Source organism: Halobellus litoreus (genome assembly GCF_024464595.1).
Taxonomy (GTDB): Archaea; Halobacteriota; Halobacteria; order Halobacteriales; family Haloferacaceae; genus Haloquadratum; species Haloquadratum litoreum.
This window is the reverse complement of sequence record NZ_JANHAW010000001.1, coordinates 447,386-503,932: the sequence shown is the minus strand read 5'-3', so window position 1 is coordinate 503,932 and position 56,547 is coordinate 447,386. Positions and strand designations below refer to the sequence as shown.

The window sequence follows — 56,547 nt, the reverse complement described above, 5'->3', positions numbered from 1 at the left end:
GATCGCGGTCCCGGAGTTCTCACCCGCGGCCGCGTTCGCGAGCAGTTGTAGCGCGACAGAGTCGTACGACTGGGAGGTGAACACGCCCGGCGAGGAGCCGTACTCGTCCTGGAAGAGGGAGTTGAACGCCTCCTGGTTCGGGCCGCCCGCCGCCGGCGCTGTCCCGGTCACGTTCTCCATATCGTTGCCGACCTGCCCCGGCATCGATCCGTCTCTGAGACCGTCGGGGACGAGAATCTCTTCGCTCCCGTCCGACTGGCTGTAGTAGTCGCGGAACAGTTGGATGCCGCTTTCGGGGTAGCCGATGACGACCAGGCCGCCCGGGCCGCCTCCGGAGCCGCCGCCGTCGCCGCCACTGTCGCCACCGCCGTCGCCGCCGCTGTCTCCGTCTCCGCCGCCGTCGCCACCACCGTCGCCGCTGTCACCGCCACCGTCGCCGCCGTCGTCGGGGCTCCCGATACACCCGGCGAGTCCGGTCGCACCGATCGCTCCCGCTGCACCGACCCGTTTCAAAAATCTACGACGTACGATATCACGTGCCATAATCACGGGAATGTGGCTCCCCAATATAAATGTATCCGTTACGACACTGCTCGAACGTGGATATCCGATAATCAATAATAGACGTTGCGTGAAGGCTTACTCGCGTGAGAAGCTTCGTTGTTCTGCCGTGAGGGGCCGCCTGTACGTCCACATCTTCTCGGCGTTCTGTTACGTTGTGGTCGCGGGTGCGGACGCGAGCGTCGCCAGCGCGATAGGCAGGCGGGCGTGACCGGACCGTGAGTTCGGCCGCCCGTTCGACGAATCGTCACGCTCAAGCGCTCGGCGACGACTCTCTCAGGAAATGAGCATCCCCTCGTTCGTCATCGGGATCGCGGGCGGCACCGGTGCGGGGAAGACGACGATCGCGCGCCTCATCACGCAGAACGTCGGCGACTCCGTCACGCGGATTCCGATAGACAACTACTACGAAGATCAGAGCCATCTCGAGCTCGACGAGCGCGAGGACGTGAACTACGATCACCCCTCCGCGTTCGAGTGGGAACTCCTCAGGACGCAGCTCTCGACGCTTCTGGAGGGCCAGCCGATCGAGATGCCGACGTACGACTTCGAGATCCACAACCGGACCGACGAGACGACCCGCGTCGAACCGACTGATGTCGTCATCCTCGAGGGGATCTTCGCGCTCTACGACGAGGAGATCAACGAGATGCTGGACCTGCGGCTCTACGTCGAGACCGACGCCGACGTCCGCATCATCCGGCGCATTCAGCGGGACGTCATCGAACGCGGTCGCGATCTCGAGGGCGTCATCGAGCAGTACCTCTCGACGGTCAAGCCGATGCACGAACAGTTCGTCGAACCTACGAAGAAACACGCCGACCTCGTCGTCCCCGAGGGCGCCAACAGCGTCGCGGTGAATCTGCTCGCAGAGAAGATCCACGCCGAGGTCGGCGGCACGGCCGGCCGCGACTGGGAACGAACGGTGACCGAGGAAGCGCTCGCCGACCAGCTCGTCGTCGATCCCGACGACTGACTGCTCGCCCGTCTCGCTCGGGGACAGCGTCACGTTCAAATCGGACCGCCGAGAGGATCCTGTATGGCGGATTTCGGAAAGGTCGACCGGTCGTTCTTCGACGAACACATCTTCCCCAGACTCGGTGCCGACCGCGACGACGTGCGGCTCGGTCCGACACACGGGGTCGATTTCGGCCTCCTCGACGTCGATGGGACGGCGATCGCGATCGCGACGGATCCCGTATCCGTGTTGCCGGGGCTCGGGTTCAAGCGCGCCGGCCGGTTCGCGCTGGACTTCGTCCTCGCGGACGTCGCGGTTTCGGGACTCGCCCCGTCGCATCTGGCCGTCTCGTTCACGCTGCCGCCGTCTCTCTCCGAAGCGTCGTTCGCGACGCTCTGGGGCTCGATGCACGCGGAAGCGGCCGACCTGGGCGTCTCGATCGTCACCGGCCACACCGCCCGCTACGCGGACTGTTCGTTCCCGTGGGTCGGCGGCGCGACCGCGCTCGGCGTCGGCGACTTCGGGGACGTAATCCGCCCAGACGGCGCCCGTGTCGGCGACGACGTCCTCGTGACGAAGGGCCCAGCGGTCGAGGCGACCGGACTCCTCACCACGCTGTTTCCAGCGGTGATCGAACTCGACGAATCGACGCTCGAAACGGCACAGGAACGGCTCGACGAGGCGACCTGCGTCCGCGACGCGATGACCGCTGCCGCGGCGGGCGGCGTCCACGCGATGCACGACGCGACCGAGTGCGGGCTCTTCGGGGCGTTCGTCGAAATGGCCGACGGGTCGGCGGTCAGATTCGACCTCTCGACGGACGGGATTCCCATTCGGCCCGGTGTCCGCGAGACCTGCGAGGCGCTCGGGATCGACCCCTGGACGACGACGACCGGCGGCACGCTCGTGCTTTCCGTCGATCCCGATCACACCGGCGACGTCGTCGCCGCGCTCGAATCCGAGGGCACGCCCGTCGGCGTCGCGGGAACAGTCGAGTCGGGATCGGGCGTCGTGGTCGACGGCGAGGCAATCTCACACCCGGACGTCGACCCCTCGTGGGCGGCCTACGCGGAACTCGCGCGGGCGGCCGGCGAGGAATAAGACCGCCCCGCGCGTCAGTCCAGCCGCTCGGCGTACTCGCGATCCAGGTGGTCCGCTTCTGGCTCCGACCCGTCGAGTTCGATCTGCCACTCTTCCAAGACTGTCGGATCCGCCAGCGCCGCGTCGAGCGTGGCGCGGACGTCGGCGACGTCGACGCCGTAGTAATCGTCCGGCACGCCGCGGAGGTACTGCAGCGCCGTCCGGAACAGCGACCGCATCCCGCCGTCATCACCGAAGTCGAAGTGCTTGTACGCGCCGGCGGCGACCTGGACCATCCCGTGGAGGAAGGCGCTCTCGGTCGTCCCGGAGCCGTAGTTGTACCACTCGTCCTCGAAGCAGTCGTGGGAGGCGTGGAACTCCCGGGCGTTGTACAGCCGAACGCCGTGAACGGTGGCGCGGCGAAGCGTTCCGTGTTCCCACCCGTTCGACGTCGCACGCGTCGGGTCCCAGCCGGTCGGCTCCCCTGAGGTCGGCGGCCCGACGGTGTCGTCGCGGGTGTGGTCGTTCACATCCGGACCTTCGTCCCCACAAATAAAGAGATTTGACCCTCCGCCGCCTGACGAATAGCAATGCGAATCTACGAACTCGGGGAGGGGACACCCGAGGTCGCCGTCGTCGGATCGGTTCACGGAGACGAACCCTGCGGACAGCGCGCGATCGAGCGCTTCGTCGCGGGCGAGCCGTCGGTCGAGCGCCCGGTCAAGCTCGTCGTCGCGAACGAGGAGGCGCTCGACGCCGGCCTTCGCTACCTCGACGAGGACCTCAATCGGGCGTTCCCGGGCGACCCGAAGGCCGAGTCGCACGAGGGCCGACTGGCACACGACCTCGTCCGCGAACTCCGCGGGAAGACGGTGCTCTCGCTGCACTCGACGCAGTCGTACGCCGAACCCTTCGCCCTCGTCGACGAGGTCGACGCGGTGTCGAGAGCGATCTGTCCGCACCTCCCGATGGAGTACCTCGTCGAGACGGGACCGTTCTCGACCGGCCGGCTCATCGACCACGCGCACACGATCGAAGTCGAGTGCGGACTGCAAGGCAGCGAGGAGGCCGCGACGAACGCCTACTGGATCCTGCGGGCGTTCCTGTCTGCGACGGGCGTTCTCCCCGCGCCGGTCGAGGGCGACGTCGAACCGCCGCTGTCGCTCCACCGCCGCGACGAAGACGAGGTGACGGTCTTCCGACTCTTGGATCAGATCCCCAAGAATCCCGCCGAGGAGTACCGGATCTTCGTCGACAACTTCCAGCGGGTGGCCCCGGGCGACACAGTCGCCGCCGCGGACGGAGACGCCTACAGCGCCGACGACGAGTTCTACCCGGTGTTGCTCTCGGCGCACGGCTACGAGGACGTGTTCGGCTACGCGGCCGATCGGCTCGGGACGCTCGCGTAGCGGACGCCGAGACGGACAGGAGGCTCGCGCGGTGGCGTCCGGCACGGACGGGACGCTCGCGTCACGGGACGGAGCGGCGAGTTACTGCTCGGGCGGTTCGAGTTCGACGAGCGTCAGGTCCCGATCCAGGTAACAGAACTCGTGGGGCGGGTCGCCGACGACCTCCTCGATCCGGTACTCGGCGTCGAAGCTCGCGCCCTCCGGGACGCAGTACTCGTGGCTCGGACACTCCGTGTGCGGGCACGGTCCCGGAAGCTCTACCTTGCTACCGGCGTAGGCCCCCTTCGAGGCGACGTTTGCGGTGATCGACGCGGGTTCGACCTCGACGGCGCGGACGCCGGTGTCGTGGACGGCGCAGTCGAGTAGCTGTCCGTTCTCGCGGACGTCTGTCACCTCGTAGCGGACGCCCTCGGTGAGGTTCAGGCACTGCTGTCGGTAGGGACAGCCCTCGCACGCCGCCGACTCGCCCTCGTAGACGAACTCCGTCCCAGGAGACGCGAGACGGTCGCCGATGAGCGTGACCTGAGTCATCTACGCGTCGCTACTCGGCGCTCGCTGTTAAGCCTGTGCGTCTATACGAAGTAGATCGAATAGATGGCAACACGTCTGTAACAGTAGCGGCGAACACTTCGGAAGCCCCCGCGCGCTGGACTCGATGCGCTCGCTGTGGTCCTCGCTCACTACGTTCGCTGCGGTCCTTGCGTCGCGCGTCTTCGTCCAGCGCGCGGCCCCTTCCAGTCCCACCCCGGTTGTTTTTCGAATAGCAATCGCTCGCCGGAGGCGGAGATAGTCGTCGAACCGGGTGATGGGCGCGTCGCCGACGCGTGGCTAGTCGGTCTTGGCGAACAGTCGGCACCCGCTCGCGACGATGTCCTCGCCAGCGACGCAGTCGGCTTTCGCACTACCGACGGCCTCGTCGCCGTCGCTCCCCGCGCCGACGTGCCGAGCAACCGCGGCCCGACGCGAGGCAGACGTCAGATCACGGGGAGCCTGGCCGCGCCTTCGTATATAAACGCTCGCTGGAGCAGTGCAGATCGGTTCGGGCGTCGAGGGCGACACCGCCTCGTCGACCCGAGTGCTACGTCCGCCGCGCGCCGGTTCCCGCGCGGTCGACCCCGGCGAGTCGGATCTCGCTGCCGTCGATCGGCACGCCCTCGTACTCGTCGTCGTCGAGCAACAGCGCGCCGTCGAGGTCCGCGTAGTCGACGAGCGGCGCGAGGTGACACGCGGCCGCGATGGCCGCGTTCGTCTCGATCATACAGCCGAGCATCACCTCCAGTCCGTGCGCCCGCGCGGCGTGGACCATCCGCTTCGCCTCCGTGAGGCCGCCGGTTTTCATCAGCTTCAGGTTCACGATATCCGTTCGGTCGGCGATCGCGGGCACGTCCGGAAGCGTCACGCAGGACTCGTCGGCCGCGATGGGGAGCGCCGACCGCTCGTAGACGAATTTGAGCCCATCCGGGTCGCTCGCGGGAACGGGCTGTTCGACGAACTCGACGTCGTACGCGTCGAGTCGTTCGGTCATCCGGACCGCCTCCCGCGGCGTCCACGCCTCGTTGGCGTCGACGCGGATGCTGGCGTCGGGGGCCGCCTCACGGACGGCGGCGACGATTTCCTCGTCGCGATCGGTTCCGAGTTTCACTTTCAGGACGTCGTAGCCGTCCTCGATCGCCTTACGCGTCTTCTCGCGCATCCGCTCGGTCGCGTCGAGGCCGATCGTGAACGAGGTTTTCGGCACCCGCTCGGGGTCGAGCCCCCACTGGCGGTACAGCGGAACGCCGAGTCGCTTCGCGGCGAGGTCGTGCAGCGCGATCTCGACCGCGGCACGCGCCGCCGGATTGCCTTCGACGACGCCGCGCAGTTCGCGCTCGATCCGTTCGGTCGCGTGCGCGTCGCCGACTGACTCGACGACGGCAAGCAGGTCCGGCAGCACGGCTTCGACCGTCTCCGGCGTCTCGCCGTAGTGGCCCACCGGGGCGGCGGCCCCGACGCCAGTCATCCCGCCGCCGTCGGTGATCCGGACGACGACGTTCTCGGCGACCTCCTGGGTCCCGCGGGAGATGGTGAACGCGTCCGCGAGCGGGAGCGAGAGCCGCTCGAACTCGGTCGAGAGCATCCGTCACTCGCCCCCGAGGACCGAATCCAGGACCGCGTCGGCGTCGAACCGGACGACGTCGGTCGCCGGGCGTCCCAGTTCGTCGGCGTACGCCTCGACCGCCTCGCGCGCCGCTTCGTCGTCGTCGATGCCGGACGTGTTCAGCGCGCCCGCGACGATGTCCCCCTCGTGAACAGGCGCAGCCAGCCCCTCGTAGAGGTCGACGTACTCGTCGATCTCAGGGAGCGAGAACGACTCGTAGCCGTGGATCGCTTCGCGGCCCGCCGTGTGACAGAGGACCATCGAGTCCGGCATCGCGCCGTGGAGGATGCCGCAGGTGACCGCGGAGTACGCCGGGTGGACGATGCTGCCCTGGCCCTCGACGAACAGCACGTCGTAGTCGTCGCCGACCTCGAGGATCATCTCCTCGACCGCGCCGGCGGTGAAATCCGAGACGACGCGGTCGATCGGGTTGCCCCAGCCGGCGATCATAATCCCGGTCTGCCCGGTCGGGATGAATCCCGCGTCGACGCCGCGCTCGCGGGCGGCCTCGACGAGTTCGAGCGCGACGGTCATCTTCCCGACCGAGCAGTCGGTCCCGACCGTCAGCACCACCTCGGCGTCGACGTCGGCGCTCCGGCCGCCGGCGACCGTCAAGTCTTCCTTGGGCTTTCGCACGTCGCGGAGCGCCACGCCGTGTTCCTCGGCGAGCGCCGTGAACTCCTCGTCATCGGCGAGGAAGTAGTGGAGGCCCGCGACGACGTCGCACCCGCGCTCGATCGCGGTCCGAACGTCGGGTCGCCAGGAATCGTCGAACTCGCCGCCGATGGGGGAGATTCCGATCAGCAGCGTGTCGGCGTCGGGCGCGTCCGCCATCGAGGAGACGATCGGAACCTCGGGCAGGTCCGCGCGGTGGTCGGTCGTGACCGTTCCGGCTCGGTCGCGGTCGAGGACGGCGACGACGTCGTAATCCGCGTATTTGAGCACACCAGTGGCCGTCTTCGCCCGCTCGGGGAACTTCTCGTGGGCGAGCACGACGACCCGCTCCGCGTCGGGTTCGGATGATGAGGCAGTCATACGTGAGTGAACGGCAAGAGCGGTTTTAACCGTCCTGATCCTGCGGGGCGGCGACGAATCAGAGGAGCGACAGCCGAACCGTCCAGAACTCCCGGACCGCGCTTTCGAGCGCCGCCGCGGGCTCTCCGGTGGCGTCGACAGTCGCGGTCCGGTCGGCCAGATCCGTGAACCGACCGAGAACCGTCCCCTCGCCGAGGACGATCAGATCGCGGGCGAGGCCCTCCTCGGCTGTTGCGCCCGCCTTTCCCGCTTTCTCCGCACTGTCCGCACCTGATTCCGCGCCGTCGGTCCCGACGTGAGCCTCGATCGCCTCGCGCGCCCGGTCGAGGTGCTCGTCGACCTGCTGATCCCGCCGGCGCTCGAAGCGCGCCTGCGAGAACCCGCCCTTCGAGTGCGACCCCATCACGTCGGATTCGACCTCGTCGACGAGCGACACCGACGCCCCGTCGTAGACGCCGAGCGCGAACAGGTCCGAGCGCACCAGGGCGACCCACGTCGGGTCCACGGGCGCGAACCACGATCGGTCGATCCGGAACCCCGAGCCCCACTCGTCGAACGGCGCGGGGGGCGTCGGCGGGTCTAACGCGGCGGCGACGAGACCGGCGTCGTCGACGCAGACCAGACACGGGGCGGCCCGGCGGACGAGCGCCGACCGCTCGCCCAGCGCCTCGGCGACGGCGTCGGGGACCTCCTCGTGGACCATCGCCGTCAGCGCACCCTCGGGCTCCGTTTCGAACGACGACAGCCGGGAGAGGACCTCGTCGCGGCGGTCTCCGCGCAGTTGCTCGGTCCCGCGGAACGCGACGTCGACGTCGTCGGTTTCGGAGAGCCGCTCGACCCGCTCTTCGAGCCCCTCGATCTTGTCTTCGAGTCGGTTGACCTCCGCTTCGGCCTCCTGGCGCTCGCGAGCGGCCTCCGACCGACGCTCCTCTTCGGCCGCCGCCCGGCGTTCGAGGTGACGCTTCTCCTCCTCCAGTTCCTCGATCCGCGCTTTGAGCTCCGCGCGACCGAGCAACTCGTCGAGCATACCTCACCGCGCGACCGCGGGCCACTTAGCGGTTGTCGTCGCGTCCGTGGTTCCGCTGGCCGCTGCGACGACACCCGATCGACTACGGGAGGATCGACGAGAGGAGCTTCCCCTGCGCGGCCGAGAGGTGCTCGACGAACGTCGAGTCGTCGACGCCGAGTTCCGCGGCGACGTCGCCGGCGTTCGCCCGCTTCGGGTGCTCGAAGTAGCCCATCTCGTGCGCCGTCTCCAGGACCTCCCGCTGCCGTTCGGTCAGTTCGCCGCGGTCGACGAGAACGAGATCCGAGCCGTCGCGGTCGGCGTCGGACCGGACGAGCCGACGCACGGAGACGCCGGACCACCGTTGATCGAGCCGTGCGACGACCGACCGAAGCGTGTCGACGTCGGGGGCGTGGAAACTGACCGTCAGGGAGCCGCCGCGGGAGTGCACGTCGCGCACCGGACAGCCGAACCCCTCGATGCACTCGCAGAAACAGGTCCGGCCCTGCGGTCGCTCGAACCGATAGACGCGCTCGGAGCCGTACGAGAACACTTCCTGCAACTCGTCGACGCTCGGGGCCGCATCCCCTGACGTCCCGTCGCCACCCTTCGTACCCGTGGCGTCGATCGGCCGGTCGCCCGTCAACACGAACTCCTCGGTCACTGCCTCGTCGGGATCTGTGGGGACCGATTTCGTGATCGATTTCGCCGTACCGTCGGCCGCCGCTGCGGCCGTCGCGGCCGGGCAGTCGGGCGGCGAGTCGACGGTGATCTCCGCGCGGATCCCGCTCACGTCCGGGCGAACGCGTCGCGGGGGGAAGAATCGTTCGGGCGCCGCAACATTCGGCGGGAGGCGAACCCTCCCTCGGAACAAATCGTCAGCGCGGCCGGTCGGATATATAAAATGCCCGCATATACGGGGGCTTTCTATACCGGTTTTCCGGGAAAAATACCGCCCGTCCAGTAGCGACTACCACCATCCGTTGCGGAACGATCCAGATCAAACTCACATGAAACGACGACACTCACCCGTTGCAAAGCTCGGACACGTCGCAGCACACACCCCAGACCTCGACGAATCGCTGTGGTTCTTCAACGAGGTGATGGGCCTGCAGGTCACCGAACGCGACGGCGACACCGCCTATCTCCGCGGGATGCGCGACTGGGAACACCACACGCTCAGCCTCACCGAGAGCGGGAAGAGCGGCGTGGACCACTTCGCGTTCCGAACCGCCAACGAGGAGGCGCTCGACGAACTCGAACAGCAGTTCGAGGCGGAGGGCGAGGAAATCACCCACGTCGAGGCCGGCGAGGAGAACGGCATCGGCGAGGCGATCCGCGTCGAGAAGTTCGGCCACAACTACGAGTTCTACTGGGACGTCGAGAAACCCGACGCGCCCGAGGGCCAGCGGTCGGGGCTCAGAAACCGCGTCTACAGCGAGTCCGTCGGGAACCGGATCGCGCCGCGGCGGATCGACCACATCCACGTGAACGATCCCGGTCAGAACGCGTTCGACCACGACGAGTGGCTGCGGGAGACGATGAACTTCCAGTTGAACGAGCGCTTCGAGGCCGAGAACGGCGAGTACTGGGGCTGGTGGTACGCCGTCACCCCGCTCCCGCACGACATCGCCATCCACCGCGAACCCGAAGACGACCCGACCCAGTTCCACCACGTCGCCTACCACCTCGACAGCCTCCAGGACCTCTGGACCGCGGGCGACATCTGCAGCGAGCACGGCATCGAGATCAACAACCGCAGCGACGGTCCGGCGATGCACGCGATCACGCGCGCGGACTGTATGTACGTGAAGGATCCCGCGAGCGGCCTCCGCCTGGAGCTGTTCGCCGGTCCGGGCTACCTCAACTTCGAGCCCGACTGGGAGCCGATCGAGTGGAAGGAGGAGACCCTCGGTGGCCCGACGAACCACCAGTGGCACGGCGGCGGCCCAACCTGGGACGGCATCGACTACGTGTAGCGACGCGCCCCGTCCGCAGCGGTCACTCACACACTCGTTACGACGAGAACCCGATCAGTGTCGGCCTGCAGCGGCACATATGCGCGGCCGGCGCTCTCGGCGCGCAGCAACACCCCTGCGGGGCCGGAACTCTCGGCGTCGCGACTATCCAGAGAGCGGCGAGAGCCGATAGAGCATCCGCGCGGCTCCGAGCACGCCGGTCTTCGCCAGCGCGCCGCTCCGGTATGCGCCGTACTTCGCGTAGAACCCGCTCTTCTTCGCTCCCGCGCCGGCGTAGTGGCGCGCCGACATCGGGATCGGGGTCCGTCGCCCCTCGACCCGGGTCGCGCCGTTCCTGATAGCGTCCAACACGATATCGCCCGTCAACTCGGCGCGGGTGACGTCGTCGATCTCGATCTCCGTGTACGCGCGGCCGACGTATCCCACCTTGTGTGCGTCGCTGCCGGCGACGCCGGGGTAGCCGAACGTGTCTGCGTACCGTCGCGCTCGGCGGTTCTTCCACCCGGTGAACGCCCAGGAGTTGTACACCTCGATCGCGTCGGGATCGACGGTCTCCAGGCGGTTCCTACGGACGCCGTGTCGGCTGCGCTGGAAGGGGTGGGGGACGATGGCGACGCCGCCGCGGTCGCGCACCCACGCCGCGGTCTCGCCCATCGGAGCGCGCCGCGGCGGCATCTCCTCGATGCCGAGCGCGAGCAGGTGGCCGTCCGCGGTCGAGACCTCGACCCCAGGGATACCGACCAGGCCGTACATCGGCGCCAACTCCGCCGCTCGGATCGACTCGTGGATGACGTCGTGGTCCGTGATCACGACGGCGTCGAGCCCGATCTCTGCGGCCTGTTCTAAGAGCAACTCCGAGGGATCCGACGCGTCGTAGGAGGCGTCCGAGTGGACGTGTGGATCGATTCTAACGGTGAGCGACACAGGGCGAGATTGGCGCCCGTGAAAGTAAAGCCTGTCTGCTTGCGCGGGACGGGCGACTTACAGCGCGTCCGTGGCGATCCGTTCGCCGATCTCGTGGCCGTTCCAGAGCGCCTTGGGTACTCGCCCCTCGCCGATGACCCAGTCGCCGGCGACGTAGAGCCCGGCGTCCTCGACGCGTTCGACCGTCTCCCGATCGACCCCCGCATCGGGGAGCGCGTAGCGCCAGCCCTGGTCGTCGACCCAATCGGGATCGCGGTAGCGTTCGTCGCCGAGGAGGGCCGAAACCCGGTCGGCGACGTCGTCGGCGACCCCGGCGATCGGATCATCGTACCGTTCGCTCGACCACGCGGGACTCATCTGGACGATCAGGAGGCTCTCGCCGTCGGGGACGTGACCGGCCTTGCACTCCTCGCGGGAGAGCCACCCGATCGCGTGCTCCTTGTCGGGGTTCACGAGGCCGTACCAGGGGTACGACTCGCGGAAGGGGTAATGAAGCACGACCGTGCGAATGGTCCGGTACGGGACGCTCTCTACGGCCTCGACGACCGGGTCGAGTCGGTCCCCGTTCCAGTCCGTCGCTCGCAGCAACTCGGCCGTCTGCGGGGCCGGCGGAGTCAGGAGGAGCACGTCGAACGAACCGTGGCGCTCCCCGTCCGCGTCGACGAGCGTCCAGGTGTCCTGTCGCGTTCTCCGCCCGTTCGAGTTGGTCGTCTCGTCGCCCTCGCTCCCGTCGTTGTCGCCGTCGCTCCTGTCGAGGCCCTCGTCGACCCCCTCGGTCCTGCCATTGCCGCCGTTGGCCCCCCCGCGTTCGATCTCCACGATCCGCGTCCGCCGGTGGACCGTCGCGTCGGTCCGCTCGAGGAGCCGCTTGGCCAACTGCGTGATGCCCTCGGTCCACGTCCACTTCCGGGAGTCGCGGCCGTCGCCCGGACCGATCTCGCCGTCGGCGTCGAACGTCCAGACCGGTTCCTCGATTTCGACGAGACCGTCGTCGCCGAGTTCCCGGAGCAGTGATTCGGTCCGTCGGTCCGCGTCTTTCAGGTAATTCGCGCCGTGGTCGTACCGACACCCGTTCTTCCGACGCGTCGCCCCACGGCCGCAGACGCCGCCGCTCTTCTCGACGATCGTCACGGTCGCGTCGGCGTCGCGGAGCGCGTACGCCGCGCCGACGCCCGCCGCGCCCGCGCCGACGATTCCGACGCGTTTCGGTGGGTCGGTTCGGTCTGTCACACGTCGAACCGGGTCCCGAACGGGCTTTACAGTTCGGGCCGACTCCCTGCCGGACGCACGAAGGGCCCCGACAGGAGGTCGATTCGAGACGCTGACGGCCGATATCACGAAGTCTGAACGGTATTCGGCCCGAATCCGTCCGTTACGCTCGGTGAGAATCGGCCCGGAATCGTTTTAGGGGCGACCGTTGAGATCCGGGTATGCGGATACCGAGCGGCGTCAGCGGGTTCGATCACCTGATCCAGGGGGGGTTCCTTCCCGGTCGGCTGTACGTGCTCTCCGGCCCGCCGGGAAGCGGGAAGACGACGTTCACCGCCCAGTTCGTCGCCGAGGGGCTCAGAAACGGGGAGAACTGCCTGTACGTCACGATGCACGAGTCCCGCGCGGAACTCGTCGAAGATATGTCGGGCTACGGGTTCGGCTTCGAGACGCTCGCGGGCTCAGAGCAGTTCCGCTTCGTCAACCTCGCGAACAAGAAGGGCAAGCGCCTGCTGAGTCAGTCCTCGCCGAGCAGCAATCCCTCGAGCGTCCAGAGCTTGACGGACAAGATCGTCGCGTTCGTGAACTCCCGGGAGATCGATCGACTGGTGATCGACTCGACGATGCTCCTGGAACTGTTCTTCACCGACGGCGACGAGGAGATGGCGCGGTTCCTCACCGCGCTGAAGGGCTGTGACGCGACGACGCTCCTCATCTCGGAGATGACCGACCCGAGCGCGTACTCCGACGAGCACTTCCTCGCGCACGGCGTCGTCTTCTTCCACAACTACCTGGAGGCCACCGGGATGACCCGCGGGATACAGGTCGTAAAGATGCGCGGGACCGACATCGACTGCGACATCCGGTCGCTGCGGTTCACCGACGAAGGACTCGTCGTCGATCCGACGAACCGCGTGGACTTCTGAGATGTACGAACGCGTCTTCGAGACCGGCTGGGAGTCGCTGTCGGGCGAGGAGGCGATCCGCCGGATGTACGTCCTCGGCATCGCCACGGAACTCGGACACCGGCTCCCCGACGAGCGGTCGCGAATCCGGGCGCTCGCGTCGAACGCCTACGAGCGGAGCGTCCTCGATCTGGCGTTCGAGGAAGGAAAACGGGAGGTGCAGGACGTCCACCCCCACCACGAGAGCGAAGAAGAGACCTGGGCGACGCTCGTCGAGGAGTCGGAGTCGCCGGCGCCGTCGCGGGAGTCGCTACAGACCGACCGCCGCGCCAGCGACGTCCCCGACTCCGTCGGACAGCCGTCGTTGCTCGACGGCGTCGACATCGACGACCTCGAACGGCTTCGGTTGCCGTCGTTTCTCACGCGGGAGGAGTGAAACGACAGGCCCGCGAGCGGGCGACGTCCGGTGAAACGCCGCCGCGAGCTGTCGGGGCGGAACGCGCCCGACGACCGTCACCGGGGAGAGGTTCTTGACGCTGCGGACCCAATCGGAGGTATGGCGAACGACACGGCCGACGAGCTGCCGGCCTCAGACTCGGAGTGGCGCGAGCGACTCACCGACGAGGAGTACGAGATCCTGCGCGAGCGCGGCACCGAACCGAAGTTCAGCGGCGAGTACCTCGACGTTCACGAGGACGGGACGTTCAGGTGTGCCGGCTGTGGGGCCGCCCTCTTCGACAGCGAGACGAAGTTCGATTCCGGGTCGGGGTGGCCCTCCTTCTTCGACGCCAACGAGGATGCGATCGAGACGGAAACCGACACGCGACACGGGATGCGCCGGATCGAAGTGCTGTGTCGAAACTGCGGCGGCCACTTGGGGCACGTCTTCGACGACGGCCCTGAGCCGACCGGCAAACGCTACTGCATCAACTCGGCCGCGCTGGATTTCGACGCCGAGGAGTGACGAGGCGAGGGGCGGCCTGACGCCCTCCTCGGCAGACCGTCACCACTCCGCCGACCGCCGGCCCGCGCTCACTCCTCCGTGGTGAGGTTCGTCGTCAGCACCGGCGTCGTCGAGCGGGCGACGACCTTCTGGGAGACGCTCCCCATCAGATTGTTCGTGTAGTCGCCGCTGCGGGTGCCCATCGTGATGAGGTCCGCGTCGATGGTTTCGGCGTACGCGAGGATCTGGTCCGCGGGGTCGCCCTCGCGGATCGCCGTCGTGACCTCGATTCCGGCCTCGCGGAGTCGCGTCGCCGCCCGGTCGGTCGCCGCCTCGCCTTCGCCTTCGAGTTCCGCGAGCACGTCCGTCTTCATCTCGTCGTGCAGGGTGAGGAACGCTCTGTCGTCGATGACGTAGAGGACGTGGACGTCGGCACCGCGCAGATCGGCGATGTCGGCCGCGGTCTGGACGACCGCATCCATCGAGTCGGTCCCGTCCGTCGGCAGCAAGATTCTTCCGAACATATGGCTCTGTCGGACGTTTCACCTCCGGCACCCTATATCCTCCTTTCTCGATCCGCCGAACCAGCCGTCGGTTCCTCGGTCGGTAGCGGACGTCTCACCCGACGGTTCGCCCGCAGCCCGCGTACCGAACTGAATCGCCCGCACGTATTTCGATCGGCCGTGCGTATTTATACGAAGACGAGATCAGTGTCGCCGTGATCTGAAGCCTGCCCGCGTCGGGCCGCGGTTGCTCGGCACGTCGACGCGGGGAGCGACGGCGACGGCGGCGACGCGGTCGGCGGTGCGGAACCCGATCGCGTCGCCCGCGAGGGCGTCGCCGACGAGCGGGTGCCGACTGTCAGCCACTGTTCGACACCCGTGGGTCCGCCGGGACCGCCCCCGAGGGCTCGAATTCGAGGCCCGGAGGGCCGCGGCGTTGAAGTCGCTCCCGCTCCTCCGTTGAAGCGATGGATTCGCGGTTCTTTCCGGAGCGATGGCCGACGCGCCCCGAAACGGCCGTCTTCGTGTCGGGCGTCACGAGTATGGGGCTGGAGATCCTCGCCGGTCGGATTCTCGCCCCAGAGTTCGGCAACAGCATCTACACGTGGGGCGGCATCATCGGCGTCTTCCTCGCCGCCCTCAGCCTCGGCTATCACCGCGGCGGGAAGCGAGCGGCGACGAACGCCTCCCACGGCCGGCTCGTCGGGGTTTTTCTGGCGACGGCGCTGTACGTCGCCGGCGTCGTGTTGCTCGGCGACCTCGTGGTCCAGTCGACGGGCGTGCTCCCGCTCCCGAGCCAATTTGCGTCGCTACCGGCGATCACGCTGCTGTTCGGTCCGCCGACCTACCTGTTAGGCTACGTGAGCCCCTACGCCGCGGAACTTGCCGGCGGCGACGTCGGCGCGACCGCGGGCCACGTCTACGCCGTCGGGACCGTCGGGAGCATCGTCGGCGCGTTCGCGACGACCTACCTGCTCGTGCCGCTGCTCTCGGTGCCGCAGATCGGCCTCGTGCTCGGGCTTTCGGCCGTGCTCGCGGCCGCGACGGTCGCCGCACCCGACCTCGACGGCACCGCGGGCCTCCGCGTCGGCGTCGTCGCCCTCGCGCTCGTCGCCGCGACCGCAACGGGTGGCCTCGGCCCCGGGGTCGGCGGCGACGTCGTGCACGCGGAGCAGACCGCCTACCAGGAACTCCGCGTCGTCGACCGCGGCGACACCCGGACGCTGTACCTCGACGGGCAACCCCACAGCGCGATGGACCTCGACGACCCGACGAGTCACGTCTTCGAGTACACCCGCTACTTCCACGCCTCGATGCTCTTTACCGACGAGATGGACGACGTCGACCGGGTGCTCTTCGTCGGCGGCGGCGGCTTCACCGGCCCGCGGATCTTCCACGAGACGTATCCGAACGTCACGGTCGACGTCGTGGAACTCGATCCCGCGGTCGTCGACGCCGCCGACGAGTACTTCGGTATTCCCGACTCCGACCGGATGAACGTCCACGTCGGCGGCGGTCGGCAGTACCTCGCGGAGACGAATCACACCTACGACGTGGTCGTCCTCGACGCCTATCGCAAGGACAACGTGCCGTTCCAGCTCACCACGGTCGAGTTTATGCGACTCGCCGCCGAGCGCCTGGACGAGGACGGCGTCTTGGTCGCGAACGTCATCTCTGCGCCCAGCGGCCCCGCCTCGGAGTTCTACCGCGCGGAGTACAAGACGATGCGAGAGGTCTTCCCGCGCGTCTACAGCTTCCCGACCGCCGGCGGCCCGGTCGTCCAGAACATCGAAGTCGTCGCGACGAAGGACGACGCACTGCTCACCCGCGAGGAGTTGCAGGCGCGGAGCGAACGCCGCGACGTCGGGGTCGACCTCTCGTCGGATCTCGCCTCGTACCGGAGCGACGAACCGACCGACGACGTCCCCCTGCTCAGAGACGACCGCGCGCCCGTGGATAGCTTGCTCGACGGGACGGTCGGCCAGCGGTACGTGCGGGTTCGCGCGAACGAGACGAATGCGACAGTCGGTGCGAATGCGACAGTCGGTGTCGATCCCGCCGCGCTGCGAGCGCCAGGAGCGACCGCGACGGCGTAAGGGCTAGAACCCGAACCCGCCCCATCGGATGTACACCATCACCGCGACGATGCTGAGCTGCAGGACGCCCTGGAGGCCGCTCAGTTTCGCGTTCCGCATCCCGATCGCGCCGATGAGGTCGGCGTCGGGGTTCTCGGAGGTCATCTCCAGGTACATTCGCGCCTCGCCGGGCAGGAGCACGCCGAACCCGAGGATCGTGAGCACGGTGACGATGGCGAGCGCGAGGAGAATCGGCGCACCCGGCAGTGCGAACGTGCCGAGATTCGCGACAAGAGAGGCGGCCCCGCCGCCGACGATGACGACGAACAACGCCAGCCAGCGCCAGTCGGTGAAGGAGCCGAACTGGTAGCCGACTGCCAGCAGCGCCGTCCCCATCGCGACGACTGAGAACAGGCCGCCCCACGCGGCGAGGCCGGGGAGTAGCCCCATCTGCGCCGCCAGCACCATCCCACCGAAGATGGTGGTAAAGGCGAGCGTCGGCATCAGGAACGCCATCTTCGGCGTGAACCGCTGGAAGACCGCCGCTCGCTCCTCGACGTCGAGACCGCCGAGGACCGGACCGAGGACCGTCGCCATGAACAGGTCGATGCCCGTCCAGAGGACGCCGGCCATCACGTGGACGTACGTCAACTGCTCGACAGTGCCGAACAGAACGGCGGCGACGAACAGCCCCACCGGAACGAGGACCGCTCCCGCCCCGAAGACGGGATTCGCTCTGTGTGCCATCCCCCGAATCGTGCCTGCGAGAGAAACACTCATATCCTCCACCGCACGGCCGAGTGGTAAATAGATTATCGGTTGTCACGACGGCCGTCCGACCCGTCGCTGTCGGTGCCGATTATCGTCTCACGCAGCCGCGACGTTGCCGTCGCTCTCGAACGTAACTGTCGGAAAATCGCGGGTCGTGCGTCGCCGAGACGGCGACGGTCAGAACCGGATTAGACGCGGACGACGTTCGTCGCGCGGGGGCCCTTGGGGGCCTGTTCGATCTCGAATTCGATCTCCGTTCCCTCGGTGAGGTCCTCGCCGCCGACGTCTTCCATGTGGAAGAACACGTCCTCGTCTGCGTCCTCTGTCTCGATGAAACCGTAGCCGCCTGTGTCGTTGAAGAAATCAACCGTACCGTTTGCCATTGCAACTATCCGGACGCCTGAGACACGGATAAGACTTCGGTATTCGTTTTTCTCTCCCCGAAGTTGGGAGACGACCGTCCCGCTATCGGAGAATCAAGTGATCATCCCTGTGTACAGTCAGTTCCCCTCCGTCGAAGTGACCGGGCTCGATGGAAGGCGGGCGGAATTCGACCGAACCCCCAGTTCAGCGGGACCGCTCCCGCGTGGGACGACTCGACCGCCGGGGTCGACTGCTGCGTTCCGAGCGGTGCGCTGGCGTCACGCCCCGCGCGGGAAGTTCTCGATCGTGTCCGCGCGGAAGGCGTCCTCGTCGAACTCGTACTCCTCGTCGAAGAACTCCAGGATCGTCTCCGTGTCGCGCATCGCGTTCTTCAGACTGGTCGACGCCCCCGGCGAGGGCGTGATGTTGAAGACGATGTCGTCGCCGACGATCTTCGCCTCGCCCATATCGAGGGACTTCTCGCTCGTGTCGACGATCTGCGGGCGGACGCCGCCGTAGCCCTTCGCGCGTTCGATGTCGTCGAGATCGACATTCGGGACGACCTTCTGGACCTCCGGGAGGAACGCCCGCGTGCCGAGTTCGGGGACGTCGTAGAGGAGGTTGGTGAGCACGTACGGGAGGAGAATCCGGTCGGCGAGGATGTTGGCGTAACTGAGGAACGACGCGGCGTTCAGGCCGAACACGTCGAGGAAGTCGCCGACCGTCGAGACGCGGCCGCGCTCCAGCGCCGGGACGAGTTTCGCGGTCGGCCCGAAGCGAGTGATGCTCCCGTCGTGGACGTCGGCGTCGCCGTGGACTGCCGCGAAGGGGAGTTTCTTCATCTGCAGCGTGTAGACCTTGCCGTTCAGGAGGTCGTCGGCGAGGAAGAAACTCCCAGCCACGGGCAGCAGCACCATATCCTCGCCGTAGCCGAGTTCCTTCGCGATCTGGAGGCTGTGAGATCCGGCGGCGACGACGGCGACGTCGCAGTCGAAAGGCCCCCGCCCCGTCGTGAGCGTGTACCCCTCGGTGTTCTTCGTGACGTCTTCGACCTCCGTGCCGGTGAACACGTCGACGTTCGACTCCTCGCGCGCGTTCTCGACGAACGACTTCGCCGTCTCGCCGTAGTCGACGACGTACCCGTCGGGGGTCTGTAGCGCGAGCATCTCGACATCGGGGTCGCGACCCTCGACGACGTTCGGTTCGATCTCGCCGATCTCCTCGCGGCCGATGGGTTCGAGTTTCGGATACAGGTCGCCGAAGCCCTCCTCGTGGTATCGGCGTTCGAGTTTCTCGACCTCCTCGTCGCCGACGCCGAGCACCATCTTGCTGCGCTTGGCGTGCATCTCGCGGTCGGGGTCGTGGTTCTCCAGATAGCCCGCGAGCAGTTCGGCGCCGGTCTTGACGCCCTCGGCCTTCTCCAAGGTGTAGTTGGTCTCGATGTCCCCGAAGTGGAGCGTCTGGGAGTTGTTCGTGTGGTGTGAGTTGATCGCCGCGATCTCTGACTCCTTCTCGATCAGCGCGATCGAGTCGATGTCCGTGAACTTCGCAGTGGTATACAGAAGCGATGCCCCGCTGATGCCGCCGCCGACGATAACGAGATCGTACTTTCCAGACATAATCGATTCCCGTGAGGGGGTGTACCTCGTCGAGTGCACTCCACAGGGATAACTCCATATTTTTCGATCGGCGTTTAGACGATCGACGAAGTCGATTTCGACGGAATTGGCCCGGAGAGCGCACGCGATCCGCTCACGTTTCGGTCTCGAAGACGAACTTCGCGCCGCCGGATCGACCCGACTCGATCGCCATCCGCCACCCGTGTCCGCCGGCGATCTCGTTGGCGATCGCGAGACCGAAGCCGGTCCCGTCCGACTCGGTGGTGTAGCCGTGCGCGAGGACGTCTTCCCGCTCCTCCTCGGGGATTCCGGGGCCGTCGTCTTCGACGGCGAACCCGTACTCGGTCGACCGCACGCGAACGGTGACGTCGCTGCCCACGTGCTCGACCGCGTTCGTAAAGAGGTTCTCGAACAGTTGCTGCAGCCTGTCCGAATCGGCCTCGATCTCGCCGCCGGCGTCGATCCGGAGCGTGGCGTCGGCCGTCGCCGTATTCGACCACGCGCTGCGCGCGACCGACGCCAGATCGACGGGGCGGACCTCGTCGACCGACTCGCCCTCGCGAGCGAGTTCCAGGAGGCTCCCGATCAACTCGTCCATCCTGTCGAGCGCCTCCTCGACCCGGTCGAGTGCCTCGTCGTCGCCCTCGCGGGCGAGTTCGAGGTAGCCGTTCGCGACGCTCAGCGGGTTCCGGAGGTCGTGGGAGACGATGCTCGTGAACGTCTCGAGCCGCTCGTTTTGCCGCTGGAGTCGTTCCTCGCGTTCGGCGCGCTCCATCGCGGCTTCGACGTTGGCGGCCAGGATCTTCGCGAGCGAGAAGTCGGACTCGTCGAACGCGTAGGGAGTCCGCGCCCCGACCAGCAGCACGCCGAACCCGTTCAGCGGGACGAGCAACTCGCTCGCGAGCGGCGAGTCCTCGTTGTACGCCGCCGCTTCGGCGTTCAGATCGCCGACGTAGCGGGGCGTCCCGCTCTCGAAGACCTCCCACGCGATGGCTTCGCCCGGCCGAAGCGTCGGCGGTTCGCCGATGAGGTCGTCGATCTGTTCGGTGTGAGCGGCCGGATACAGCGCCTCCTCGTCCGCGTCGTAGAGGTGGATGCCGGTGAAGTCGAGACTGAGAATCTCCTCGGCCGCTTCGACGGTCGCCGTCGCGATGCCTTCGGTCGAACCGATCGTCATCAGTTCCCGCGTCGCCTCGTGGAGCGCGGTCATCCGCTCCTCGTAGCGGTGCTCGGCGGTGATATCAGTGTAGACGGCGTACCCGTCGGCGTTCCAGGACGCGGCGTCGAGCGGTATCGTCTGCAACCGGAACACGCGGGCGTCACCGTCGGCCGTCAGGCGGGTCACGCCTTCGACCTCGAACTGCTCGCCCCGGTGCGCGCGGTCGCTGATCGCGCCCGCCATCTCCTCGTCGCCGCCGGGGACGATGACCTCGTCGATGCACGCACCCCGGATGGCCTCGGCGTCGTATCCGAACACCTCACAGAAGGCGGGGTTGACGTCGCGGATGAGCGGACGGTCGCCGACGAACTCGATCTCGGCGATACAGTCTGAACTGTTCTCGAACAGGGCCAGGATCTTGTCCCGCTCGGTCGCCAGTTGCTCCTCGCGCTCGCGACGCTGCCCGTCGTAGAGGCCGATCGCCAGCCCCGCAACGGCGCCCATCGAGACGACGTGGCTGAACATAATGTGCGGTTTGATCCGACCCTGCGCGACCTGGAAGTAGTACACCCAGCCGGTGATCCCGAAAATCGAAACCGCCCCGAGCACGCTCCACTTCGTCGAGCGCGTGACGAACTCCGTCCGCAGGTCGTCGTTGCGGACGAGAATCAGGCCCGCGGCGACGAGTCCGAGGTTGAGAAGCAGCGGCAGCGAGTTTTCCGCGACGGTGAGAAACAGCGGGTCGCCCTGCACCGCGACGTCCTCGTAGATATCAAATAACGTGACGGTGGTGAGCAACGTGCCGAGCGTCGAGAGCGCACCGCCGCCGAGGATCCGCTTCTTCGATTCGACACTCATTCACTCGTCCGGAGGTCCAACAGCGACAAAACGTTTCGGTCCCGCGCTCCCCGCGGGGCAATCAGGACTCCTCGGTCGCCGCGCTCCGCCCGACTCCACAGACGCCGAGCAGTTCACCGCCGTCTTCGACCGGCGCGCCGGTGAACTCGTACTCGACGGAATCGCCGTTTTCCCGGCTGAGTTCGGCCTCGACACTCACGCGACGGCGCTCGGAGACGGCGGTGTCGATGGCCGACGCCACGCGCGCCGCGTCGTCGCCGAACACCTCTCGCGGCGAGCGGCCGTCGAGTTCGGCGGCGGAGTAGCCGGTCACCGCCTCGATGCGGTCGTTCCAGCGCAGCAAGTTCAGCTCCTCGTCGAAGGCGTAGAACAGGTCGCCGAGCGCCTCCAGGGTCGTGTACAGGAACTGCTGTTCGCGGCGGAGTTCGCGCTCGCGGGCCTTCCGCTCGGAGATGTCGCGGACGACGCAGACGTGACCGCCGTCGTCCATCTGCGTGAGCGCGAGCGACTCCGGGACCCGTTCGCCGCCCTTCGTGACGCCGACCGACTCGCCGACCCAGGTCCCGCGGCGTTCCAGCGTCGGCAGAATCTTGTCGTGGAACCGTTCGGCCTCCGCGTCGGGGTAGAGCGTCTCCCAGTGCTCGCCGACGAGCTCTGTCACGTCCCTGTCGTAGATATCCGCGTAGGACCGATTCACGTACCGGTAGGTGCCGTCCGCGCCGATGATTCCGATTCCCTCCTGTGCGGATTCCATCGCCTGAAAGCCCCGGTAGACCTCTTCCTCTGCCCGCCGGCGCTTGACCGCCTGCTCGATTCGGTTCGCGAGCACGGTGTACTGATCCGTCCCGCTCTCCTTCTGGAGGTACTCGGTGACGCCTGCCGAGATCGCCTCGCTCGCGATCTCCTCGGACCCCTTCCCGGTGAAGAGGACGAACGGCAGTTTCGGGCGCGCCTGCCGGACAGTTTCGAGGAACTCCAGTCCGTTCTCGCCGGGCATATCGTAGTCGCTGACGATGCAGTCGATCTCGTGGTCGCGCAGGGTCGCCCGCCCGTCTTCGACGCTCGTCTCGGTCAGCACGCGAATCGAGTCCGACTCGCGTTCTAAGAACGTCGCGGCCAGGTCGACGAGGGCCGCGTCGTCGTCGACGTGCAGGACCGTGATCGTCGCCCCCCGGTCGACGATGTCGAACCGATCCAGTGAGGTCCCCTCTCTCACGCTCATTTGTGTCCCGGGCTATTCGGGATCCTCTCAAAAGGCTACTGAAATATCACTCAGCAGTCCAGTCGTTCGAAATACAGATTCGCCGTGGAGATGGGCACCGATACGGACTCTTGGGCGTTCTGCGGCACTAAACTACCTTGTTAACACGTTCGGTTTATCGGAGCTGTCGGGGCGGCACCGTGTCACCAACACGCGCTCGCCGACCACTTCGTGCGTTTCTTCTATGCCGGCCTGAATCGGGAGGTATGGGCTTCGGAAGCTACGACGAATCCGAGCAGCAAGAGCAGACCGCCGACGAGGACGACGACACCGAAGCGGTCAACGTCCACGAACACGACCACGACGGCGACGTCAACGTCGAGTCCGACGTCGACACCGACGCCCTCGTCGACCGACTCGGCGAGATGCGAGAGGAGTAAGCGGGTCCGACCCGCGGGTTCCGCCGTGCCGTCTCCGACGGACCCCGATTTCCCCGTTCGAGCGCGTCCCGGTGATCAGTCGCTCTCGTCCGGGTGCCTCTAGATAGTCAGTCGCTCTCGTCCGGGTGTCCTTCGACGATCTCCACCCCGGATGACGCCCCGATCCGTTCTGCGCCCGCGTCGAGCATCGCCGTCGCCTCCTCGTAGGAGCCGATACCGCCGCTGGCCTTGACCGGCAGGTACTCCGCCATCAGTTCGACGTCGGCGACAGTCGCGCCGCCGTCGGCGAACCCCGTCGACGTCTTCACGAAGTCGGCCCCGGCTTCGGCGGCCGCCTCACAGGCGCGGTGCTTCTCGGCGTCGCTCAGCAGCGCCGTCTCGATGATGACCTTCACCGGGATCGGGACCGCGGCGACCACTTCGGCGATATCGGCGGCGACCGCGTCGTCGTCGCCGGCCTGCAGGCGCCCGACGTTGAGGACCATATCCACCTCGTCAGCGCCGGACTGCCAGGCGTCGACGGCCTCGCCGTGTTTCGCCGCCGTCGAGTGCTGGCCGTGCGGGAATCCGACGACCGTCGCCAGGGTGACGTCGGGGGCGTACGCGACTGCTTCGGCCACGTAACACGGCGGGATACAGGCGTTCATCCCGTAGGTCTCCGCCTCGTCGAGGACCGTCTCGACGGCGTCGATCGTCGTCGTCGGCCCCAGGACCGTGTGGTCGATGCGCGCGGCGAACTCTGTCCTGTTCATACGGCCCCGTCGGCTCCGAGCGAAAAAAAGCGACGGGATCGGGGGGTCGGCGGCGCCGTCGCGAAATCTCCGCCGGGGAAATCCGGCCCGCTGCTGCCTCCGCAACCTGCGGTCGTGGCGTCGCAATAGTGAAGTACGGCAGTCGACAACACGCTATCGACGACCACTCATAAATGACACCGATATTCGGGTACGGTAGTCTGATTCTCCCGACGAGTCTGATCTCCCGGTTCGAGAACGTCGACCCGGAACTCGACGACGTCTACGAGGGGAACACGAGTCGGACCGTCAGACCGAACGCGCTGGAGAAGTGGGAGGAACGCCGCGAACGGATCGTCTACGCCCCCGCGAAGATCTGGGGGTTCCGCCGGTACTACTCGCTGGAATCCGATCGGGGAGGAACGATGTTAGAAGCCGTTCGCACGGACGATCCGAACGACTGGATCAACGGCGTGGTGGTGTTCGGGCTGACCGCCGAAGAGGAAGCACAGATCAAGGCGACGGAGACGCCGTACGATTACACCGGCGTCCGGGACCCGACACTCGAGTACTACGTCGATCCGGACCGCATCGACGAGTACGACGTCACCGACCTGTCGGAAGTCCGGTTGTTCGCCAACAGCGCGGAGCACACGGATCTCACCGCCGAGAAACCGCGCAACCGGACGTACCACAACCGGATCGTCAACGGCATTATGATGATCGGGGAGATGTACGGCTCGGAGTTGGCCACGGAGTTCTACCGGGACTTCTGTGCGACCACGTACGAGACCGCGTACGACTCGACCGACGCGAGCGACTTCAACACCGTCGCGGAGAACGACGAGATCTCGGGTGATTCCAGTTGGGCAGCGCGACGGTAGTCTCGAAGACGATTTCGGACTTCAGAAACCACTGCTTCGAGGACGGCGACAAGTTCCGGTATGCGGTCATCGTTCCGCAGTCGACCCTCTCGGGACTCGACGACACGGCGGAGTACGAGTACGTCGAGCTGTCGGCCCCGGGAGCGGAGACCGACGGGACGCTGGCGCAGATCATCGCGTTCAGCGACGACCACGACGTCGCGGAGTTCTCCACCGACGAGGGTCGGCCGTGGGCCTGCATCCGGACCAGACTCCAGCGGGAGATCGGCCTCGACCCGGAGGGCGGCGACGACGACGAGAATATGTCGGTCGTGGTCCGCGAGTGCGACACGGAGACGCTGGACGCCCTGAACGTCCACCGCGTTTCGGCGTGGGAGCAGGAGGACCGCGACATCACGACCGAGGGGCTCGCCGGGTACATCTCCGCGAGGGATATGGACGGTGCGGACGCGCTGGAACGGGGCGACGTCTGTGAACTGATCAACCCGAAGACGGGTTCCCGAATCCAGTTGCCGATCGAAACGTACGATCACAAGAACCGGACGGACAACACGATCAGGATCAACGGCATCACCCGGAAGCTCCTCCGCGTCGACTCGAAGGACGAGGGCGAGGACAACGAGGTCAGGCTCCGGATACTCACCGACGTCGAGGAGGCGGAGACGACGCTAGAGCGGGCCTCGAAGTGGCTCGGACGGCGGTTCGTCGATTACAGTTACTCGAACTTCCGCGTCCTCCCGGGCTACGACCGCGACGAGGGCCGCAACGTCGTCCGGATGAACGAGGACGCGATGAAGGGACTCGGCATCGAGGAGAACGACCGGGTGCTACTCAGTTGGATGCGGGGAACGAAGAAACGGCGCAACGTCCGCTGTCAGTCCGGGTGGGAGGAGGACACGGCTCTCGAACCCGAGACCGCGCCGGAGAGTTCCTACGGCGAGGAGGAGTCGCTGTCCGTCCGGATTCCGAGCACCGAACGCGACAACCTGAACATCAGCGTCGGCGACAGTATCCAGATCCGACGCGATATGCGGTACCAGGCCGGCAAACAGGTGTCGCTGTCCGCGTTCGGTATCCTGGGCGTGATCGTCGGGACCGGTCAGCTGATCAATATGATCTTCCAGCGGATCACGCTCGGCTACGTCGTCTCCGCGGTCACCATCGTCCTCGTGCTGTCGGTGCTCACCGTCTGGCTCGTGATGAATCCCATCCGACAGCAGTGTCGGACGCCCGAATAGCCGACCCGATCCGAATAGCCGCCCCGACCCGGACAGCCGACCCGACTCGAACAGCCGCCCCAACCCGAACAGCCGACCCGATCCGAACAGCCGTCCCGGGCTCGGAGGCCCGCGGGGCCGCCGGCCGCTATCGACGGGGTGACGAAGCGCGTCGAGATCGGTCCGGTACCGTTTTGCCTGCGGGTCGGGATGCCGCCAGTATGGCGATACTCCCGGAGGGGTTCGCGCTGCCGCCGCCGCCGTACCTCGTGACGCTTCTGGTCGCGGCCGCAGTCGTCGCGCGGGCCGCGCTCCGACGTCGACCGGCGGTCACGACCGAACGGGTCCTCGCGCTCGCGCCGTGGATGGCCCTGGGGTCCGCACTGCACGTCCTCTACGTCGTCGGTGCGCTGCCGACGCTGGCCCGTCCGCTCGCGGGGACCCCCGCCGTCTACGTCACCGTCGCGATCGCCGCCGTGGGCGCTTGGACCGCCGCGGACGCCGTTCTCGATCCGGCGCGCGTCGCCCGCGTCCTCGCGCTCGGCGGCGGCGGCCTCGCCGCCGTCGCCGTCGCGGGCGTCCTCGCCGTCGGTGCGGCCGCGGGCACGCTCTCCCCGGTCGTCCCCGCGGCCAGCCTCGCCGTCGCCGCCGTCGTCGCCGCCGCGGTCTGGGCCGGACTCACCCGCGTGGTTCCCGAGGTGCGGGCCACCGGGGCGCTCGGCGTCTTCGCCGTCTTCGCACACGTCTTCGACGGCGTGTCGACGGCGGCCGGCATCGACATTCTCGGCTTCGGCGAACGGACGCCGCTGTCGCGGCTCATCGTCGACTTCGCGGCGGGCCTGCCGACCGCACCGGTGCTCGGTTCGGGATGGCTGTTCGTCGTCGTCAAGATCGCGATCGCGTCGCTCGTCGTGTGGCTGTTCGCGGATCTCGTCGAGACGGACCCGACGGAGGCGCGCCTGCTGCTCGGCTTCGTCGCGGCCGTCGGGTTCGGGCCGGCGACCCACAACGTCCTCCTGTTCACGATCAGCGCGCCCGCGTGAGCGGCCGTCCGATCGGCGATGTCGCCGTCGTTCCGACGTTATCGTCGGCACGCCAGCTCCCTCGTCCGCGCGGTTCGGTCGGGCGGGCGTCCGGCGGTCCTCGCGTCCCGCGGTTTCCGGGCGGAAGCCGTGAATCCCGTTCGCGGAACCAGAGGGATTTACTTGGTAGCAACCGCAGCGAGTAGTTGTACCCTGCCCTCCACTCGCATGATCGACGACGCCCTTCCACTGCGCAAGCGCACACTCGTCGTGTCGCTGTTGCTCGTCGCCGGCCTCTCAGCGTTCGTCTGGGTTTCGGGCGCGGCCGTGACCGACAGCGACCCGCAGGTCAGCGCCAACGTGAGCGAGCGGTATCGGTCGATCGACACGGTCACCGCGACTCGGTCTGTCGAGATTCAGCACGACGGAACGACGACCGCGCGAACCGTCGCCGACGTGACGCTCGTCCCCGGGAGCGACCGCGAGCGGGTCGAATACCGGCAAGACGGTTCGCACCGCTACGAGCGGCGCGTCTCCAACGGCTCGACCCTGTGGCTCTACGACCGCGACCGGGCGGCCGTCACGGTCATCGACCTCACCGGCCCGCCGACGAGGTCGGTGCTCCCGGGCCGCCTCCAGAGCCTCGTCGCGGCAGCCGGACTGACTGATTCGAGCGGGCGACCGCAGCGACCGGCGGTCGCGCCGTTACCGGTCGTCTCCCGTCGCGACGGGACGCAGCTCAGCCCCGCCACTGCCGGGGAGTACACCGTCGAATACGTCGAGACGGCCTCGGTCGGCAACCGGGAGGCGTACGTCCTCAGCGTCACCCCGACGGGGAATCACACGGACGTCGGGTATCGACAGCGGCTCTGGCTCGACGCGGAACGCTTCTATCCGCTGCGCAAACAGACCGCCTGGACCGTCGACGGGACCCGCCGCTCGATCACGACTACCTACACGAACGTGACGTTCGACGCGTCGGTTCCCCCGGAGACGTTCCGCCCGGAGGTCGGCCCCGAGACGACGATCACTCGACTCGACTCCCCCGAAACCGAGTGGTACCGCAGCGTGGACCAACTCTCCGGGCGGAGTTCGATCGCGGTCCCGAGGCCCGCGATTCCGTCCGAGTTCACCCTGACGTACGCGACTCGCACGACCGGCCGCGTGAACGGCGTCGGGCTTCGGTACGCGACCGACGGAAGCCGACTCACGGTCGCCAAGTACAATTTCACCTACGCGCCCGACGAGGGCGAGCGCGACCTCACCATCGACGGCCGGCCGGCCACGCTCGACAGCGGGCCGACGACCTCGCTGTCGTGGGCGTGTGACCGGTACCGATACACGGTCCGCGGAACGGGCGTCGAGACGGACCAACTGATCGCGGTCGGTCGGTCGATCGGGTGTCCGGCCGCGTGACGCCGTCGCCTTCGGAGGCCGCAGCATCGAATCCCCGCCGCCGGCAGTCGCGTCCCGATGGGGAATTTCTGACTCGGAAACTGCGCCCGCCGTTATATACTCCGCTGTCCCCTCTCACCGACTGCGATGGACACAGTCGCCGGCTCCCAGGTGTTGCGCCTGCTTGAATCAGCGTTTCGTCCGTCGTCGACGCCACGGTCGCCGCCGTGGCCCCGCTGACGTGTTCTCCCCCTCCTCCCTGGGGGTTCCCTCCCTCCCGGTACCAGGTCCCGATTCGCGCCCCCCGCTCGGTCCCGATCCGCAGCGGCGCGTCAGTCCCGAGTCTCGCATTCGCACCCATTCGGTTCGGCCCCTCCGGCAGTTCCGAGCGCCCGCGCTGCCGACCGAGGGACCGTGTGACTTCTGGGGGAGAAATCTGTGGGGCTTTTTATTCCGCCGGCCGTCGTCCGGTCCACACGTGAGCGAGGACCCGGCGCTCGGTGACGTTCTCGACGTCCTCAGCGACGAGTACGCCCGGTCGATCCTCGCGGCAACGAGTGTCAAACCAATGTCTGCACAGCAACTCGCCGACGAATGCGATATGTCCAAACCGACCGTGTACCGGCGGGTCGAACGGCTTCGGGAGCACGACCTCCTCGAGGAACGCACGGAGATTCAGGAAGACGGGAACCACTACAGCGTCTACGCGGCCACGCTCTCGGAGTTCTCCGTCGAATTGGAGGATGGGTCCTTCGAGGCGGACGTGGATCGACGCGAACCCGAGGCGTTCCCGGGCCAAGGGGAGGCCGACACCGCCGACCGCTTCGCAAAGATGTGGGAGAACCTCTGAGATGTTCCCGCTATCCGTCGTCATCGATTGGTTGATCGAAGCGCTTGCCCTCGGTTCGACCCTCGTCGGCGGTTACGTCGGGTACCAGGCCTACCGGGGGTACCGCCGGCACGACAGCCGGACGATGCGGGCGCTTTCGCTGGGTCTGCTTTTACTCACCACTGTCGCGTTCGGTATCGCGTTCGGCGGCTCACTGCTCCTCCGGGAGGGGTATCTCGGCCTGCAGTACCAGCGTCCACTGACACTCGTGACGCGGGCCCTGCAGTTCCTCGGCGTCGTGCTGATCGCGTATTCGCTCCACTCCCGAGAGTGACACTGCCAGACGTGACTGTCCGGCCCGGGCGGGAGCACGCTCGCTCGACTGCCCGGGAGCTGCGGCGTCTCGTCCGGCTCATACGGAGCGGTTGGGACATCGGATCCACTCGGGGCGTCGGTGACATCGGACCCATCCGAGGCGTCCGGCACGGAGGAGAACACACCCCGGTCGTGACGAACCCTCATAAGTCGCCGGTCGAATTTCAGGCCGAGAAACTACGCGTGTCGTCTCTTGTCGATGCGCTCCACATAGCAGTACGTGATGGACGTTACACCGAGTTCAGTCGCGGTCTCGTTCGGTTCCCCGGGCGCGCGGATCTCCCTCCCTGCCGTGGCAGCCGCTGAAACGGCTTTCGATCGCCGCAACGCGGACACGATGTGCACGTGAGCGATGGCGAGTCTGTTGCCTACCCACCGATCGGTCGAGCGATCCTCGCCGGATCGCGCCGAGGTCGTGGTCGACGGAAGCGGCTCCGGATCGGTGCTTTCGGTCCTCGCCTCGGAGACGGCCCACACGATTCTGACCGTGCTTCGAGACGAGCCACAGCCGATCTCTGCGATTGCCGAGGCGGCCGAGACGTCCCTCCAGAACGCGCGATATCACGTCGAACGTCTCTGCGAAGCGGGGTTCGTCGAACCGGTCGATACGTGGTACTCCGCGAAAGGCAGGGAGATGACCGTGTACGGACTGGCGGTCGATCACCTCGTCGTCCGGTTCGAGGCCCGTCGCCAATCGGGAGAGCAGGACTCGGAGTGAACGCTGGGGCTCGCTCCGTCCGAGCGTTTTTGTGACCCGACCGCGTTCACCCGAGAGATGTCCCGCGTTATCTGTGCCGGCCACGTGAACTGGGACGTGACCCTGCGCGTGGCGTCGCTCCCGGATCCGGACGGCGAGGTGACTGTCGACTCGCGGCGGTCCGGCGGCGGCGGCAGCGCCGCGAACGTGGCCACCGGACTCGCAGATCTCGACGTCGATTCGGCGCTGCTCGGCAGCGTCGGGGACGACGAACACGGACGGACGGCGCGCGCGGAACTCGCCGACGCCGGCGTCGACGTGGACCACGTGATCTCGGACCCCGAGACCGAGACCACCACGAAGTACATCATCGTCGAACCGACGGGCGAGGTGATGGTCCTCGGGTGCTCGGGAGCCAACGAGTCCTTCGCGGCCGACGACCTCCCCGAATCGGCACTGGCCGCCGCCGATCACCTCCATATGACGAGTCAGGGGCCCGAGACGGCGGCCCGCCTCGCCGAGCGCGCCCGCGAACGCGACGTTCCGGTGAGTTTCGATCCCGGGCGGCGGATCGACCAGCGGGGGTACGGGCCGGCGATCACGTCCGTCGACTACCTCTTTTTGAACGACCGGGAGGCCGCGCTGGCGCTCGACGCGTTCGATCTCGACGCGCAGACGCTCGTCCTCAAACACGGCCCCGACGGGGCGGAGATCCGACGGGGCGACGGTCGGACCGCCCATCCGGGCTACCCGATCGAGGTGGTCGACACGACGGGCGCGGGCGACGCCTTCGCCGCGGGGTTCATCGCCGCCAGCGTCGGCGGAGCTGACGACCGGCGCGCGCTGGCGGTCGCGAACGCCTGCGGCGCGCTGGCCTCGAAAGCGCCCGGGGCGCGGACGTCACTCACCTGGGAGGACGTCCGCAGATTCCTGGGTGAGTGAGCGCCTGCAGCGGGCGACGCTGGCGGCACCGCGTTCGCCCGGCGGCTGCATTCCCCGAATCAGGAGCGTTTTTGACCCCCGCCGGTGACGTGTGCGTACTCGTGCTCTCTGCGTCCGCCGCCGGAGGCGTCCTCACCGGGACGCTGGTATCTACGCTTTCGCCCGCGGCTTCGACTGCGGTCGGTCTCGGTGGCTTTTCCGACGGAGTGGCACGGTTTTTGATCGTCTGCGTCGGCTGTGGCCTCGTCGGCGCGGCGGTGATGGACCTCCCGATGTCGAAGCAGGAGGACGGATTCGCGCCGGCGTACGTCGCCGCCGCACTCCTCCGACGCTCGGTCCCGGGCGAGACCCCGTTCCGCGAGGCCCTCGTCGTCCACCACGCCACGGGCGCCATCGCGGGTGGACTCTACGCGCTCGCGTTTCTGCTGTTGGCTGCGTTCCTCCCGAGAGGCCCGCTCGTCGGCGGCGTGGGCGCGGTTCCACACGTCCTCGCGACCGCCGCGATCACGGCGTTCGTCTACGGGTTCTTCTCCCACGTCGTGCTTCCCCGTGCCGGCCGGGGCATCTACGAGGAGCGCGCGACGGCGGTCCGCGGCCAGTGGCTCCGATCCGCGGTCGTCTTCGGCGTCGTCCTTGGCGTGACCGTCCCCGTGTTCACGAGCGTCCTTTAGGGAGCGGCGTCCGCCGGCGGTCCGACCGCGTCGTTTTTCACCGCCTCGCGCAAGGCATTGATATGGCGAAACAGCCGCATCTACTCGTCGAACCGGGCGACGTCCACGACATCGCGCTCATCCCGGGCGATCCGGGTCGCGTCGACCGCATCGCCGGGCAGTGCGAGGACGCCGAGACCGTCGCGGAGAACCGCGAGTACAAGGTCGTGAACGCGACCTACGAGGGCGTTCCGCTGACGATCTGCTCGACCGGCATCGGCTGTCCCTCCGCCGCCATCGCCGTCGAGGAACTCTCCCGCGTCGGCGTCGAGACCGTGATCCGCGTCGGGACGACGGGCGCGCTCCAGCGCGGCATCGAGATCGGCGATATGGTCGTCGCGACCGGCGCGGCGAAAGAGGAGGGGACCTCCAAGCGCTACGAGGACGCTGTGATCCCGGCCGTCCCCGACTACGACGTGCTCTCGGCGCTCATCGACTCCGCGGAGGAGAACGGCGAAGACGTCCACGTCGGGGCGATCGTCTCCGACGACGCGTTCTACAACGAGAGCGACGCCTACGTCGAGGAGTGGGAGGCGGCGAACCTGCTGGCGATCGAGATGGAGGCCGCGGCGGTGTTCTCGCTGGCTCGGCGCAAGGGCCTCGCAGCGGGGGCGATCTGCACCGTCGACGGCAACCTCGTCGAGGGAACCCAGAAGGGCGCGGACTCCGACTCGGAACTCCCCGAGAAGGCCAAGGACAACGTCGAGCGCGCCATCGCGCTGACGCTCGACGCCGTCGTCGACCTGGCGTAGGATGCGCGGACGGCGACTTCTCGACGCGGCGCTGGATCGCCTCGTCGCGGCGCGGAGTCGCATCCGACGGATCGAGCGGCGGGAACTGGGGGAGTTCCGCCGCTGGATCCAGGACACCAGCAACCTGCTACACCTCTCGATCGTCCTGTTCGTTCCGGTCGTCATCGGCTTCGTCACGTACGTCTCGAACCAGGTCCAGACCCTGTCGTTCCTGCTCTTCCCCCCGCTGGCCTCCGGAACCTTCACGCTCTTTCGGGACCCGGAGGGCGAGTACGCGAACCCCGTCCGGTTCGTCGCGAGCCTCAGCGTCGGCGCGCTGTGCGGCCTCGTCGCCTACACCGCGACCGTCAGGGCGTACGGGAACGTCGCGCCCGGCGTCGTCCACCCCGAGAGCGCCGCGCTCGCCATCTTCCTCACCGGATTGGTAACGTGGGCGGCCGACGTCGAAGCGCCCTCGGCCTTCGCGACGGCGCTTCTGGCGCTCGTGACGGGCGACGTCGACCCGGCGACCTACCTCGTCAGCATCGTGCTGGCGTCCTCGCTCGTCGCGGGCGCGTTCGTCGTCTGGCGCGAGCAGTTCTACGAGCAGCGCGCGAAGTACCTCTACGAGACGGTCCGCGGCGACGACCACGTCCTCGTGCCGATGCGCGGGACCACAGGCGAACGGACCGCCTTCTTCGGGGCGCGGCTCGCGGCCGCCCACGAGGCCGGGAAGGTCGTGCTCTGCGACGTGGTCTCCGAGACGGCGGCCGAACCCGGTTCGCCCGACGGCGCGACCGACGGCGAAGCCGCCGAAACAGTCGTCGAGAGCACGTCGACGGCTTCCGATGACGGAACGCTCTCGCCGAATTCCGGCGACGGAACGCTCTCACCGAATTCCGGCGACGGAACGCGCTCGGCGGACTCCGACGACGGAACGCGCTCGGCGGACTCCGACGACGGAACGGCCCCGACGAGTTCCGATGCAGCGACGCTCTCGACGGCGACGGCGGAGCGGGTCGAGCGACTGGAACGGATCGCCGGCACCGTCCGGACGCGGGTCGGCGTCCCTTGCGAGGTCGTCGTCGTCGCCGGCGACCCCCTCCCCGCGACGCTGCAGGCGGCGCGGAACGCCAACTGCGACCTGGTCGTGACACCCTACGAGGCCCACCACGGCGCGCTCTCGACGTTCGTCCGCGGCATCTTCGGCAGCGAGTTCGATGCGGTCGCCTTCCGGTCCTCGACGGACCGTCGCCGCTGGTCTCGCGTGTTGGTTCTCGTGGCGCGCCCCGGCGACACGGCCCACGCGATGATCGACTTCGCGACCCGCCTCACCCACGGCCGCGGGATGGTGAGCGTGACGACCTGCGTCGGCAGCGACGTCGAGCGCCGACGGGCCGAGAACCGGCTGGACCACCTCGTCGAGACGGTCGAGGGCAACGTCGAGACGCGGGTCGCGCGCTCGTCGGTCGACGACTTCATCGCCGCGAACGCCGGCCACTACGACCTCCTCGTGCTGGGGTCCTCCGGCGAACGCTCGCCCGCCTCCCGATTCGTCTCGCCGCCGATGTTCCAGCGGTTGGAGGGCCTCGACTGCGACGTCGCCGTGTTCGACCGCGGGACGCCGTGACCGGCGGCTACGCCGTCGAGTCGTCGTCCCGACTGGTATCGCCGCTTGATTGCTCGGCAGCGTCGTCGCTGGACTGCTCGGCAGCGTCGTCGCTGTCGACCTCTTCGACGGCCGCGGCGGCGGATTCGATGTCGCCGCCGTCGTCGCCGCCGAGCAACCGCTCTTCGAGGGTCTCTGCGCCCTCCTTACCGAGCGCTGACTCGGCGAGGAAGTGCGCCCCGAGCGTCGCGGGGCTGATGACCGTGTCCGCCCCCGCTCGTTTCAGTTTGTTGATGTTCTCTCGCTGCGTCGCGGCGGCGACGATGGTGACCTCCGGGTTGAGTTGCCGGGCGGTCAGGATCGTCAGCGCGTCTTCGGCGTCGTTGTTGGTCGCGGCGACGACCGCCTGTGCCACGTCGACTTTGCCGCGGCGCTGTGCCTCCTCGTCGCTCGGGTCGTCGGTGAGCACGGTGTACCCGCGCTCGGAGAGCCGTCGGGCGCGCTCCTCGTCGTCGACGACCACCAGGACGTCCGCCTGCGTCGAGAGTTCTTCGAGAATCGGTTCCGTCAGGTCCCCGAATCCGAGCACGAGGACGTGGTTGTCGAGTACGTCGAGTTGTTCTTCTGTCATACGTCCGAGTGCCTTCGAAAACCGCGCTTCGATGAGCGGCGTGAACACGACTCCGAGCACGACGGCGAACGAGGAGACGGTCACGAGAAGCACCGAGAGCGCGAACAGTTTGCCGACCGCGGAGCTCGGCGTGATGTCGCCGTAGCCGACGGTACTGCCGGTCACGAGCGAGAAGTAAAACGCGTCCAGGAGGGTGTTGACGTCTTTAAATTCATCGCGCAGCGCGAACGCCCCGGCGGTCCCGTAAGCCTGCGCCCCGCCCAGCGCCGCCAGCGAGGCGATCTGACTCGTCGACAGCGACAGTTCCCGGTCGAACGCGCGGACGTTCAAGCCGACGATGGCCAGCGCTAACACCGAGAGCGCGATGAGCGGGAGCGACAGCTGCGAGGACTGGAGGACGCCCTGGACTGCGGTTATCGGAAACAGAACGATGGTCAAGTACCACGCCGCGCGCAGGCGGCGCTGGAGGCCGAACGCGCTCACGAGCAGGACGAACCCGGTGAGCGTGCCGGTGAACGCCGTCACCTGCTGGACGACGCCGGGGACGACGACGCCGAACAGTTGGAAGTCCGCGCCGGCGCCGACGCCGATGTTGGCGATCCCGGTGACGACCGACAGCACGCCGACGGCGAGCGTCAGGACCACGGACGCGCGTGCGCCGACCCAGTCCCGCGAGAGCGCCATACCTCTTCCTCCCGCGTCATCGACTTAAGAACCTCGCACTCGGGGGAGCGCCTGTTGGTCAGTCCCCGCACCCGACGGGGCGCTCGTCGCGCGACGGGAACCGCCTCATCGCCAGGCCGCGAGGTCGACGACCGCCGAGAGGTCCACCGAGAGCCACGTCTCCATTCGCTCGATGCCGGTCAGTCCCGGAGGGTGGACGGTGCCGCGATCCGTCCCCTGATCGCCTTCGGCGATCGACAGTCGAAGGTCGGGCGCCGTTCGGCGGGAGTCCGCCTTCGGGGTCGCTGTCGTCGGGCATTCCATCGATCGAGTGCTCGACCGTCGCGATCGGCGACTGTCGCCGTCGTCGGGAGCGCGGGGGAGACTGCTCATCGCTCGGCTACGTAATTCGCGGCCGAATACATAGCTGCTGCTAAGAGCGTGACGTAGCGCTCCGTGCGCCGGATAGCCGAACGATCGGTTCTGACGGATATATAGTGCTTCCGTCGCATCGTCTCCGGCGCCGCGGAGCACTCGCGACCGCGACCCCGCCTCCGAAGCGTCGGAACGAACGTCACTATGTCACCCGCGACGCGACGAGAATGCCAGTGCCCACGTTCGTCTCAGTTATCCGCACTCGTCTCAGCGGTTCGCGTTCGTCTCGTTTCCCGTGCTCGTCTCAGTTGTCCGCGTTCGAGGGGACCGCGGACCCGTCTTCGGTCCTCGCCTCGGCGACCCGACTCGCCTCGAATCGGTCCCGCTGTATGCCGCGTCTGAGACCGATAGAAGCGATCGACGCCGCGCAGTCGGCCGTGCGCCGAACGGCCGAGAGTGCGCGGACGGGCTCGTAGTTCCCCTCGGATGATTCGAACAGCCGACGCTCGAGTTCGTCGAGCGTCTCGCGGACGGCGTCACACGTCTGCAGCACCGACCAGATGTCGTCGGGGTTCTGGTCGAAGACCGACTCGGCGGCGGTCTCGGCGGCCTCGCGCGCGTCGATCGCCGCGGCCTCGATCTCGGCGGCGACGGCGTCGTCACGCCGGTCACAGAGCGGTTCCTCGAGTGCGAGTGCGACGGCCGCGATCCTGTCCCCGCAGGAGGCGATCTGTGCCAGTTCGTCCGCCACTCTGAAGAAACTGAAGAGGTCCGCTCGGTCCTCGCCGAGTTTATCGATCGCGTCCAGACGGGAGAGGCTCCTGACGAAGTACCGCTCGACCAGCATCGCCAGCCGATCGCCACGCGCGTCGTCCGACTGGGTCGTCCGCGCGCTGTCGGTGCCGAGTAGCGCCTCCGTCGCTTCGCGGTGCCGCGACAGCGCGACGAACTGGAGGTGGCGAACCGACTGTCGGATCGATACCTGCTCGGAGTCGATGACGTTCTTGGTGGTGAGACCCGTCTCCGACTCTTCGTCGATCGCCATCCCCGACAGCGTCCGTACGGTGGCCCGCAGCGATGTCCGTTGACGTTCGGTGAACCCATCTTCCGCCGAGACCCGGATCCTGAGGGCCCCGAGGACGTACGCGGTCCGGAGCAGACGGGCCAGCTGTTCCGGTGACTCGTCGCAGACCGCGAGATCGATGTTCGCCGTTTCGTCGTCGGCGGGCTGGACCACCAGGGTTCCGTCGAGAGAGGCGTGCACGTGCACGACGTCGCCCGCGGAGAGCCCGTTCTCCCGGGCCCACTCGCGCGGGAGAGAAACCGTGAACGTTCCCTTGCTTACCTGTTGTATTTTGCGTGTCTCCATCCGTTAGCTCCGCTATCGTCCGCGAGTAGTTCGATAGTACTCCGGCGCCGGATCCGCTCGGAGGGTGCGGTTTCGACCCCCGGCCGTGCGGGTCCGACTCGGTCGACGGCGTCACGACGCCGCTCGACCGCGACCGTCCGTCATCGCTTCGGCTCTCCGATCAGCCGAACTTTCCGCTGATGTAGTCCTCGACGCGTTGACTCCGCGGGTTCTCGAAGATCTGGTCGGTGTCGCCGTACTCGACCAGTTTCCCGCCGGTCAGGAAGACCGCCGTCTGATCGGAGATGCGCTCGGCCTGTTGCATGTTGTGGGTGACGATGACGACAGTGTACTGCCTGGAGAGCTCGTGGATGAGCTCCTCGATCTTCGAGGTGGCGATCGGGTCCAGCGCGGAGGCGGGTTCGTCCATCAGAAGGACCTCGGGGTCCGTCGCCAGCGCCCTGGCGATGCAGAGCCGCTGTTGTTGGCCCCCCGAGAGGCCGAGCGCGTTGTCGTCGAGGCGGTCGTTGACCTCGTCCCAGAGCGCCGCTTGCTTGAGTGATCGCTTGACGAGTCGCTCTTCTGCCTCCTCGTCGCTCCGGCCGGACAGTCGAGCGAGGAGGCTCGTGTCGATGTCGCCGTGTTTCCGCGGGCCGTAGGAGATGTTGGCCCGGATCGACTTCGGGAACGGGTTCGGCGACTGGAACACCATCCCGACGCGCTTGCGGAGTTCGACCAGGTCGACGCCGTCCTGGTAGATCTCCTGTCCGTCGAGCCGGACCGACCCGTCGATGCGCGCGGACTTGATACGGTCGTTCATCCGATTGAGACACCGGAGGTACGTCGACTTCCCGCACCCCGAGGGGCCGATGAGGGCCGTCACGCTCTTTTCGGGGATCTCCATCGAGACGTCCTTGAGGGCGTGATCGTCGCCGTAGTGGACGTCGAGGTCCTCGACCGCGAGTTTCGTCTCGCCGTCGAAGTGGTGGTCGGTCCACTCCTCGTGTAGCTGTTCGTCCGATTCGCCGCTCGTCGTCTGGAGCGGCCGGGTCGACCCCGCGTCCGTCTGCGTCTGGGTCTGCTCTGTGGGTTCGATTTCACTCATAGCTCAGTTTCCTCCGGAAGTAGTACCGCGTCGCGATTCCCACCGCGTAGAACGATAGCACCACGACGAGCAGGATCAGCGCCGTCGCCCACCGGAACTCCTCCGGGTTCGCGACGTTTTCGCCGAGTCCGACTCCCGCGGTGATGAGCGCGAACAGTTGGTACGGGAGGGCCGATGTCGCCTGAAGCAGTTCGGGGTTCGTCACGAACGGCGGCGAGGCGACGAACTCGAACCCGCCGATCACGTCGACCGTCTGGCCACCGGGAACGAAGGTCCCGCCCGCCATCGTCAGCAGGATGGGTGCCGTCTCGCCGGCGATCCGCCCGACGCCGAGGATCACCCCGGTCACGACGCCGGGGAGCGCCGCCGGCAGCACGACGCTCCGGATCGTCTGCCACTTCGAGACGCCGAGGGCCGCGCTGGCGTCGCGGTACTCGTCGGGGACCGAGATCATCGCCTCGCGACTCGTGATGAGGACCAGGGGCAAGAGCATGAAGCCGAGCGTCAGCATCCCCGCGAGCAGCGACTTGCTGTTGCCGAACCGGGGAATCAGGAACGCGAAGCCGAAGAGGCCGAAGACGATGCTCGGGGTGCTCCAGAGGCCGTTGGTCGCGATCTCGACGACCTGCGTGAACGGCCCCTGTTCGGCGTACTCCGTCAGGAAGATCGCCGCCCCGATTCCCAGCGGCACCGCGAACAGGACCGCGCCGACGACCAGCCAGATCGTCCCGACGATCGCGGGCAGGACGCCCTGGAAGTCGTTCAGCAACGCGACCCCGTTCATCACGAACGGCACGGAGAACGGCAACGACAGCGTGACGCCGAACCCGCCCACTCCGACCGTCGTCCCCGGACCGACGCCCCACCCGAACTCGGCGCCGGTGAGGAGTCCCGGGATGCCCCGCACGACCGTGAACGCGACGAGGACGAACAGGAAGGCCACGATCGAGAGCGCGTTCAGGTAGACGAGCACGTACGCTCCCACGTGTCGGCCGCGAGCGCCGAATCCCCCGTAGGCCTTCGCCGCCGCCCAGCCCGCGTACATCGCGTTCAGGAGCGTCAGCACCGGGATGACGAACTCGGCCGTCAGCGACGCGGTCTGCTCCCAGCCGAGGTCCCACACCCACTCGGGGCCCAGGACGCTCGTCAGGAACACGAGGCCGGTGACGATCGACAGTGCGCCGATCGGGACGGTCGAGCCGACGTCCTCGCGCGGGAACGCCGTCGCCGCGAAGGCGGCACCGCCCATCAGGACGGCGGCGGCGACGCCGGCGACGGGGCCGAGTCCGAGCGTCTCCGAGGCGAACCCGCCGCTGATCAGGAACCAGGGGACTCCGGCGGCGACGGCCGCGATCAGGCCGGCGCTGTGGTCCGCGTTCGTCTCGACGTATCCGAGCCGCGATCCCACGCCGAAGGACGCGACGGCCACCCCGAGGAGGACGAGGAGCCCGCCGAGCAGCGTCACCGTCGGGAGGCCGGCGATCGAGCCGGTGATCGACACCTGTTCCGCGAGCGAGGCGATCGACAGGACGAACAGGACCGTCGAGAGGCCGATCGCCGCCGCGGCCGCGAGGTCGGTTCCGGAGGTCTCCTGATTGACGAGCGACGATCGCGTCGCGCCGGCCATCAGACGTCACCTCCGAACTGCCGCTTCATCCGCCACTCGATGTACTGCGACCCGATCGAGATGAACAGGACGGTGATGAAGAGGATGACCCCGGCGATGAACAGCGCGTCCATCTGGAGGCCGTCCGCGTCGCCGTAGTTGCGGGCGATGATCGACGTGAGGGTCTCCTGGCCGTAGAAGACGTTGTACAGCGGATCGGTGAGCCGCGGCACTCCCTTCAGCATCACCGTCGCGGCCATCGTCTCGCCGATGGCGCGCCCCACGCCGAGGAGGACCGCGGCGGAGACGCCCGAGAAGGCCGCCGGGAGCGTGATCGACGTCATCGTCTGCCAGTCGGTCGTCCCGACCGCGAGCGAACCGCTCTTGATCGACTCCGGCACGCTCGACAGCGCGTCCTCGGCGACGGAGACGACCGTCGGCAGCGCCATCAGTCCGACGACGATCCCGACGAAGAGGTACGTTCCCTGTCCCGTGAGCCGGAACTGATCGGAGGCCCACGGACTCAGAATGGTGAACCCGATGAACCCGTAGACGATCGAGGGGATGCCCGCGAGGATCTCGACACCGGGCTTGACGACCTCCCGGACGGGTGCGGGGGCGATCTCCGAGAGGAAGAGCGCGGCGGAGACTCCCAGGGGGGCGGCCACCGCCGTCGCGATGAGAGTCACCATCACCGTCCCGTGGATCATCGGGACCATAGAGAACCTGATGGGGTCGCTGACGGCGTCCCAGCGCGTCTGGACGAACAGCCGGAGCCCCGGCACGCTCACGCCGAACACGGTCGCGCTCTCGTAACGGACGACCGGGATCGACTCCAGGAAGATGAACACGATGATGAGTCCCAGGATTAAGAGCGTCGAGACGGTCGTGGTCAGCGTCAGGATGCGCGCCGTCACCTCCTGATGGCGGAACCAGCCGTAGACGGTGGCGACGACGAACGCCGCGAGGGGAACGACGGTCAGCGCCGAGACGAGCAGGAAGCCGACGAGCGCGGCGACGAGCGAGAGCGCGACGACCGCCACGACCGCAAGCGCCTCGGGTTCCGTCTCGTCGACGAAGTCGCGCGCCCGTCGGCCCTGCTGCCGAGCGACCGTCCGGGGTCCCGATCGTCCGCGTTCGATGAGAGTTGTAATGAATGACATTTGGTATCAAATATGGCCGACCGCGTGCTGCGTCGCGAACCGCGGTCCCGCAACCGAGCCCGGGGGCTCAGTAGTCGATCCAGTCGCTCAGTTTCTCCCGCTCGGCCTCGATGTCCGCGGTCGGGAGGGGGATGTAGTTGACGTCCTCGACGAACACCGTCTGCCCGAACTCGGTCAGGAACATATTCATGAACGCGGCCTCGCGCTGGTCCGTTCCGCTCGGCGTGTCCTCCGTGATCTTCGTGTACATGTGGAGGTCGCGGTTGAGCGGGTACTCGCTGTCGAAGATGGTGTTCTCCGCGTCGCGGTCGGGCTCGTAGAGCGTCCCCTCGAAGTCGATCCCAATCGGTCGGACCTGGTCGCTCGTGAAGGCGAGCGCCATGTACGCGATGGCGCCGTCGTTCTGCGAGACGAGCTGGGCGACCTGCTGGTTCTGTCCCTGTCGGGTGTCGACGTCCATCGCCGCGTCGGCGTCACCGAGCATATTGAGTCGGAACGCGGTGTCCGTCCCGGAGCCCTCGGCGCGGCCGATTACGAACAGTTCCTGGTCGTAATCAACCCCGTCGAGTTCGTTCCAGTTTTCGACCTCGCCCTGGAAGATGGCCCGGACCTGTTCGCCGGTGAGCTGGGTGACTCCGGCGTCCGAGACGTCACCGCTGACGACGACCGGCTGGCCGTCGCGGCCGACGACGTGGTCGACGACCTCCTCGTCCCGGCGCTCCTCGCTCCAGTCGAGTTCGGCCGTGATCGGTCCCGAGGAGTTACCGATGTCGACGAGCCCGTCGACGACGGCCTCACAGCCGGTGCCCGAGTGCGAGAGGCCGACCGTCGTCGGGAACGGCGGGTCCGAACGCTGCCCCGACGGCTCGAAGCCGGCCTGGCTCGCGAAGTAGTCCGCGATGAGCATGTCCGGCTCGCCAAGTGCCTCCCAGCCGGGCACGGTGCTCTCGTCGTTGGAGCCCCAGTACTCGCCGTCGCTCGGCGGCGCGTTGGAGTTCCAGTAGGAACTGCCCTTGTTCGAGATCGGGTAGACCGTCGACGAACCCTCCGCGTTGAGGAGGGAGGTATCGACGCCGCTTCCGTCCCCGCCCGAGGAGCCAGACTGGGACTGCGTCGGCGTGCTCTCGCCGCCCCCGCCGTCCCCGCCGGACGCCGACTCCGTGTTCGATCCACCCTGTGAGCCACCGCAACCGGCGAGGCCGGCGACTCCCACCGTCCCCGAGGCAACGAGGAATTCCCGACGTGATACGCGGTCTCCGAGGCGCTCTGATTCGCGCGTCATCAACTGGACCCACCCGTGATCGGATAAAAGCGGTTTATAATAGGTGTCTACGGTGGTACCGTCCGATAGTGACGTGTCGTATCCGGACGTACCAGAATGATCGAACGCGAGCGCTCTATAGATCTATAGACACCTAATAGCAGGACGCAAACCGTCCCGGCGACAGCGGGCGAACGATGAGTTCGAACCGAGTGGACGGCGACCGAGCGCTCGTGGGACTGTCGACCGAGGAGGCGGTGGAGGCGATCGTCGCCGCGGACCCGACCCGCGACCCCGACGAGGTGCGGTCGCTCCTCGATCACGTCACGACGGACGACCGCGTAACGCGCGACGGCATCGATTCGACCGTCTCGGACGTCGCGAAGCGCCTGGCGACGGCGGAGACCCGCGTCGAACTCGCCGGGTCGGCGCTCGACGACGCGACGGCGGCCGCCGACGGGGTGCGGGACCTCGACGTCGTCGCGTCGCGCTTAGAAGGGTATCAGTCCACGCTCGACGCGGCAGCGGCCCGGGTGGAACGGCTCGGCTCGGCGCTCCGAGAGATCTCGACTCCCGCGGACGACCCCGACGCGGTCTACGAGTCGGTCGTCGAACTCCGGCGGATCGCCACCGAAATTCAGGAGCCACAGCGGCGGGCCGACGAACTGCAACTGAATCTCGAAGACTTCGAGCGGTGGCTCGACTCCCACGAGCGCAGACGCCGCGCGTTCGAGGAGGACGTCGACGCCGTGGCCGACTCGCTCGAAGCGGCCCGGGGTGATCACGAGGACGCCGAATCCTGGCTCGACGCGTCGTTGCGGGTCGAACTGCTCCCGGTGTTGCTACGGGATCTGCGGGGCGAACTCGCCGACCTTCGCGAGATGGCCGACCGGGACGGCGTCGCGGGCGAACACTGGGACGAGGAGCTTCGGGGCCGGTTGAACGAACTCGAATCGCGAGCCGAATCGGTACGGAACGCGCTCGACGACGCCGGCGACCCGGCGTGGACGGAGGCGTACGGCGACCGGATCGACGCGTTTGCGCGCTCGCTCGACGGGGTCGAACCACCCGTCGACTGGGGCGCGGTCCAATCCGACCTCGAACGGGCCCGCGCGCTCGACGAACTGTCCCCCTGACCGGGTCGTCGGGTCTTGACCACCCGTCGGCGCGGCTGAATCGCTCCGGTGCGACCGCGCTGCCTCGTCTCGGACGTCCAAGACGTGACGCGAGGGAAGTCGCCGCCAACGAGGTGACGAGTGTCTGGAGGACTCGTCCCGGGCGTGCGAGCGACAACTGTAAATCGCCTCCCCGAGAGTAGCCGTCGATGGCATCGCTCCCCGTCGAAATCCTCTACGGTCTCTACCTCGGCGTGCTGACCGGACTCGTTCCGGCGCTCATCGCCTGGCTGCTCGGGTTCGGGTTCAAGTACTTCACCGGAATCACGATTCCCGGGCTCGGCGTCGTCGGTCTGGGGGTGATGATCGCCGGCCTCAACGGCGGACTCCTGGCGCTCGCGGACCCGTCGCTCACCGGCTCCGCGAACCAGTTGCGCCTCACGGTCGCGCTGCTCGTCGTCCTGATGGGAACGCTGTACGCCCACGGGCAGGGCGACAAGATGGGCGCGTCGCTGCCCCGTCGGATGAGCCTCCGCGAGCTCACGAAGCGGACGCTCTCGGCTGACGTCGTCGAACTGGTCGGCGGTCGCGGCCAGGTCAAAATAACCGTCGTCGGTGACGTGGGCGACCTCGAGGGCTACCCGCCGCTCCCGGCGGCGCTGCGGGAGGCGATCCGCGCCGAGACGTGGACCTTTCCGGCTGATCTCCCGCTCGTCGAACTGGAGTCGCGAGTCGCGGCCGCGCTCAGAACCGAGTACGACCTCGTCGAGGTGTCGGTGACGCTCGACGAGCGCGCCCGGGCCACGGTTTCCGCGGCGCCGCCGACGAGCGGGCTCTCGAAACACCTCAAGCCGGGCGAGCGGGCGGTGTCAGTCGACGGGCTCGTCCCGACGGGAGCGGCACGCGGCGACGAGGTGGCGGCCCTCGCCGACGGCGAGCGGTTCGACGCGCGGCTGCTCGGCGTCGTCGAGGACGGCGAGGCGGCGTCGGCCGCGACGGCTGTCGACGCCGGCACGCCGCCGATCGCCGAACCCGACGGCGGCGAGTCGGCCGAATCCAGGGCCAACGCGGCAGAGACGACCGCCTCGACGGCGACGGGCGGTCCCGCGCGAGTCACGCTCGCGCTCGCTCGACAACCGGCGACGACGCTCCTCGGAGCCGACGACGTCAGGCTGATCGTGACGTCCCGAGGGAGCCGACGCGAGTTCGAGTTGGTCGGACTGCTCCGACGGACCGGCAAGCGGTTCCGTCGGTTCACGGTCGGGGCGAAGAGCGAGTTGGCGGGAGCCACGCTCGGCGAGACCGGTCTCCGCGACGTCCACGGCGTGGTGGTGCTCGCGATCAGACACGACGGGTCGTGGTCGGTCGCGCCACGCGGAACGCGGTCGGTCGCCGCCGGCGACGACCTCCTCGTCGTCGGCGGCAAGTCCGCCCTCGACGCCTTCGGGGAGGTGGTCTCGTGAGCCGTCGTTCTGGGTCTGAGGTCGCCCTCCAGATCGGGGCGGGCATCCCGAACGATCCGACGCTGCTCGGCGCGCTGACCCGAGTCGTCGGCCTCGCCCTCTTGGCGGCGATCCTGGCCGCGCTCGGGGCGATACTCTACCGGTGGTACACGCGCGAGGAGATCCCCGCGTGGCTCGCGACCCTCGTCGGCGCGTCCGGCGTGGCAGTCTATCTCAACGCCGTCGGACTCTTCCAGCGGGCCGTCGGGTCCAACCCCGCGGACGTGTTCGACCCGACGGTCGTGATCGTCAACGCGGCGACGCTCGCGGCCGCCATCGCCGTCTCGCCCGCCGGTCGAGCGGTGGGGGATCGGCTCATTACGAGCGCGTTCGCGCTGGTGGGCACGCGCGAACTCGACACCGAGGTGAGCCGACTGGTCAGCAACGTCGGGCGAATCCGCGCCGTCGAACTCCCCGAGGAAGCCGACGACGTGGCGGACATCGAGGGATACGAGCCGGTGCCGTCGGCGACGAAGGAGGAGTTAGCGGGGAAGACGCTCCTCGTGCCCCGGAACCTCCGCGGCGAGGCCCTTCGGGACCGCGTCGTCGCGCGCATCAAGGAGGACTACGGCGTCGGGTACGTCGACCTCGACCTCGCTGACGACGGGACGGTGACGAAACTCGGACTCGGTCGCCGCGTCGCCGGTCTCGGAACGACGCTCGCCCCCGGGTCCGCCGCGGTCGCCGTCCGCGCGGATCCGGGCGCGGGAGCCTCCGCCGGCGACGCGGTGCAGCTGTGGCGGCGCGTCGACTCGTCGGAGACCGACGACGGGGACGGGCGGGCGGCCACGCGCGTCACCAGCGGCGAGTTGCGCGCCGCGACCGACGACGTCGCGACCGTGATCCTCGACGAAGCCGACGCGGCGGCGCTCGCGCCCGAGGAGTCCTACCGGCTCCTGACGCTGCCGACCGACCCCGGCGCGGAACGGGAGTTCACCGCCCTCCTCCGCGCGGCCGACGAGACGATGGATGTCGTCACGGTCGCGGCCGACAGCGACCTGGACGGCGCGACGCTGGGCGACGCGGGCGTGACCGTGGTCGCCGTGCGAACGGGTGGCGGGTCGACCGAGGCGATCCCCCCGCGGAGCCGGGAACTCACCGCCGGCGACGAACTCTACGTGGTCGCCCGACCGGAGCGACTCCGCGAGGTCGCCGCACTGGCCGCGGCTCCGACGCCGGACGGCGGCGTTTCCGAGACCAGCGTCACCGACTGATCGACGGCGTAACGCTCAACTCGTCCGGGGCGCGAGAGGAGGTATGCACACGGTCACCTGGCGACTGTTCGCCGACCTCGCCGAGGTCGCGGGCGGACGGGAACACGCCGTCACCGTCGACGGCGACAGCACCATCGACGACGCGCTCGACGCGCTCCTGGCGGAGTGCGACGGTCTCGACGATCGGATTCTGGACGGCGAGACGCTCGCCGACGACGTGAACCTGATGCGGAACGGCACACCCGCGTCGCTGACGGATTCGATCGACGACGGCGACGAACTCGCGATGTTCCCGCCGGTGACCGGCGGATAGCGACAGATCTGACGGCCGGTACGGGGAGTCGGGATCGTAGCGGCAGCTATCCTCTGGTCCCGTCTCGGGAGCCATCCCCTGGTCTCGTCCCGGCAGCCATCTTCTGGCGTCGTCGTGGCAGCTATTCGCTGACGTTGTCGCGATAGCCGCCGGCGGGCAACGCCGAGAGGGGCGACCCGATTACGACAGCCACTCGTCCGGCTTCGTGTCGTAATCGATGTCGGCCGCGGCGATCCGTTCTTCGAGGTCGGGATCGAGTTCGAACTCCTCGAACCCCTCGCCGTCGTAGCGGATCCGGATCCCGGCCTCGGTCGGTTCCGGTTCGCGGTTGCGGCGGCGCGCGACCTCGACGTCGTGGTCGTCGTACTCCTTGCGGACCGTCATCAGGTTCACCGGCCGCCCCCACAGTTCGTGCACGCGTTCGAGGACGTCCTGCGCTTCGTCGAGATCGAGCATAATCCCGTTGTAGCGGTGGCCCAAGAGGAGCTCGCCGCGGTTCTCGAAGTTGTCGTCGAAGACGGCGATCGTCGGCTTGCCGAAGTTGGTGAACTGAAGCAGGAGCTTCTTCTTGACGTCGTCGGGGTCCGTCGACGCGACGCGGAAGTCGCCGGTCGAGCGGGTGTACTCGTAGGTGAAGTAGTCGTTCGACTCGACGAACTCCGGGGAGAGGAACGCGTCGATGAACGTCACGTCGTTGTGGCTCTCGCGGATCTGGCGCATCCGCTCCCAGCCGGCCGTCTTCTCCACCGCCCCGACCGCCTCCTCGACGCTCCCGTACTTCGCGTCGTCGAACATGTACCTGGCGAGTCCCTCCAGTTCCGAGCGCCTGATCCGCCGGAGGAACCCCCGATTCTGTGGCTTCAGCAGCGAGAAGTGTCGCTCGGCCAGTCCCCGGTACGTGAGGACCTTCCAGGGGTAGCGGTCGACGTCGACGGCCTCGGGGTCCGACAGCGCCCGGTCCAGCGTCTCCCAGTCGACGCGGGGGTCGTCCTCCGGGAGCGCCGCGAGCTCCGCCAGGGTGTCCGAACGGATCCGGTCGATCGCCTCGGGCGGTTCGAGCAGCTCCAGAACCCGCTCGAAGTCGACAGCGTCGTGGAAGTTCCGCCAGGTGATCCCCTCGACGCGGAGGAGTTTCTCGGCGACTTCCCGGCGGTTGGTGGTGTTCTCGACGTACTCCCAGAGCTCCTTGCCGAGTTTGTAGGGGTTGAGTCCGGGCGAACCGAGGACTCGCGCCTGGTGGTCGGCGTAGGTGAGGAACTCGTCGGTGCCGGCGAAGCGCTCCTCGCCCATCATCAGCGACTCCCAGTAGGCCGCCCAGCCCTCGTTCATCGTCTTCGTCATCTTCTGCGGGGCGAAGTAGTACGCCTCCCGGCGGAGGAGTTCGAGCACGTCGGTCTGCCAGGGTTCCATCTCGACGGCCTCGCCGGTCTCCTCGTCGTAGGCGGTGCCGTGGTCGAGGAGGAAGCCGAGGACGTCCGTCCGCGGCCGGTCGAGGTCCGCCGCGGCGGCCTCGGCCTCGGCGAGTTCGTCCAACCACTCGTCGTCGAAGACCGCGCCGCTGACCGCGGGCGAGAAGTCCATCTCGTCGAGGCGTTCTCGGAGGTCCTCCGGCCGGCGCCGCTCCGCGTCGCGGTCGGCGGTCAGCGGCCGGTGCTGGTCGATCGTGTCCTCCAAGCAGGTGACGGCGTCGACGAACCGTTCGACGTCCTCGCGGTCGATCTCGGAGTCCTCGATGTAGCGCTGGATCGTCTCGGCGTGACGTTCGAGCATCGCGGCGGCGTCGAGGTCGCCGTCGCCCGAGAAGCGGCTGAACCACTCGTTGTTGCGGAAGAAGTCCGCGTGCGCCTCAACGTGGGTGATGACGGCCTTCTGGTCGGCCAGCGAGTTCGACTCCTGCAGGAAGGCGTGGCTCGGGTCGTCGTTGTTGACGATCTCGAACGCCTTGCCCATCCCGAACTGGTCTTGCTTCCGCTGGCGGTCGTAGGTCATCCCCCAACGCCAGTGCGGATAGCGGGTCTGGAAGCCGCCGTAGGCGATCAGCTGATTCATCTCGTCGTGGTCGACCACCCAGTAGTTCACCGGGTACGGGTCGAGTCCGAGTTTCCGGGCGAGCGCGGCGGCCTCCCGAACCGGCTCTTCGAGCCGGTCGGCCTCCTGGCGCGCCACCCGTCTGAAACGTCGCAGTCTGGTTGTCATAGGTTGGTGTGTGGCTGTCGCATTCTCAGGACGATCCCGCGGGGGACGCCGTCGACGTCTTCGCCGACGCCGGCTGGAGGATCTCGTAGATCGCCGCGGTGACCTCCTCGGGGCCGCTCACCCGCGCGACGACGACGTCGCCGTCGTCCGCGAAGGCGTCTTCGACCTCTTCGGCGTGCGTCGCGTTGATCGCCGTGCCGCCGGGTTGGGTCTCCACGTAGGCGTGGCGGTTCGCGGGGATCTCCGCCATCAGCGGGATCACCTTCTCAGTGGTGTCGTTCGAGGAGTTCTCGGAGTCGCCGGCGGCGAAGACGTAGCGGTTCCACTCCGCCCAGGGGTACTCTTCCTCCAGGATCGCCTTCGCCAGTTCGTAGGCGCTGGAGATCCGGGTGCCGCCGCCCGAGCGGATGCCGAAGAACTCCTCGCGGTCGACCTCCCAGGCGTCGGCGTCGTGGGCGATGTAGACGAATTCGGCGTTGTCGTACTTCCCCTGGAGGTACCAATCCAGCGGCGTGAACGTCCGCTCGACGAGTTCGCGCTTGGTCTCGCGCATCGACCCAGAGACGTCGCGGATGTTCACGACGACGACGTTCTTCTGCTTCTTCTCCTCGATCTCGGGGTGACGGTACCGCTCGTCGTCGCGGCGGAACGGGACCTCGCGCAGCCCCTTCCGGCGGATCCGCTGGACCGCCGTGGTTCGCTCGACGTTCGCCTCCATCTCCTCGAAGGAGTCCCACGTCCCGCGCTCCTCGTCCGCGATCTCGTCCCACTCGGACTCGATCCACGCCAGCGAGACGAGGATGTTCCGCTCGCGACACCACTGGAACACCGACCGAGGCGTCTCGCCGTCGATCTTCATCGCCTCGCGGACGAAGTCCTCGTCGAAGTCGGTCGCGAGCTTCCGTTTCAAGCCCTGTTTGAACAGCCGCTCGAAGTCGAGCGTGCTGTTCGGCCCCGTGCGCGTGACGTCGGTGAAGTCGCCCTCGACCTCCTCGATCACTTCCTTCCCTTTGGGTTCGAGGTCCAGGCCGAGTTCCTCGTCGAGTTCCTCGGCGAACTCTTCGGGGTCCATCTCGTAGTAGCCGTGTTCGCCGCCCTCCTCGCCGGGCTCGCCCTCTTCTCCCTCGTCGTCGCCGTCGCCATCTCCCGGTTGTTGCTGTGGCTGGCCCACCGGCTGTCCCACGTCCGGGGTGCCGCCGTCGCCCTGCCCGACGCCGCCGCGGTCGAGCCTGTCGTACTGGAACTCCGGGAGGTCGACGACCTTGATCGGGATCTGGATCTGATCCGACTCCGACCCGCTGAGGTCGCCGTAGCGGATGAACGATTCGAGGTCTTCGCGGCGCTCCTCGCCCACCTCACGGAACCGTTCGAGGTCCTCTCTCAGTCCCATCGGTGACGCACCTCCCGCATCACGGCGCGGCTCGTCAGCTCCGCCGAGGCCGGCGTGTAGCCGCGGTCGATCAGTTCCTCGATGGTCTGTTCCTTCAGCCGCGCCGTCTCCGTGTTCTCCGGCGGGTCTTCCCACTGTGCGGGGTCGAAGTCCTCGTAGAGCCGACGGACGTCGGCCCACTCGTTCGTGTCGAGCACCGATCGGATCACCGGGATCTCCGAGAGGTCGACGTCGTCGACGGCGAACTCCTCGTCGCGGTTCTGCCACGCGTAGCGGTTCAGCGCGGTGATGATCTTCTCCCGGCGGAACCGCTTGACCGTCTCCGTGGGTTGGTTGCCGAGGTAGTCGTCCGAGCCGAACCGGCCCAGCTGTTCGGTCTCGAAGAGCTTCATCCGCAGCGGGTCCGGATCGATCGGACCGTGGATGGTCTCGACCTGCTCGTCGCCGTCCCACGCGTAGACGTGCTCGACGTACTCGGCGACCGTCTCCCGCTCGACGGAGTGTTCCGCGAGCAGCGCCGCGAGGACGTCCGCCTCTTGTCTGTCGAGGACGTACTCCTTCGCCATCGCCACCCGACCTTCGTACTCCGCGCGCTCGGAGCGCGAGAAGACCGGCGCCTCGTGGAGTCCCTGGGCCATCGCGTCGAGGACGTCCTCGGGGAGGACGACCCGCTCAACGTCGAGTTCGGGGTGCCACCGGTCGGTGTCCTCGTGCAGCAGGTCCGCGATGACGTCGCGGGTGAACGTGACCGGGATGCCGTGGATCCCCTCGTCCTCGCCGTCGAAGGAGAACTCCTCGACGCCCGTCCGCCCGTCGTCCTCCCGCACGTACCCGTAATCGAACAGCAGCGCCTTGTCGACGAGGTCGTAGCCGGCGGGGACGTCCTCGCTGTCGAGACGCGTGAGCACGCTGTACATCGCCGCGGCCTCGACCGTGTGGGGCGCGAGCTCCCGGGCGCGGACCGCCCCGGCCCCGCTCTGCACGTCGACGTTCAGCGGCGCGCGAACCCGCTCGCGCAGTTCCGTCTCCTCGTCGACGTCCCAGACCGCCGTCTCGTCGGTGAGTTCGCGGCGGATGAGCTCCGCTTCGAGGGAGACGTTCGTGAGGTACCGGAACTCGTGTTTGTCCAAGCGGCGCTTCAGCGCCTTCAGCGGGTCGCGGCCGTTCCGGTCCGAGTACTTGTCGAGTTCCGCGTCGAGGTCGGGGTTCGAGATGATGAGGAGCTGGGTGTCGACGTCCATCCCGGTCCCTTTGTCGAGTTTGACGTGCCCCTCGTCGGGCACGTTCAGGAGCTTCTGCAGCAGATCGGCGTGCTGGGCGGCGTCCTCGACGATCGTGAGGAGGCCGTTGCCCTGCGAGAGCACGCCGTCGTAGCTGAACGCCTGCGGGTTCTTCCGACCCCGCGAGTCGAGTTCGCGGAGCATCCCCGGCATCCACGATCCCACGAGGCGCTCCTTCGGCGACCCGTCGTCCTCGGAGTGGAGGACGCCGATTCCCCGGCCCACGTCGACGACGTAGTTCTTCACGCGCAGGTGCGAGGGGTCGGTGACCGCCGAGAAGAGTTCCCGAGTCCCGTTTCGCCGGTACGTCTCTTCCAAGTGGTCGTACGCCTCCCGGCAGAACGGGTCGAGTTCCGCGTCGACCGCGATCGGTACGTGGTCGTCGGACTGGTCGTTCAGCGCCGCCAGCAACTCCGCCCGAACGTCCGAGGGGAAGACCGACAGCGGATGCGACTGCACCGGGCTCGCGTACCAGTCGGACTCCCGCTCGCTGCCGCTCGTCTCGCCGCCGTAGGAGAGCCCCCGGGTGTCGCTCGCGCTCGCGACGTTCCACTCGACGGTGTACCGACGCCCGGCCTCCGTCTTCGAGTACGCCCGCAGGCCGTTGACGAGACAGCGCTTCAGTTCGGACTTGCCCGTGGCCGTGGGCCCGTCGAACCAGAGGATCTTCTCCGATTTCCCCCGCTCGGCGGCGATGGTCCGGAGGTCGTCGACGAAGCCGTTCAGCACCTCCGTGTTGCCGAGCACGGCGTGTTCGCCGTCGTTCGCCGGGTCGTCGAAGAAGCGGTACCGGTCCCTGGTCTCGCCCTCCTCCAGCACCGTTCGCGTGCCCATCGACTCGATCGCGTCCAGCAGGTACTTCGAGGCGTGCGCGGCGATCGACGGCCGCTCGAAGGCGGCCTCGACGTAGGCTTCGAGGCTCATTGGCTCCTCGTAGGTTCCCCGAAGGTGGTCGTCCGCGCTCTCGACGTACGCTCGCGCCGGATCCGGGTCGGAGCCGTGCGTGTGTTTGGCGGTCATACTCACTCCTCGAGTTCGCTCTTGGCCACCTCCGCGCCGGCGAACTCGAGCACCTCGCGCGCGCCCTCCGGGGAGTATCCCTGCTCGATCAGCGCGTCGATCCACGCGCTGCGCTCGTCGTCGTCGAGTTCGTTCGCGCTGACGAGCGCCGAGAAGTTGATGTTGTGCTTCTTGTCTTCCCAGAGTTTCCGCTCTAAGGCGCGGCGGAGGCGGTCGTTGTCCTGCGGATCGAAGGACGTGCCGTCGCGGGCGCGCCGGGAGACCCAGTTCGAGACCTCCTGGCGGAAGTCGTCCTTTCTATCCTCAGGAATTTCGAGTTTCTCTTCGACGGATCTGAGGAACGTCTCGTCGGGGTCCTGCTCGCGCCCGGTGAGTTCGTCCTCGACGGTGTTGTCGTCGATGTACGCCATCACGTGGTCCATGTACTTCTCGCCCTGCCGGCGGATCTCGTCGATGTCGTAGGCCAGGGCGTGGCGGACGTCCTCGATGGCGCGGTCCTTGTACTCCTCGCGGACGAGTTCCAGGTAGCGGTGGTACCGGTCGAGGTTGTCCTCCGGAATCGAGCCGTGGTTCTCCAGGTTGGCCTCGAAGTGCGAGAACACCGACAGCGGGGAGAGGTACGACCGGTCTCGGTGCGTCGAGTCCATGATCGCCTCGGCGATCTCGTCGCCGATGAACCGCGCGGAGACGCCGTCCATCCCCTCGCCGATGTCGGCCTTCGCCTCGCCGTTCTCCCTGAGCTTTCTGACGTCGATGTCGTCGCCGTCGTCGATTTCGCCGTTGTACGCCTTCGCCTTCTGGACCAGCGAGACCGACCCGTCGGGCTCGGTGAGCCGCGTGAGGACGCCGAACAGCCCCGCCATCTCCAGGGCGTGCGGTTCGATGTGCATATCCGGCACATCGGCGTTCCGGAGCATCTTCCGGTAGATCTCGGCCTCCTCGTCGTACTCGAGGACGTAGGGGAAGTCGATCCGCTTCGTCCGGTCGTTGAACGCCTCCATCTTCTCGTCGCCCTTCTTCTCCCTGTACTCGGGCATGTTCGTCCGGCCGACGATCACCTGGTCGATGTCGATGCGGGGGTTGTTCTTCGGCTTGATCGTCTGCTCCTGGGAGGCGTGCAGGAAGTCGTACAGGAACTCCCGCTGGAGCTTCAGCAGCTCTTCCCCCGAGAAGAGCCCCCGGTTCGCGTTACAGAACGCGCCGGAGTAGTCGAACGCGCGCGGGTCGGACTCGCCGTAGACCGCCAGCTTCGAGTAGTTGACGTCGCCGGTCAACTCCGTCTCGTCCTGGTTCTTCTTGTCCTTCGGCTCGAACGTCTCGACGCACTGCCGCTTGTTCTCCGAGGCGACGAGCCGAACGATCTCGACGTGGTTCTCCAGGACCTCCTGGAGGTCGTCGTCGTAGTGCGCAAGCAGTTTGTCGAGATAGAACTCGGAGGCGGGGTCGAGCGTCTGGTCGTTCCGGATCGTGTACGGGGCGTCGAGACGCTCGTTGAGCCGTTCGATGACTTCGTCGCGCTGCGGCTGTGGCAGCAGGACGAGCGGGTCCTGGTTCATCGGCGAGGTGACGACGTCGTCCTCGGGGTCCTGATCGCGGACGACGTCGCAGAGGTTCGTCCACCGGAACGTGTACATTCGCCCCGCGTCCGTCGCGGTGTAATCCTCGAAGTAACGTCTGACCATCCAGTCGAAGTGGGACTTCCCGGAGCCGACCGGACCGAGAAGGAGTTTGATGCGCTTCTGCGGACCGAGACCGCGCGCTCCCGACTTCACTTTGTTCACGAACTCGTGGATCGATTCGTGGACCTCCCGTCCGTAGAAGGTGTTCTCGCCGTCGTGGAGCGGGTCGTCGGCGGCCATACGATACTCGACGACGCCGGCGTCCTCGTCGTAGTCGGTGCCGTAGTGGTCGAACATGTCCGCCACCCGCTGGTGGGCGTTGCGCGCGATTCGAGGGTCCTCGTACACGGCATCGAGGTACCACTCGAAGCGTTTCGCTTCGCGGAGGTCTTCTGGCACCGAGTCCTTGTACTGCCGGCTGAGGGTTTCGAGGGTTTCTCTGTCACCGTTCATTGTTTGTCCGTCCCGGGGAGCGACAGGCCATCCCGCCGTTCGCCGGCGGGTCACGGCAGACGCGTCGTCCGCCCACCGTATTATGATATGTTTGCACATACCACGACACACACGCGCGACGGGGCGTCACGGGGCGACGGCGACGAGACGGCGACGGGGCGACAAAACGTCGATTTCGACGGCGGTGCGTGTGCGGGCGGTCACTCGATCCGATTGACCGAGACTGAAAGTATGTGAGTGATCAACATACATAAGCCTTCCTTCGATCCTGGGTGACTGCGACGGGGCTGTCCCGCGGTCGACCGCGCGGAGGTGGCCGGTTGCCGAATCGGAGTAGCGATCGCTCGGAGCGTTCACCCCGCCGGGACGCTAACGCGACAGTATTTGTAGGCGGACGCACCAAGACGCACTATGGAACGGGTTTCGGCGTCACGGTCGACCGGATCGCGGTCGCCACGTTCGGGCCGCATCGGAGACGAGGTGTCGGTGCAGGCTGCATCGACGAGAGAGGCCGCAGCGACGTGCGTGACTGCGGCGACGAGCGTGACCGCACCGACGACCCGCTCGGGCGTATGACCGGGACCGACGGATCCGACGAGTCGGCCGCCGCGGACCCGCCGGACGGGTGGAAACTCTGGAACGACGAACCGCACGGTCGGCGGATCCTGGTCTACCGGCCGGACGTGTTCAACGAGGGCAACGACCTCCCCGCCGAGTGCATCCCGACGATACTGATCTCGAACCGGTCTCGGGCGCGGCGACCCGGGGCGTCGCGGAGGCCGACCGACACCTGGCACGTCGCGCTCACGCTCGAACCCGAGGTCGAGGCGGCCGTCGAGTCCTACGAGAGCCGCGAGGCCGCCGTCGCGGGCGCGAACGACCTGGCGGCTCGCTTCGCCGACGGCGACGTCGACTACCGAGCGGCGTATCAGCTCCCCCGGGAGGCCTACCTCGACCGGCTGGACGCGGTCGTCCGAGAACAGACGGACCGCTGACCTCGTCGACGAGAGAAGCGCCGACGGCCGTCGACGGACAATGCGGTCGTCGACGCTCGCGGACCCTCACCACTGTGCGAACGGCACGCCGCTTGCGGACCGCTCGACGTACGTCGACTGCATCTCGCGGACCGCGGCCGACACCGACGCGCCGTCGGCGACGGCGTCGCGAACCGCGGCGCGCTTCCAGGCGCTCGGCGCGGTGTGCGCCGATTCGCGGCGCGCTTCGATCGGGGCCAGCGCCCACTCGATCGTCTCCGCGCCGACGCCGAGTTCGTTGAGGCCGCGCCGCGCGAGCGCAAACAGTTCGTCGTAGATCCGCCCGGTTGCCGTCGTTCGTTCGCCCTCGCGAGTCACCCACCGGAGGTCGGCGTCGGGGCCGTCGTCGACCGCCGCGTAGAACGAGTCGCGGCCCTGCTCCCAGGGCAGCGTCGCGAGCGGGTGATCGGTGGCGTCGACGCCGACCAGGACGCCAACGACGAGCGACTGCACCCCGACGGTGTCCCGCAGCGTCGGTTGCGTCGGGAGTGGGCGGTACTCGATCCGGACCGATCCCTCGTCGGCGTCGGGCGACGGCCCGCCGTCGGCCCCGCGGGGGACGTCGCCGCCGAACACCGGGCGGACCCACCGCCAGTAGGTGCCACGCTTCGCGCCGAAGGCGGGATACCGGTCGCTTCCGACGTCGCCTTTGCCCGTCGGATCGCCGCTCTCGACCGGGTCGTCGAGGTCGGGCGGCGCGACGAGCGTCGGGTCCGACGCGATGCGGTCGATCAGTTCGTCGATCGTCTCGACGTCGCGCGGGACGCGGCACTTGTTCGATCCCTCGTCGACGGAGCGCTCGAAGATCGGAATCCGGAGTTCGTGCGGCGTCCGTTCGAGGATCGCCGCCAGACCGTCGTCCCCGGCCCACTCGCCTTCGTAGCGGTCCGCCGGCAGGAACGGCGAGTTCGCCGTGAGCGAGAGAATCGGCCCCATCGTCCGCGTCGCGACGTTCAGGTAGCGGGGCACGTCGTCCGGATCG

54 protein-coding genes (2 of these 54 only partly in view) are annotated in these 56,547 nt (G+C 67.7%); 25 read left to right on the top strand and 29 right to left on the bottom strand.

Annotated elements, in window-relative coordinates; all coding sequences use genetic code 11:
* A protein-coding gene (locus tag NO360_RS02565) for an ABC transporter substrate-binding protein (protein WP_256305814.1) crosses the window boundary here: on the bottom strand, positions 1–543 show its beginning. Its footprint begins 879 nt before the window's first position; only the first 543 of its 1,422 coding nucleotides appear in the window; its start codon is at positions 541–543; its stop codon lies off the left edge, out of view.
* A gap of 301 nt (positions 544–844) precedes the next feature.
* Between NO360_RS02565 and udk the strand changes: the two genes are divergently transcribed.
* Positions 845–1,537 (top strand): uridine kinase, encoded by a 693-nt coding sequence (udk, locus tag NO360_RS02560; protein WP_256305812.1) that lies wholly within the window; start codon positions 845–847, stop codon positions 1,535–1,537.
* A gap of 63 nt (positions 1,538–1,600) precedes the next feature.
* Entirely contained in the window at positions 1,601–2,620 is a 1,020-nt protein-coding gene (locus tag NO360_RS02555; protein WP_256305811.1) for an AIR synthase family protein, read from the top strand.
* Between the two features lie 14 nt (positions 2,621–2,634).
* Here NO360_RS02555 and NO360_RS02550 read toward each other — a convergent pair whose 3' ends face one another.
* On the bottom strand, positions 2,635–3,129 hold the full coding sequence (locus tag NO360_RS02550; protein WP_256305810.1) for a DUF309 domain-containing protein: 495 nt from the start codon (positions 3,127–3,129) through the stop codon (positions 2,635–2,637).
* Between the two features lie 60 nt (positions 3,130–3,189).
* Between NO360_RS02550 and NO360_RS02545 the strand changes: the two genes are divergently transcribed.
* Positions 3,190–4,008 carry a M14 family metallopeptidase gene (locus NO360_RS02545; protein ID WP_256305809.1) on the top strand — a complete coding sequence of 273 codons (819 nt, stop codon included), beginning with the start codon at positions 3,190–3,192 and terminating at the stop codon, positions 4,006–4,008.
* A gap of 81 nt (positions 4,009–4,089) precedes the next feature.
* Here NO360_RS02545 and NO360_RS02540 read toward each other — a convergent pair whose 3' ends face one another.
* The 5 genes from NO360_RS02540 to NO360_RS02520 all read right to left on the bottom strand — a co-directional run bounded on the left by NO360_RS02540 (position 4,090) and on the right by NO360_RS02520 (position 8,979).
* Entirely contained in the window at positions 4,090–4,539 is a 450-nt protein-coding gene (locus NO360_RS02540; protein WP_256305808.1) for a UPF0179 family protein, read from the bottom strand.
* A 547-nt stretch (positions 4,540–5,086) separates the two neighbouring features.
* Positions 5,087–6,124 carry a dipeptide epimerase gene (locus tag NO360_RS02535; protein WP_256305807.1) on the bottom strand — a complete coding sequence of 346 codons (1,038 nt, stop codon included), beginning with the start codon at positions 6,122–6,124 and terminating at the stop codon, positions 5,087–5,089.
* A gap of 3 nt (positions 6,125–6,127) precedes the next feature.
* Entirely contained in the window at positions 6,128–7,180 is a 1,053-nt protein-coding gene (locus NO360_RS02530; protein ID WP_256305806.1) for an N-acetyltransferase DgcN family protein, read from the bottom strand.
* A gap of 58 nt (positions 7,181–7,238) precedes the next feature.
* The gene (locus tag NO360_RS02525) at positions 7,239–8,207 is read right to left on the bottom strand and encodes a Vms1/Ankzf1 family peptidyl-tRNA hydrolase (RefSeq protein WP_256305805.1); all 969 of its coding nucleotides are present in this window, start codon (positions 8,205–8,207) and stop codon (positions 7,239–7,241) included.
* Between the two features lie 82 nt (positions 8,208–8,289).
* Positions 8,290–8,979, bottom strand: coding sequence for a helix-turn-helix domain-containing protein (locus NO360_RS02520; protein ID WP_256305804.1), 690 nt, complete (start codon positions 8,977–8,979; stop codon positions 8,290–8,292).
* A gap of 217 nt (positions 8,980–9,196) precedes the next feature.
* Here NO360_RS02520 and NO360_RS02515 point away from each other — a divergent pair, with 217 nt between their 5' ends.
* Complete coding sequence (locus NO360_RS02515; protein ID WP_256305803.1) at positions 9,197–10,165, top strand: VOC family protein; 969 nt, start codon at positions 9,197–9,199, stop codon at positions 10,163–10,165.
* 144 nt (positions 10,166–10,309) lie between these two features.
* Here NO360_RS02515 and NO360_RS02510 read toward each other — a convergent pair whose 3' ends face one another.
* Both NO360_RS02510 and NO360_RS02505 read right to left on the bottom strand, forming a co-directional pair.
* Entirely contained in the window at positions 10,310–11,089 is a 780-nt protein-coding gene (locus tag NO360_RS02510; RefSeq protein WP_256305801.1) for a CehA/McbA family metallohydrolase, read from the bottom strand.
* A 57-nt stretch (positions 11,090–11,146) separates the two neighbouring features.
* The gene (locus NO360_RS02505) at positions 11,147–12,319 is read right to left on the bottom strand and encodes an NAD(P)/FAD-dependent oxidoreductase (RefSeq protein WP_256305800.1); all 1,173 of its coding nucleotides are present in this window, start codon (positions 12,317–12,319) and stop codon (positions 11,147–11,149) included.
* Positions 12,320–12,519: 200 nt separating this feature from the next.
* On the opposite strand from NO360_RS02505, the gene NO360_RS02500 reads away from it, so the two are divergent.
* The 3 genes from NO360_RS02500 to msrB all read left to right on the top strand — a co-directional run bounded on the left by NO360_RS02500 (position 12,520) and on the right by msrB (position 14,167).
* Complete coding sequence (locus NO360_RS02500; RefSeq protein WP_256305799.1) at positions 12,520–13,224, top strand: RAD55 family ATPase; 705 nt, start codon at positions 12,520–12,522, stop codon at positions 13,222–13,224.
* Between the two features lies 1 nt (position 13,225).
* A complete protein-coding gene (locus tag NO360_RS02495; protein WP_256305798.1) occupies positions 13,226–13,639 on the top strand; it encodes a DUF8057 family protein in 414 nt (137 codons plus the stop codon).
* 120 nt (positions 13,640–13,759) lie between these two features.
* Positions 13,760–14,167, top strand: coding sequence for a peptide-methionine (R)-S-oxide reductase MsrB (msrB, locus tag NO360_RS02490; protein ID WP_256305797.1), 408 nt, complete (start codon positions 13,760–13,762; stop codon positions 14,165–14,167).
* Between the two features lie 68 nt (positions 14,168–14,235).
* Here the strand turns inward: msrB and NO360_RS02485 are convergent, their stop codons facing one another.
* Positions 14,236–14,670, bottom strand: a complete 435-nt coding sequence (locus NO360_RS02485; RefSeq protein ID WP_256305796.1) for a universal stress protein — start codon at positions 14,668–14,670, stop codon at positions 14,236–14,238.
* A 183-nt stretch (positions 14,671–14,853) separates the two neighbouring features.
* Positions 14,854–15,015: a hypothetical protein gene (locus tag NO360_RS02480; protein WP_256305794.1), complete on the bottom strand. Its 162-nt coding sequence runs from the start codon at positions 15,013–15,015 to the stop codon at positions 14,854–14,856.
* A gap of 101 nt (positions 15,016–15,116) precedes the next feature.
* Between NO360_RS02480 and NO360_RS02475 the strand changes: the two genes are divergently transcribed.
* On the top strand, positions 15,117–16,745 hold the full coding sequence (locus tag NO360_RS02475) for a spermidine synthase (RefSeq protein ID WP_256305793.1): 1,629 nt from the start codon (positions 15,117–15,119) through the stop codon (positions 16,743–16,745).
* 3 nt (positions 16,746–16,748) lie between these two features.
* On the opposite strand, the gene NO360_RS02470 is transcribed toward NO360_RS02475, so the two are convergent.
* From NO360_RS02470 to NO360_RS02450, 5 genes are all read right to left on the bottom strand, one after another.
* Positions 16,749–17,504, bottom strand: a complete 756-nt coding sequence (locus tag NO360_RS02470; protein ID WP_256305791.1) for a hypothetical protein — start codon at positions 17,502–17,504, stop codon at positions 16,749–16,751.
* 179 nt (positions 17,505–17,683) lie between these two features.
* Positions 17,684–17,878 carry a cold-shock protein gene (locus NO360_RS02465; RefSeq protein ID WP_049987241.1) on the bottom strand — a complete coding sequence of 65 codons (195 nt, stop codon included), beginning with the start codon at positions 17,876–17,878 and terminating at the stop codon, positions 17,684–17,686.
* 258 nt (positions 17,879–18,136) lie between these two features.
* Positions 18,137–19,477: an FAD-dependent oxidoreductase gene (locus tag NO360_RS02460; RefSeq protein ID WP_256305790.1), complete on the bottom strand. Its 1,341-nt coding sequence runs from the start codon at positions 19,475–19,477 to the stop codon at positions 18,137–18,139.
* 133 nt (positions 19,478–19,610) lie between these two features.
* Positions 19,611–21,494, bottom strand: a complete 1,884-nt coding sequence (locus NO360_RS02455; RefSeq protein ID WP_256305788.1) for a PAS domain-containing sensor histidine kinase — start codon at positions 21,492–21,494, stop codon at positions 19,611–19,613.
* A 61-nt stretch (positions 21,495–21,555) separates the two neighbouring features.
* Positions 21,556–22,716: a PAS domain-containing response regulator gene (locus NO360_RS02450; RefSeq protein WP_256305787.1), complete on the bottom strand. Its 1,161-nt coding sequence runs from the start codon at positions 22,714–22,716 to the stop codon at positions 21,556–21,558.
* A gap of 245 nt (positions 22,717–22,961) precedes the next feature.
* On the opposite strand from NO360_RS02450, the gene NO360_RS02445 reads away from it, so the two are divergent.
* Positions 22,962–23,135, top strand: coding sequence for a DUF5786 family protein (locus tag NO360_RS02445; protein ID WP_256305786.1), 174 nt, complete (start codon positions 22,962–22,964; stop codon positions 23,133–23,135).
* Positions 23,136–23,242: 107 nt separating this feature from the next.
* Here the strand turns inward: NO360_RS02445 and deoC are convergent, their stop codons facing one another.
* Positions 23,243–23,887, bottom strand: a complete 645-nt coding sequence (deoC, locus tag NO360_RS02440; protein ID WP_256305785.1) for a deoxyribose-phosphate aldolase — start codon at positions 23,885–23,887, stop codon at positions 23,243–23,245.
* A gap of 173 nt (positions 23,888–24,060) precedes the next feature.
* Between deoC and NO360_RS02435 the strand changes: the two genes are divergently transcribed.
* The 11 genes from NO360_RS02435 to NO360_RS02385 all read left to right on the top strand — a co-directional run bounded on the left by NO360_RS02435 (position 24,061) and on the right by NO360_RS02385 (position 34,298).
* Positions 24,061–24,750 (top strand): hypothetical protein, encoded by a 690-nt coding sequence (locus NO360_RS02435; protein ID WP_256305784.1) that lies wholly within the window; start codon positions 24,061–24,063, stop codon positions 24,748–24,750.
* Entirely contained in the window at positions 24,732–25,988 is a 1,257-nt protein-coding gene (locus NO360_RS02430) for a hypothetical protein (RefSeq protein ID WP_256305783.1), read from the top strand. Before NO360_RS02435 ends, NO360_RS02430 begins: the two co-directional genes overlap by 19 nt.
* 200 nt (positions 25,989–26,188) lie before the next feature.
* Complete coding sequence (locus NO360_RS02425) at positions 26,189–27,010, top strand: DUF63 family protein (protein WP_256305782.1); 822 nt, start codon at positions 26,189–26,191, stop codon at positions 27,008–27,010.
* Positions 27,011–27,217: 207 nt separating this feature from the next.
* Positions 27,218–28,405 carry a LolA family protein gene (locus tag NO360_RS02420; protein WP_256305781.1) on the top strand — a complete coding sequence of 396 codons (1,188 nt, stop codon included), beginning with the start codon at positions 27,218–27,220 and terminating at the stop codon, positions 28,403–28,405.
* Positions 28,406–28,862: 457 nt separating this feature from the next.
* Complete coding sequence (locus NO360_RS02415; protein ID WP_256305780.1) at positions 28,863–29,234, top strand: ArsR/SmtB family transcription factor; 372 nt, start codon at positions 28,863–28,865, stop codon at positions 29,232–29,234.
* Position 29,235: 1 nt separating this feature from the next.
* The gene (locus tag NO360_RS02410; RefSeq protein WP_256305779.1) at positions 29,236–29,547 is read left to right on the top strand and encodes a DUF7521 family protein; all 312 of its coding nucleotides are present in this window, start codon (positions 29,236–29,238) and stop codon (positions 29,545–29,547) included.
* A gap of 393 nt (positions 29,548–29,940) precedes the next feature.
* A complete protein-coding gene (locus tag NO360_RS02405; protein WP_256305778.1) occupies positions 29,941–30,306 on the top strand; it encodes an ArsR/SmtB family transcription factor in 366 nt (121 codons plus the stop codon).
* A gap of 57 nt (positions 30,307–30,363) precedes the next feature.
* Positions 30,364–31,227 carry an ATP-dependent ribose-1-phosphate kinase gene (locus NO360_RS02400; RefSeq protein ID WP_256305777.1) on the top strand — a complete coding sequence of 288 codons (864 nt, stop codon included), beginning with the start codon at positions 30,364–30,366 and terminating at the stop codon, positions 31,225–31,227.
* Positions 31,228–31,328: 101 nt separating this feature from the next.
* The gene (locus NO360_RS02395) at positions 31,329–31,898 is read left to right on the top strand and encodes a hypothetical protein (protein WP_256305776.1); all 570 of its coding nucleotides are present in this window, start codon (positions 31,329–31,331) and stop codon (positions 31,896–31,898) included.
* Between the two features lie 62 nt (positions 31,899–31,960).
* On the top strand, positions 31,961–32,689 hold the full coding sequence (locus NO360_RS02390) for a guanosine phosphorylase (protein WP_256305775.1): 729 nt from the start codon (positions 31,961–31,963) through the stop codon (positions 32,687–32,689).
* Position 32,690: 1 nt separating this feature from the next.
* Positions 32,691–34,298 carry an HPP family protein gene (locus NO360_RS02385; protein WP_256305774.1) on the top strand — a complete coding sequence of 536 codons (1,608 nt, stop codon included), beginning with the start codon at positions 32,691–32,693 and terminating at the stop codon, positions 34,296–34,298.
* Between the two features lie 7 nt (positions 34,299–34,305).
* On the opposite strand, the gene NO360_RS02380 is transcribed toward NO360_RS02385, so the two are convergent.
* From NO360_RS02380 to NO360_RS02350, 7 genes are all read right to left on the bottom strand, one after another.
* Entirely contained in the window at positions 34,306–35,592 is a 1,287-nt protein-coding gene (locus NO360_RS02380; protein ID WP_256305773.1) for an NAD-binding protein, read from the bottom strand.
* 105 nt (positions 35,593–35,697) lie between these two features.
* Positions 35,698–35,964 carry a DUF7511 domain-containing protein gene (locus tag NO360_RS02375; protein WP_256305772.1) on the bottom strand — a complete coding sequence of 89 codons (267 nt, stop codon included), beginning with the start codon at positions 35,962–35,964 and terminating at the stop codon, positions 35,698–35,700.
* Between the two features lie 286 nt (positions 35,965–36,250).
* Entirely contained in the window at positions 36,251–37,315 is a 1,065-nt protein-coding gene (locus NO360_RS02370) for an AbrB/MazE/SpoVT family DNA-binding domain-containing protein (protein WP_256305771.1), read from the bottom strand.
* A 160-nt stretch (positions 37,316–37,475) separates the two neighbouring features.
* On the bottom strand, positions 37,476–38,399 hold the full coding sequence (gene pstB / locus NO360_RS02365; protein WP_256305770.1) for a phosphate ABC transporter ATP-binding protein PstB: 924 nt from the start codon (positions 38,397–38,399) through the stop codon (positions 37,476–37,478).
* Positions 38,392–40,026, bottom strand: coding sequence for a phosphate ABC transporter permease PstA (gene pstA, locus NO360_RS02360; RefSeq protein WP_256305769.1), 1,635 nt, complete (start codon positions 40,024–40,026; stop codon positions 38,392–38,394). Before pstA ends, pstB begins: the two co-directional genes overlap by 8 nt.
* Positions 40,026–41,168, bottom strand: coding sequence for a phosphate ABC transporter permease subunit PstC (pstC, locus tag NO360_RS02355; RefSeq protein ID WP_256305768.1), 1,143 nt, complete (start codon positions 41,166–41,168; stop codon positions 40,026–40,028). The genes pstA and pstC overlap by 1 nt, the downstream gene beginning before the upstream one ends.
* 67 nt (positions 41,169–41,235) lie before the next feature.
* Positions 41,236–42,450, bottom strand: coding sequence for a PstS family phosphate ABC transporter substrate-binding protein (locus NO360_RS02350; protein WP_256305767.1), 1,215 nt, complete (start codon positions 42,448–42,450; stop codon positions 41,236–41,238).
* Positions 42,451–42,626: 176 nt separating this feature from the next.
* On the opposite strand from NO360_RS02350, the gene NO360_RS02345 reads away from it, so the two are divergent.
* The 4 genes from NO360_RS02345 (at position 42,627) to NO360_RS02330 (ending at position 46,573) form a co-directional block, all read left to right on the top strand.
* The gene (locus NO360_RS02345; RefSeq protein WP_256305766.1) at positions 42,627–43,565 is read left to right on the top strand and encodes a halo transducer protein; all 939 of its coding nucleotides are present in this window, start codon (positions 42,627–42,629) and stop codon (positions 43,563–43,565) included.
* 188 nt (positions 43,566–43,753) lie between these two features.
* The gene (locus NO360_RS02340; protein ID WP_256305765.1) at positions 43,754–45,007 is read left to right on the top strand and encodes a potassium channel family protein; all 1,254 of its coding nucleotides are present in this window, start codon (positions 43,754–43,756) and stop codon (positions 45,005–45,007) included.
* Positions 45,004–46,260, top strand: a complete 1,257-nt coding sequence (locus tag NO360_RS02335; RefSeq protein ID WP_256305764.1) for a TrkA C-terminal domain-containing protein — start codon at positions 45,004–45,006, stop codon at positions 46,258–46,260. Before NO360_RS02340 ends, NO360_RS02335 begins: the two co-directional genes overlap by 4 nt.
* A 43-nt stretch (positions 46,261–46,303) precedes the next feature.
* Positions 46,304–46,573: a ubiquitin-like small modifier protein 1 gene (locus NO360_RS02330; protein ID WP_256305763.1), complete on the top strand. Its 270-nt coding sequence runs from the start codon at positions 46,304–46,306 to the stop codon at positions 46,571–46,573.
* Between the two features lie 180 nt (positions 46,574–46,753).
* Here NO360_RS02330 and NO360_RS02325 read toward each other — a convergent pair whose 3' ends face one another.
* From NO360_RS02325 to NO360_RS02310, 4 genes are read right to left on the bottom strand one after another with little or no spacing between them, the layout of a single operon-like run.
* Positions 46,754–48,769 (bottom strand): SpoVR family protein, encoded by a 2,016-nt coding sequence (locus tag NO360_RS02325; RefSeq protein ID WP_256305762.1) that lies wholly within the window; start codon positions 48,767–48,769, stop codon positions 46,754–46,756.
* Between the two features lie 25 nt (positions 48,770–48,794).
* Positions 48,795–50,159 carry a DUF444 family protein gene (locus tag NO360_RS02320; protein ID WP_256305761.1) on the bottom strand — a complete coding sequence of 455 codons (1,365 nt, stop codon included), beginning with the start codon at positions 50,157–50,159 and terminating at the stop codon, positions 48,795–48,797.
* Complete coding sequence (locus tag NO360_RS02315; RefSeq protein ID WP_256305760.1) at positions 50,150–52,459, bottom strand: PrkA family serine protein kinase; 2,310 nt, start codon at positions 52,457–52,459, stop codon at positions 50,150–50,152. Before NO360_RS02315 ends, NO360_RS02320 begins: the two co-directional genes overlap by 10 nt.
* Before the next feature lie 2 nt (positions 52,460–52,461).
* Entirely contained in the window at positions 52,462–54,531 is a 2,070-nt protein-coding gene (locus NO360_RS02310; RefSeq protein WP_256305759.1) for a PrkA family serine protein kinase, read from the bottom strand.
* A gap of 572 nt (positions 54,532–55,103) precedes the next feature.
* On the opposite strand from NO360_RS02310, the gene NO360_RS02305 reads away from it, so the two are divergent.
* Positions 55,104–55,526 carry a DUF5820 family protein gene (locus NO360_RS02305; protein WP_256305758.1) on the top strand — a complete coding sequence of 141 codons (423 nt, stop codon included), beginning with the start codon at positions 55,104–55,106 and terminating at the stop codon, positions 55,524–55,526.
* A gap of 66 nt (positions 55,527–55,592) precedes the next feature.
* Here NO360_RS02305 and NO360_RS02300 read toward each other — a convergent pair whose 3' ends face one another.
* On the bottom strand, positions 55,593–56,547 hold the 3' portion of the coding sequence (locus NO360_RS02300) for a glutamate-cysteine ligase family protein (protein ID WP_256305757.1). It continues 617 nt past the right edge of the window; the window shows 955 of its 1,572 coding nt (coding positions 618–1,572); its start codon lies off the right edge, out of view — the gene reads right to left on this strand; its stop codon occupies positions 55,593–55,595.

Coding starts and splice junctions, on each gene's coding strand:
- udk (WP_256305812.1), top strand. CDS start 845: ATGAGCATCCCCTCGTTCGTCATCGGGATCGCGGGCGGCACCGGTGCG.
- NO360_RS02555 (WP_256305811.1), top strand. CDS start 1,601: ATGGCGGATTTCGGAAAGGTCGACCGGTCGTTCTTCGACGAACACATC.
- NO360_RS02545 (WP_256305809.1), top strand. CDS start 3,190: ATGCGAATCTACGAACTCGGGGAGGGGACACCCGAGGTCGCCGTCGTC.
- NO360_RS02540 (WP_256305808.1), bottom strand. CDS start 4,539: ATGACTCAGGTCACGCTCATCGGCGACCGTCTCGCGTCTCCTGGGACG.
- NO360_RS02535 (WP_256305807.1), bottom strand. CDS start 6,124: ATGCTCTCGACCGAGTTCGAGCGGCTCTCGCTCCCGCTCGCGGACGCG.
- NO360_RS02530 (WP_256305806.1), bottom strand. CDS start 7,180: ATGACTGCCTCATCATCCGAACCCGACGCGGAGCGGGTCGTCGTGCTC.
- NO360_RS02525 (WP_256305805.1), bottom strand. CDS start 8,207: ATGCTCGACGAGTTGCTCGGTCGCGCGGAGCTCAAAGCGCGGATCGAG.
- NO360_RS02515 (WP_256305803.1), top strand. CDS start 9,197: ATGAAACGACGACACTCACCCGTTGCAAAGCTCGGACACGTCGCAGCA.
- NO360_RS02500 (WP_256305799.1), top strand. CDS start 12,520: ATGCGGATACCGAGCGGCGTCAGCGGGTTCGATCACCTGATCCAGGGG.
- NO360_RS02495 (WP_256305798.1), top strand. CDS start 13,226: ATGTACGAACGCGTCTTCGAGACCGGCTGGGAGTCGCTGTCGGGCGAG.
- msrB (WP_256305797.1), top strand. CDS start 13,760: ATGGCGAACGACACGGCCGACGAGCTGCCGGCCTCAGACTCGGAGTGG.
- NO360_RS02485 (WP_256305796.1), bottom strand. CDS start 14,670: ATGTTCGGAAGAATCTTGCTGCCGACGGACGGGACCGACTCGATGGAT.
- NO360_RS02475 (WP_256305793.1), top strand. CDS start 15,117: ATGGATTCGCGGTTCTTTCCGGAGCGATGGCCGACGCGCCCCGAAACG.
- NO360_RS02470 (WP_256305791.1), bottom strand. CDS start 17,504: ATGAGTGTTTCTCTCGCAGGCACGATTCGGGGGATGGCACACAGAGCG.
- NO360_RS02465 (WP_049987241.1), bottom strand. CDS start 17,878: ATGGCAAACGGTACGGTTGATTTCTTCAACGACACAGGCGGCTACGGT.
- NO360_RS02460 (WP_256305790.1), bottom strand. CDS start 19,477: ATGTCTGGAAAGTACGATCTCGTTATCGTCGGCGGCGGCATCAGCGGG.
- NO360_RS02455 (WP_256305788.1), bottom strand. CDS start 21,494: ATGAGTGTCGAATCGAAGAAGCGGATCCTCGGCGGCGGTGCGCTCTCG.
- NO360_RS02450 (WP_256305787.1), bottom strand. CDS start 22,716: ATGAGCGTGAGAGAGGGGACCTCACTGGATCGGTTCGACATCGTCGAC.
- NO360_RS02445 (WP_256305786.1), top strand. CDS start 22,962: ATGGGCTTCGGAAGCTACGACGAATCCGAGCAGCAAGAGCAGACCGCC.
- deoC (WP_256305785.1), bottom strand. CDS start 23,887: ATGAACAGGACAGAGTTCGCCGCGCGCATCGACCACACGGTCCTGGGG.
- NO360_RS02435 (WP_256305784.1), top strand. CDS start 24,061: ATGACACCGATATTCGGGTACGGTAGTCTGATTCTCCCGACGAGTCTG.
- NO360_RS02425 (WP_256305782.1), top strand. CDS start 26,189: ATGGCGATACTCCCGGAGGGGTTCGCGCTGCCGCCGCCGCCGTACCTC.
- NO360_RS02420 (WP_256305781.1), top strand. CDS start 27,218: ATGATCGACGACGCCCTTCCACTGCGCAAGCGCACACTCGTCGTGTCG.
- NO360_RS02410 (WP_256305779.1), top strand. CDS start 29,236: ATGTTCCCGCTATCCGTCGTCATCGATTGGTTGATCGAAGCGCTTGCC.
- NO360_RS02405 (WP_256305778.1), top strand. CDS start 29,941: ATGGCGAGTCTGTTGCCTACCCACCGATCGGTCGAGCGATCCTCGCCG.
- NO360_RS02400 (WP_256305777.1), top strand. CDS start 30,364: ATGTCCCGCGTTATCTGTGCCGGCCACGTGAACTGGGACGTGACCCTG.
- NO360_RS02390 (WP_256305775.1), top strand. CDS start 31,961: ATGGCGAAACAGCCGCATCTACTCGTCGAACCGGGCGACGTCCACGAC.
- NO360_RS02385 (WP_256305774.1), top strand. CDS start 32,691: ATGCGCGGACGGCGACTTCTCGACGCGGCGCTGGATCGCCTCGTCGCG.
- NO360_RS02380 (WP_256305773.1), bottom strand. CDS start 35,592: ATGGCGCTCTCGCGGGACTGGGTCGGCGCACGCGCGTCCGTGGTCCTG.
- NO360_RS02375 (WP_256305772.1), bottom strand. CDS start 35,964: ATGAGCAGTCTCCCCCGCGCTCCCGACGACGGCGACAGTCGCCGATCG.
- NO360_RS02370 (WP_256305771.1), bottom strand. CDS start 37,315: ATGGAGACACGCAAAATACAACAGGTAAGCAAGGGAACGTTCACGGTT.
- pstB (WP_256305770.1), bottom strand. CDS start 38,399: ATGAGTGAAATCGAACCCACAGAGCAGACCCAGACGCAGACGGACGCG.
- pstA (WP_256305769.1), bottom strand. CDS start 40,026: ATGGCCGGCGCGACGCGATCGTCGCTCGTCAATCAGGAGACCTCCGGA.
- pstC (WP_256305768.1), bottom strand. CDS start 41,168: ATGTCATTCATTACAACTCTCATCGAACGCGGACGATCGGGACCCCGG.
- NO360_RS02350 (WP_256305767.1), bottom strand. CDS start 42,450: ATGACGCGCGAATCAGAGCGCCTCGGAGACCGCGTATCACGTCGGGAA.
- NO360_RS02345 (WP_256305766.1), top strand. CDS start 42,627: ATGAGTTCGAACCGAGTGGACGGCGACCGAGCGCTCGTGGGACTGTCG.
- NO360_RS02340 (WP_256305765.1), top strand. CDS start 43,754: ATGGCATCGCTCCCCGTCGAAATCCTCTACGGTCTCTACCTCGGCGTG.
- NO360_RS02330 (WP_256305763.1), top strand. CDS start 46,304: ATGCACACGGTCACCTGGCGACTGTTCGCCGACCTCGCCGAGGTCGCG.
- NO360_RS02325 (WP_256305762.1), bottom strand. CDS start 48,769: ATGACAACCAGACTGCGACGTTTCAGACGGGTGGCGCGCCAGGAGGCC.
- NO360_RS02320 (WP_256305761.1), bottom strand. CDS start 50,159: ATGGGACTGAGAGAGGACCTCGAACGGTTCCGTGAGGTGGGCGAGGAG.
- NO360_RS02315 (WP_256305760.1), bottom strand. CDS start 52,459: ATGACCGCCAAACACACGCACGGCTCCGACCCGGATCCGGCGCGAGCG.
- NO360_RS02310 (WP_256305759.1), bottom strand. CDS start 54,531: ATGAACGGTGACAGAGAAACCCTCGAAACCCTCAGCCGGCAGTACAAG.
- NO360_RS02305 (WP_256305758.1), top strand. CDS start 55,104: ATGACCGGGACCGACGGATCCGACGAGTCGGCCGCCGCGGACCCGCCG.